The organism is Paenibacillus lacisediminis (assembly GCF_046567315.2).
Window position 1 is genome coordinate 1 of the sequence record NZ_JBKIAX020000019.1, and the last position, 57,036, is coordinate 57,036.

Annotated in this window: 53 protein-coding genes, 2 tRNA genes and 2 pseudogenes (1 of these 57 only partly in view); 25 read left to right on the top strand and 32 right to left on the bottom strand. The window is 53.6% G+C overall.

All coding sequences use genetic code 11. From position 1 onward, the window contains the following. Positions 1–509 precede the first annotated feature (509 nt). Positions 510–1,283, bottom strand: a complete 774-nt coding sequence (locus ACLD72_RS26635) for a class I SAM-dependent methyltransferase (RefSeq protein WP_411003187.1) — start codon at positions 1,281–1,283, stop codon at positions 510–512. Between the two features lie 142 nt (positions 1,284–1,425). On the opposite strand from ACLD72_RS26635, the gene ACLD72_RS26640 reads away from it, so the two are divergent. Then, the gene (locus ACLD72_RS26640) at positions 1,426–2,340 is read left to right on the top strand and encodes a LysR substrate-binding domain-containing protein (RefSeq protein ID WP_411003188.1); all 915 of its coding nucleotides are present in this window, start codon (positions 1,426–1,428) and stop codon (positions 2,338–2,340) included. Here the strand turns inward: ACLD72_RS26640 and ACLD72_RS26645 are convergent. Then, entirely contained in the window at positions 2,329–3,510 is a 1,182-nt protein-coding gene (locus ACLD72_RS26645; RefSeq protein ID WP_411003189.1) for an alanyl-tRNA editing protein, read from the bottom strand. The two genes, ACLD72_RS26640 and ACLD72_RS26645, sit on opposite strands and share 12 nt — an antisense overlap. Before the next feature lie 431 nt (positions 3,511–3,941). Between ACLD72_RS26645 and ACLD72_RS26650 the strand changes: the two genes are divergently transcribed. Then, positions 3,942–5,843, top strand: coding sequence for a prenyltransferase/squalene oxidase repeat-containing protein (locus ACLD72_RS26650; protein ID WP_411003190.1), 1,902 nt, complete (start codon positions 3,942–3,944; stop codon positions 5,841–5,843). A gap of 429 nt (positions 5,844–6,272) precedes the next feature. Here ACLD72_RS26650 and ACLD72_RS26655 read toward each other — a convergent pair whose 3' ends face one another. The 4 genes from ACLD72_RS26655 to ACLD72_RS26670 form a co-directional block, all read right to left on the bottom strand. After that, positions 6,273–6,707 carry an FMN-binding protein gene (locus tag ACLD72_RS26655; protein WP_411003191.1) on the bottom strand — a complete coding sequence of 145 codons (435 nt, stop codon included), beginning with the start codon at positions 6,705–6,707 and terminating at the stop codon, positions 6,273–6,275. 23 nt (positions 6,708–6,730) lie between these two features. Then, positions 6,731–7,693: an FAD:protein FMN transferase gene (locus ACLD72_RS26660; protein WP_411003192.1), complete on the bottom strand. Its 963-nt coding sequence runs from the start codon at positions 7,691–7,693 to the stop codon at positions 6,731–6,733. 127 nt (positions 7,694–7,820) lie between these two features. Continuing rightward, positions 7,821–8,399: a TetR/AcrR family transcriptional regulator gene (locus tag ACLD72_RS26665; protein ID WP_411003193.1), complete on the bottom strand. Its 579-nt coding sequence runs from the start codon at positions 8,397–8,399 to the stop codon at positions 7,821–7,823. A 136-nt stretch (positions 8,400–8,535) separates the two neighbouring features. After that, a complete protein-coding gene (locus ACLD72_RS26670; RefSeq protein WP_411003194.1) occupies positions 8,536–8,757 on the bottom strand; it encodes a DUF2905 domain-containing protein in 222 nt (73 codons plus the stop codon). 157 nt (positions 8,758–8,914) lie between these two features. On the opposite strand from ACLD72_RS26670, the gene ACLD72_RS26675 reads away from it, so the two are divergent. Beyond that, a complete protein-coding gene (locus tag ACLD72_RS26675) occupies positions 8,915–9,631 on the top strand; it encodes a cupin domain-containing protein (RefSeq protein WP_411003195.1) in 717 nt (238 codons plus the stop codon). Positions 9,632–10,446: 815 nt separating this feature from the next. Here the strand turns inward: ACLD72_RS26675 and ACLD72_RS26680 are convergent. Beyond that, positions 10,447–11,628: an MFS transporter gene (locus ACLD72_RS26680; RefSeq protein WP_411003196.1), complete on the bottom strand. Its 1,182-nt coding sequence runs from the start codon at positions 11,626–11,628 to the stop codon at positions 10,447–10,449. 135 nt (positions 11,629–11,763) lie between these two features. Here ACLD72_RS26680 and ACLD72_RS26685 point away from each other — a divergent pair, with 135 nt between their 5' ends. Further along, positions 11,764–12,087 (top strand): winged helix-turn-helix transcriptional regulator, encoded by a 324-nt coding sequence (locus ACLD72_RS26685; protein ID WP_411003197.1) that lies wholly within the window; start codon positions 11,764–11,766, stop codon positions 12,085–12,087. 7 nt (positions 12,088–12,094) lie between these two features. On the opposite strand, the gene ACLD72_RS26690 is transcribed toward ACLD72_RS26685, so the two are convergent. Next, complete coding sequence (locus ACLD72_RS26690; protein ID WP_411003240.1) at positions 12,095–12,724, bottom strand: O-methyltransferase; 630 nt, start codon at positions 12,722–12,724, stop codon at positions 12,095–12,097. Positions 12,725–12,907: 183 nt separating this feature from the next. On the opposite strand from ACLD72_RS26690, the gene ACLD72_RS26695 reads away from it, so the two are divergent. Then, complete coding sequence (locus ACLD72_RS26695; RefSeq protein WP_411003198.1) at positions 12,908–14,053, top strand: class I SAM-dependent RNA methyltransferase; 1,146 nt, start codon at positions 12,908–12,910, stop codon at positions 14,051–14,053. Between the two features lie 92 nt (positions 14,054–14,145). Beyond that, a complete protein-coding gene (locus tag ACLD72_RS26700) occupies positions 14,146–16,185 on the top strand; it encodes an LTA synthase family protein (protein ID WP_458476239.1) in 2,040 nt (679 codons plus the stop codon). Here the strand turns inward: ACLD72_RS26700 and ACLD72_RS26705 are convergent. The 3 genes and pseudogenes from ACLD72_RS26705 to ACLD72_RS26715 form a co-directional block, all read right to left on the bottom strand. Next, entirely contained in the window at positions 16,182–17,006 is an 825-nt protein-coding gene (locus ACLD72_RS26705; protein WP_411003199.1) for an EFR1 family ferrodoxin, read from the bottom strand. The genes ACLD72_RS26700 and ACLD72_RS26705 overlap by 4 nt on opposite strands. Then, positions 17,006–17,143, bottom strand: a pseudogene (locus tag ACLD72_RS26710) (SDR family oxidoreductase); the annotation flags it as partial. The pseudogene ACLD72_RS26710 and the gene ACLD72_RS26705, both read right to left, overlap by 1 nt. A 75-nt stretch (positions 17,144–17,218) precedes the next feature. Then, on the bottom strand, positions 17,219–17,884 hold the full coding sequence (locus ACLD72_RS26715; RefSeq protein ID WP_411003200.1) for a TetR/AcrR family transcriptional regulator: 666 nt from the start codon (positions 17,882–17,884) through the stop codon (positions 17,219–17,221). A gap of 164 nt (positions 17,885–18,048) precedes the next feature. Between ACLD72_RS26715 and ACLD72_RS26720 the strand changes: the two genes are divergently transcribed. After that, positions 18,049–18,435, top strand: a complete 387-nt coding sequence (locus ACLD72_RS26720; RefSeq protein WP_411003242.1) for an MmcQ/YjbR family DNA-binding protein — start codon at positions 18,049–18,051, stop codon at positions 18,433–18,435. A 38-nt stretch (positions 18,436–18,473) separates the two neighbouring features. Here the strand turns inward: ACLD72_RS26720 and ACLD72_RS26725 are convergent, their stop codons facing one another. Further along, on the bottom strand, positions 18,474–19,457 hold the full coding sequence (locus ACLD72_RS26725) for an acetylxylan esterase (RefSeq protein ID WP_458476240.1): 984 nt from the start codon (positions 19,455–19,457) through the stop codon (positions 18,474–18,476). Positions 19,458–19,871: 414 nt separating this feature from the next. Between ACLD72_RS26725 and ACLD72_RS26730 the strand changes: the two genes are divergently transcribed. Both ACLD72_RS26730 and ACLD72_RS26735 read left to right on the top strand, forming a co-directional pair. After that, the gene (locus tag ACLD72_RS26730; RefSeq protein ID WP_251596988.1) at positions 19,872–20,204 is read left to right on the top strand and encodes a PadR family transcriptional regulator; all 333 of its coding nucleotides are present in this window, start codon (positions 19,872–19,874) and stop codon (positions 20,202–20,204) included. Next, a complete protein-coding gene (locus ACLD72_RS26735; RefSeq protein ID WP_411003202.1) occupies positions 20,201–21,508 on the top strand; it encodes an FtsW/RodA/SpoVE family cell cycle protein in 1,308 nt (435 codons plus the stop codon). The genes ACLD72_RS26730 and ACLD72_RS26735 overlap by 4 nt, the downstream gene beginning before the upstream one ends. Positions 21,509–22,156: 648 nt before the next feature. Here the strand turns inward: ACLD72_RS26735 and ACLD72_RS26740 are convergent. The 9 genes from ACLD72_RS26740 to ACLD72_RS26780 form a co-directional block, all read right to left on the bottom strand. Continuing rightward, positions 22,157–22,390 (bottom strand): YuzB family protein, encoded by a 234-nt coding sequence (locus tag ACLD72_RS26740; RefSeq protein ID WP_155621056.1) that lies wholly within the window; start codon positions 22,388–22,390, stop codon positions 22,157–22,159. 30 nt (positions 22,391–22,420) lie between these two features. Continuing rightward, on the bottom strand, positions 22,421–22,723 hold the full coding sequence (locus tag ACLD72_RS26745) for an iron-sulfur cluster assembly accessory protein (protein WP_411003204.1): 303 nt from the start codon (positions 22,721–22,723) through the stop codon (positions 22,421–22,423). Positions 22,724–23,153: 430 nt separating this feature from the next. Then, the gene (locus ACLD72_RS26750; RefSeq protein WP_411003205.1) at positions 23,154–23,393 is read right to left on the bottom strand and encodes a hypothetical protein; all 240 of its coding nucleotides are present in this window, start codon (positions 23,391–23,393) and stop codon (positions 23,154–23,156) included. 95 nt (positions 23,394–23,488) lie between these two features. Then, positions 23,489–23,875, bottom strand: coding sequence for an OsmC family protein (locus tag ACLD72_RS26755; RefSeq protein ID WP_411003206.1), 387 nt, complete (start codon positions 23,873–23,875; stop codon positions 23,489–23,491). A 23-nt stretch (positions 23,876–23,898) separates the two neighbouring features. After that, positions 23,899–24,903, bottom strand: a complete 1,005-nt coding sequence (locus ACLD72_RS26760) for an ABC transporter ATP-binding protein (protein ID WP_411003207.1) — start codon at positions 24,901–24,903, stop codon at positions 23,899–23,901. Continuing rightward, positions 24,900–25,907 carry an ABC transporter ATP-binding protein gene (locus ACLD72_RS26765; protein ID WP_411003208.1) on the bottom strand — a complete coding sequence of 336 codons (1,008 nt, stop codon included), beginning with the start codon at positions 25,905–25,907 and terminating at the stop codon, positions 24,900–24,902. The genes ACLD72_RS26760 and ACLD72_RS26765 overlap by 4 nt, the downstream gene beginning before the upstream one ends. 40 nt (positions 25,908–25,947) lie before the next feature. Beyond that, complete coding sequence (locus tag ACLD72_RS26770) at positions 25,948–26,877, bottom strand: ABC transporter permease (protein WP_411003209.1); 930 nt, start codon at positions 26,875–26,877, stop codon at positions 25,948–25,950. 188 nt (positions 26,878–27,065) lie between these two features. After that, positions 27,066–28,016 carry an ABC transporter permease gene (locus ACLD72_RS26775; RefSeq protein WP_411003210.1) on the bottom strand — a complete coding sequence of 317 codons (951 nt, stop codon included), beginning with the start codon at positions 28,014–28,016 and terminating at the stop codon, positions 27,066–27,068. Positions 28,017–28,103: 87 nt separating this feature from the next. Next, positions 28,104–29,699: an ABC transporter substrate-binding protein gene (locus tag ACLD72_RS26780; protein ID WP_411003212.1), complete on the bottom strand. Its 1,596-nt coding sequence runs from the start codon at positions 29,697–29,699 to the stop codon at positions 28,104–28,106. 289 nt (positions 29,700–29,988) lie between these two features. Here ACLD72_RS26780 and ACLD72_RS26785 point away from each other — a divergent pair, with 289 nt between their 5' ends. The 6 genes from ACLD72_RS26785 (at position 29,989) to ACLD72_RS26810 (ending at position 37,047) form a co-directional block, all read left to right on the top strand. Beyond that, a complete protein-coding gene (locus tag ACLD72_RS26785) occupies positions 29,989–31,182 on the top strand; it encodes a M20 family metallopeptidase (RefSeq protein ID WP_411003214.1) in 1,194 nt (397 codons plus the stop codon). A 115-nt stretch (positions 31,183–31,297) separates the two neighbouring features. Beyond that, positions 31,298–32,983, top strand: a complete 1,686-nt coding sequence (locus tag ACLD72_RS26790; protein ID WP_411003216.1) for a peptide ABC transporter substrate-binding protein — start codon at positions 31,298–31,300, stop codon at positions 32,981–32,983. Between the two features lie 22 nt (positions 32,984–33,005). Continuing rightward, positions 33,006–33,947: an oligopeptide ABC transporter permease gene (gene opp3b, locus ACLD72_RS26795; RefSeq protein ID WP_411003217.1), complete on the top strand. Its 942-nt coding sequence runs from the start codon at positions 33,006–33,008 to the stop codon at positions 33,945–33,947. Further along, complete coding sequence (locus ACLD72_RS26800; protein WP_411003219.1) at positions 33,944–34,987, top strand: ABC transporter permease; 1,044 nt, start codon at positions 33,944–33,946, stop codon at positions 34,985–34,987. Before opp3b ends, ACLD72_RS26800 begins: the two co-directional genes overlap by 4 nt. Before the next feature lie 14 nt (positions 34,988–35,001). After that, positions 35,002–36,060, top strand: a complete 1,059-nt coding sequence (locus ACLD72_RS26805; protein WP_411003221.1) for an ABC transporter ATP-binding protein — start codon at positions 35,002–35,004, stop codon at positions 36,058–36,060. 12 nt (positions 36,061–36,072) lie between these two features. Continuing rightward, positions 36,073–37,047 (top strand): ABC transporter ATP-binding protein, encoded by a 975-nt coding sequence (locus tag ACLD72_RS26810; RefSeq protein WP_411003222.1) that lies wholly within the window; start codon positions 36,073–36,075, stop codon positions 37,045–37,047. A gap of 47 nt (positions 37,048–37,094) precedes the next feature. Here ACLD72_RS26810 and ACLD72_RS26815 read toward each other — a convergent pair whose 3' ends face one another. From ACLD72_RS26815 to ACLD72_RS26835, 5 genes are all read right to left on the bottom strand, one after another. Further along, positions 37,095–37,724 carry a TraX family protein gene (locus ACLD72_RS26815; RefSeq protein ID WP_411003223.1) on the bottom strand — a complete coding sequence of 210 codons (630 nt, stop codon included), beginning with the start codon at positions 37,722–37,724 and terminating at the stop codon, positions 37,095–37,097. 80 nt (positions 37,725–37,804) lie between these two features. Then, positions 37,805–38,620 (bottom strand): glutamate racemase, encoded by an 816-nt coding sequence (racE, locus tag ACLD72_RS26820; protein WP_411003225.1) that lies wholly within the window; start codon positions 38,618–38,620, stop codon positions 37,805–37,807. Between the two features lie 160 nt (positions 38,621–38,780). Beyond that, positions 38,781–39,152, bottom strand: coding sequence for a YtxH domain-containing protein (locus ACLD72_RS26825; RefSeq protein ID WP_411003226.1), 372 nt, complete (start codon positions 39,150–39,152; stop codon positions 38,781–38,783). 208 nt (positions 39,153–39,360) lie between these two features. Continuing rightward, on the bottom strand, positions 39,361–39,789 hold the full coding sequence (locus ACLD72_RS26830; protein ID WP_411003227.1) for a DUF86 domain-containing protein: 429 nt from the start codon (positions 39,787–39,789) through the stop codon (positions 39,361–39,363). Between the two features lie 11 nt (positions 39,790–39,800). Further along, positions 39,801–40,088: a Dabb family protein gene (locus tag ACLD72_RS26835; RefSeq protein WP_411003228.1), complete on the bottom strand. Its 288-nt coding sequence runs from the start codon at positions 40,086–40,088 to the stop codon at positions 39,801–39,803. 160 nt (positions 40,089–40,248) lie between these two features. Here ACLD72_RS26835 and ACLD72_RS26840 point away from each other — a divergent pair, with 160 nt between their 5' ends. Continuing rightward, positions 40,249–40,566 (top strand): DUF2642 domain-containing protein, encoded by a 318-nt coding sequence (locus ACLD72_RS26840; RefSeq protein WP_411003229.1) that lies wholly within the window; start codon positions 40,249–40,251, stop codon positions 40,564–40,566. A 178-nt stretch (positions 40,567–40,744) separates the two neighbouring features. Here the strand turns inward: ACLD72_RS26840 and ACLD72_RS26845 are convergent, their stop codons facing one another. Further along, the gene (locus ACLD72_RS26845; protein WP_411003230.1) at positions 40,745–40,945 is read right to left on the bottom strand and encodes an NADPH-dependent FMN reductase; all 201 of its coding nucleotides are present in this window, start codon (positions 40,943–40,945) and stop codon (positions 40,745–40,747) included. Between the two features lie 199 nt (positions 40,946–41,144). Between ACLD72_RS26845 and ACLD72_RS26850 the strand changes: the two genes are divergently transcribed. From ACLD72_RS26850 to ACLD72_RS26860, 3 genes are all read left to right on the top strand, one after another. Further along, positions 41,145–41,909, top strand: coding sequence for an ArsR/SmtB family transcription factor (locus tag ACLD72_RS26850; protein ID WP_411003231.1), 765 nt, complete (start codon positions 41,145–41,147; stop codon positions 41,907–41,909). A gap of 125 nt (positions 41,910–42,034) precedes the next feature. Then, a tRNA-Ala gene (locus ACLD72_RS26855) sits at positions 42,035–42,110 on the top strand. Positions 42,111–42,124: 14 nt separating this feature from the next. Further along, positions 42,125–42,197, top strand: a tRNA-Lys gene (locus tag ACLD72_RS26860). Positions 42,198–42,568: 371 nt separating this feature from the next. Here the strand turns inward: ACLD72_RS26860 and ACLD72_RS26865 are convergent. After that, entirely contained in the window at positions 42,569–46,000 is a 3,432-nt protein-coding gene (locus tag ACLD72_RS26865) for an S-layer homology domain-containing protein (protein WP_458476241.1), read from the bottom strand. A gap of 622 nt (positions 46,001–46,622) precedes the next feature. Here ACLD72_RS26865 and ACLD72_RS26870 point away from each other — a divergent pair. From ACLD72_RS26870 to ACLD72_RS26885, 4 genes are all read left to right on the top strand, one after another. Beyond that, positions 46,623–48,716: a bacterio-opsin activator gene (locus ACLD72_RS26870; protein ID WP_458476242.1), complete on the top strand. Its 2,094-nt coding sequence runs from the start codon at positions 46,623–46,625 to the stop codon at positions 48,714–48,716. A gap of 271 nt (positions 48,717–48,987) precedes the next feature. Then, positions 48,988–50,361, top strand: a complete 1,374-nt coding sequence (locus ACLD72_RS26875) for an ABC transporter substrate-binding protein (protein ID WP_411003243.1) — start codon at positions 48,988–48,990, stop codon at positions 50,359–50,361. Positions 50,362–50,394: 33 nt separating this feature from the next. Further along, positions 50,395–51,282, top strand: coding sequence for a carbohydrate ABC transporter permease (locus tag ACLD72_RS26880; protein ID WP_411003234.1), 888 nt, complete (start codon positions 50,395–50,397; stop codon positions 51,280–51,282). Between the two features lie 22 nt (positions 51,283–51,304). Continuing rightward, on the top strand, positions 51,305–52,138 hold the full coding sequence (locus tag ACLD72_RS26885; RefSeq protein WP_411003235.1) for a carbohydrate ABC transporter permease: 834 nt from the start codon (positions 51,305–51,307) through the stop codon (positions 52,136–52,138). 151 nt (positions 52,139–52,289) lie between these two features. On the opposite strand, the gene ACLD72_RS26890 is transcribed toward ACLD72_RS26885, so the two are convergent. Then, positions 52,290–53,300 carry a helix-turn-helix transcriptional regulator gene (locus ACLD72_RS26890; RefSeq protein ID WP_411003236.1) on the bottom strand — a complete coding sequence of 337 codons (1,011 nt, stop codon included), beginning with the start codon at positions 53,298–53,300 and terminating at the stop codon, positions 52,290–52,292. Positions 53,301–53,456: 156 nt separating this feature from the next. Between ACLD72_RS26890 and ACLD72_RS26895 the strand changes: the two genes are divergently transcribed. Beyond that, complete coding sequence (locus ACLD72_RS26895; RefSeq protein WP_411003237.1) at positions 53,457–53,639, top strand: hypothetical protein; 183 nt, start codon at positions 53,457–53,459, stop codon at positions 53,637–53,639. A gap of 97 nt (positions 53,640–53,736) precedes the next feature. On the opposite strand, the gene ACLD72_RS26900 is transcribed toward ACLD72_RS26895, so the two are convergent. After that, positions 53,737–54,366, bottom strand: a complete 630-nt coding sequence (locus tag ACLD72_RS26900) for a DedA family protein (protein WP_411003238.1) — start codon at positions 54,364–54,366, stop codon at positions 53,737–53,739. 1,014 nt (positions 54,367–55,380) lie between these two features. Beyond that, on the bottom strand, positions 55,381–56,199 hold the full coding sequence (locus ACLD72_RS26905; RefSeq protein WP_458476243.1) for a transposase: 819 nt from the start codon (positions 56,197–56,199) through the stop codon (positions 55,381–55,383). A 376-nt stretch (positions 56,200–56,575) separates the two neighbouring features. Here ACLD72_RS26905 and ACLD72_RS26910 point away from each other — a divergent pair. Further along, positions 56,576–56,761, top strand: a pseudogene (locus ACLD72_RS26910) (IS4 family transposase); the annotation flags it as partial. Positions 56,762–56,862: 101 nt separating this feature from the next. Here the strand turns inward: ACLD72_RS26910 and pstB are convergent. Further along, positions 56,863–57,036: the end of a phosphate ABC transporter ATP-binding protein PstB gene (gene pstB, locus ACLD72_RS26915; protein ID WP_411003663.1), read on the bottom strand. It continues 585 nt past the right edge of the window; only the last 174 of its 759 coding nucleotides appear in the window; its start codon lies off the right edge, out of view — the gene reads right to left on this strand; its stop codon occupies positions 56,863–56,865.

The window sequence follows — 57,036 nt, forward strand, 5'->3', positions numbered from 1 at the left end:
GACATTCTCCTTTTTGAATCTAAGACCGAAACAAACCTGTAAATATATTTCATTAATTACCAAAATAGTAATTGGACCATAATTTCAACTTTTCATGTCAGGTTGTTTGCATGGCTAGTGCTCTCCGGTCCGTTAGAAAATAAAACCCCAGCTTTTACGCCAAATAAGGTCATTTGAGTCCGTTAGCCACACGTCGGCAGTTTTGCAGGTGCTGGGTTCGCGTTACATTCGCATTGGAAGATCCGGCTCGAACGATTAATTGCAAAATGTACAACTAGATTTCAACGATGAAGCAGGTTAACACGTTTTAATTGCATTTCCTGCAACAACATCCATACATTTCTGCCTGTCATGCGAATAGCACGGGTTTAATTGCATGATTTGCAATTAAACAAGCGCCTTGCTCCACTTTCCGATAAATAACTGGTAATTCCTTTGCCAGTGTAAGGCTTGGGTGTCAACAGAGCGTGATCGGAACATCAAGCTAAAGTCAAATATGTTAAATATCGTTAAAAACCACGCACGTCCGCCACAACCAATCTTAACGCGCAGGTATGGAAAGGTTTATTCCGGTATGCCGCGAAGCGCCGGTCCCATTCGCCGGTTTTAAGCTCTTCGGCCAGCCGTTGAACCAGCTTTTCCTCCGCCCCGGCCGGCAGGAATCCCCAGGACGACTGCGCCGCCCTTACCTCTTTCACCAAAAACGCTTCCGGCCGCCCGTAAAAAGCTTCCTGAAATCCGTCGATGCAGTCAAACGGGACCGGGACCGGCACGATTTCGCAGTCTCCTCCCAAGGCTTCGACAATGACGTCCTGCGCAGGCATCCGGCTTCGCTCGATTTCGATCAACTCCGGAAAATAATGCGCCAGCCAAATCCCGTCCATCGCGGCAGGGTCAAAAGTCATCACGACCGCCGTGTCCCGGGTCACCCGCCGCAGCTCCGCGAGTCCCCGGCGGACATCGGGCCAATGGTGGATGGTGACCATCGCCATGGAGGCATCGAAGGAGCGATCGTCAAACGGCAGGTTGTCCGCCCAGCCGATCACCGCCGGAGCTTTCCCCCGGGCCAGCCGCTGCTCGCGCATGACGCGGGAAGGCTCCACGGCAACGACATGCCGGTCCGCCGGCTCGTAAGAGCCCGCCCCGGCTCCTACGTTCAGGACGGTTTTGGCGTCGCCCAAAGCCCGGAGCACGTACTCCGCAATCCGCGGGTCCGTCCGCCGGTACCCGGAATAATCCCGACCATACTTGTCATAATCAAACGCCGGATTCAAAATTTCCATTGCTGTTCAGCTCCTTTGTCCGGAAAGGGTGTGTTCTTCCTTTTGAAGCCATTGTAGTTGAAAACGAATGATAAATATAATATATATTTATTAATTATCTATAGATTTGGTATATGAGTTGATAACGAAAGGGAGTGTCTCTATGAACCTGCACGCCCTGCGGCTATTTCACGTGATCGCATCCACGGGCAGCGTGACGCGCGCATCGGAGCTGTTAAACATCAGCCAGCCGGCGATCTCCGCACAGATCAAAAAGTTCGAAAAAGAGTTGTCCCTCCCCCTGCTGAAAGCGCAAGGAAGAGGGATCGCCCTGACGGACGGCGGCGCCAAACTGTACGCGTTAAGCGCGCGGCTGTTTGCCGTTGAGCAGCAAATTGAACGGTTTTTGCAGGATTATCAGGAGGGCGCAATCGGCCATCTTCGTATGGCGGCCACGTATTTGCCCGCCCATTTTCTCATCCCGACCTGGATCGCCAAGTTCAAGCAGCGGTTTGACCAGGTGGAGATGACGATCAACACGACGAATTCCAGCGATGCGCTGAAGCAGTTGCTGGGGGTGGAGGTGGATCTGGCGTTTTACGGCGGATTGGCGGAGGAATATCCGGAGACGATCCATTCAGAGGAGCTGTTCCGGGACGAGCTGTGGTTCGTTGTCGCTTCGGATCACCGTTACGCGGGCCGGCAGGTCAGCTTGGCGGAAATGGTCAAGGAGCCGTTCGTCATGCGGGAGACGGGCAGTTCCACACGGGAGCGTTTTTTGGCCTTATGCCGGACGTTTAACGCCCCTGCGCCGCGCATCGCCCTGCAGTTCAACGGGCTGAACGAAACCGTGCAAGCCGTGATCGCCGGGTACGGAGCCAGCTTTGTGTCGTCGCTGGTCGTCAGGGAGCAGGTGGAACGCGGCCGATTGTCCCGCGTGTTCGTGGAGGGACCTGAGCCGCAAAATATTTTTTCCGTCTGCACGCGCAAAAACGAGCCGTTGTCTCCTGCTGCGGAGGCATTTATCCGGCTCGTTCGGGAAAACCCGTATGGACAAAGATTGGATTTAGGAACCTAAGGTCCGTTTAGCGAATTCGACAAAAGCTTGCGCATCTTCCCAGGTATCGAACCCGGCCTGCGCCTGCTTGTCGCTGCCGCCGCCCTTGCCGTTAAAAGCCGGAAGATGCTCTTTAAAAAATACGCCGCAGGAAACCGCAGCTCCTCCGTTATGAGCCATCACCGCCTTGTTGTCCGCCGCGGTCGCAAGCAGCACGAGCGTGCCTGAATCTGCGGCTGCGGCGGTCAGCTTCGCCGCCAGGTTTTGCAGATCTTTTAAAGACTTGTCCGCAAAAACAAAAGCGATGATGCCGCCCTCCCGCCGCGATAACAGCTCCCGCGCCAAGTATTCGTCATTGAGGGCCTTCGCGTTGGCCAACTCCTGCTGCAGCTGCTTTTGCTCCTGCTCCCACTTTTCGATCCGCTCGGCAAGCCCTTCCCGGCCCGTTTTGAGTTTGCCGGTCAGCAGCCCCAAAATCCGCTGGTTTTCGTTGAATTCCGCCAGGGCGCGCAGACCACATTTGAAGTAGACCCGGATGTTGCCCTTCTGCTTCTCCGCCTTTAACAGCTTAATCATCCCGATTTCGCCTGTGGACGAGACATGCGTCCCCCCGCAGCCGTTATATTCCACGTCCTTCATCTCGACGATGCGGATGTTCTCCGTCACCTTCGGCCGTTTCACCAGGGGCAGCTTAGCGGCTTCCTCCCCGGTTACGAAATAGCTGATGATCTCGTGGTTCCGGTAAATATGCCGGTTTGCGGCCAGTTCGATGGCGGCTAGTTGTTCCGGTGTGAGCTCCGGACGCTCCACGTCGATCGTGCAGTAGTCGGCCCCCAGATGGAAGCTGACCGTCATCGCCCCGTAAAGCTCGCGGCAGACGGCGGACAGCAGATGCTGGCCGCTATGCTGCTGCATATGGTCAAACCTGCGCTCCCAGTTCACGGCGCAGCTCACGACCGTATCGTCAGGCAAGCGCTCCACTTTGTGCAGCACCTCGTCATTTTCGCTGATCACGTCAAGCACCGGAATACCCTGGATCGTTCCTTCGTCGTTCGGCTGCCCGCCCCCATGGGGATAAAAGGCGCTTTCCTCCAGGACGACATAATCCCCGTCCTCGCGCTTCAGTGTTCGGCTGACGCGCGTTTGCCACTCGATAAGATACGCAGATTCGAAATAAAGTCTTTTTGTCATATTTCATGTTCCTTCCCGTTCCAAGTACCATTACCATACAATTTTTCCCGCCTGCGGTAAAGGACAGGTCAGACCAGGAGAACAATCCGGCGTAAACCAATCCTAACGGACCCCAGCGCCGTTATTTCGGAGAAATCAACCATTTTAAAACGAGTAACGGACACCACAGACCTTATTCAGCGCTAATATGCAGGAATCCGACCATTTTCGGGCAAATAGCGGCTCTCCAGTCCGTTAAAAATGAAAACGCCGTCTTTTCAGACAAATAAGGTCGCCCTAGTCCGTTAGCCCCCGTGTGATCAACTGTCGCGCTTCAGGCTTACTCCGGTGTTCGGACCAACATCGGCAAATTAAACCGGGCCGTCCCTCATTACCCTTTTTAACCCCTCATATACTGTTACGGATGAAAACGGCTTAAGGAGGACCAAGGAATGGGTCATGTTATCGGCGATGTAGACCGGGAAATCGGCCGGTTGGCAGGCGAACTGGTCCGGCGGCAGGAGCCGGACGGGACCTGGCGGTTTTGCTTCGAGAATGGGACGGCTCTGGATGTGAGCGTGATCGTGCTCTTTCGCTCACTGAACGCGGGCAGCGAAGAACTGATCCGTTCACTGCACGACCGCATCCTCGCCGCGCAGCAGCCCGAAGGCTGCTGGCGATGGTATGAAGACGAGCGGGAAGGGAACCTGTCGGCGACGGTAGAGGCCTACTATGCGCTGCTGTGTTCCGGGTACAGCCGGCCGGAGGACGAACCGATCCGCCGGGCCAGACGGTACATTCAAGCCGCCGGCGGGACCGGGAGGGCGACCGGCCTGCTCACGAAAGCACTGCTCGCCGCCACGGGGCAGCGCAAATGGCCCCTTTCGCTCTCCTCCATTCCGATTGAAATTCTGCTCCTGCCGCCCTCTTTTCCGGTCAGTTTTTTTGATTTTTCCGGGTATTCGCGGGTTCATCTGGTGCCGCTGCTGATCATGGCCGGCCGGAACTTCTCCCTGAAAACGCCACTCACTCCGGATTTAAGCGATTTGTATGCCGGCCGCACCTGGGACGAGGAGGTCATTTCCCGGGAAAACCGGGATCTGCTCACCCAGATCCAAGCCGGGATCAACCGGCTGATCGGCCCCCCGCAGCACATCCGCCATGCCGCCGTGAAGAGGGCCGAACAGTATATGCTGGAGCGGATCGAGGCCGACGGCACCCTGTACACGTATGCCAGCAGCACGGTGTTGATGGTGTTCGCCCTGCTTGCCCTCGGATATGACCGGCGGCACCCGGTCATCACACATGCCGTTGACGGCTTGTCGGCGATGCGCTGCAGCGCGGGCGGTACAGGCGGCAGAACCACGATCCAGAACTCCCCTTCCACCGTCTGGGATACCGCACTGATCGCTTACGCCCTGCAGGAATCCGGGCTTAGCGGCGATCACGCCGCAATCCGGAAGGCCGCCGCCTATCTTCGTTCCCGGCAGCACCGCAAAGCCGGAGACTGGCAAATTCACAATCCCGGTGTCGCGCCTGGGGGCTGGGGGTTCTCGGACACCAACACGATCATTCCCGACGTCGACGATTCAACGGCCGCGCTGCGGGCGATCCACAGCCTGACCGAACGGGAACCGGCCTACCTCGAACCGTGGAATCGCGGGCTCAACTGGGTTCTCTCCATGCAAAACGACGACGGCGGCTGGCCGGCTTTCGAAAAAAACACGAACAAAGAAATACTCACCTGGCTCGCGATCGACGGAGCCAAAGCGGCGGCCATCGATCCTTCGGAAGCGGATCTTACCGGAAGGGCGCTGGAGTTTTTGGGGAATTTCGCGCGGTTGGACACCCGCCATGAGTTCATCCGGCGCGGAGCCGATTGGCTGATCCGCCATCAGGAAGCGGACGGATCATGGTACGGCCACTGGGGAGTTTGCTATATCTACGGGACCTGGGCCGCGCTTACAGGTTTAAAAGCAGCCAAACTGGCTTCGGATCACGAAGCCGTTGCCCAAGGCGCCCGCTGGCTGTTAAGCATCCGCAATCCGGACGGCGGTTGGGGCGAATCCTGCCGCAGCGACCAGGAGGAGCGGTATGTGCCGCTTCGCGCAAGCACGCCTTCGCAAACGGCTTGGGCGCTGGATGCACTGATCGCTGTGCACGACCGGCCCACGGCCGAGATCGACCAGGGAATCGCCAGGCTGATCGCGATGCTGCATGAAGACGGCTGGACCGCCTCTTATCCGACCGGCGCCGGGCTGCCCGGGCATTTTTACGTGCATTACCATAGCTACCGCTACATTTGGCCGCTGCTGGCGCTCGGGCATTACCGGAATAAGTATGGAGGCGAGTAACGCGAAGCAACGTCCCGCCGCTCCAGATGAAAATGGAGCCGGGACGTTGTTTGCCTACCGGATTGCTTTGCCTTTGCTGATTTCGGCGATGCTGATATGAGGGTTCGCGTATCTGCCTTTCTTTTCGGTGCTTTTTCCATATTGAACGGCTTGGGCGGGACAATAATGGATACACGCCAAACATTGCGTGCAGTTCTGTCCCCACTCCGGCCTTTCACCTACTTGAATGTTGCCGCTCCTACGGCCTCGTTTTTCCGCAGATCGTATTCATAACTTGCCGCTGCCGACCGCTGCAGCGATGGAAATCAGTTCTTCCCCCTGATGGCTCGCGATCGCTTTTGCCGCGTACAGGGAGTTGCCCGTTCCGGTAAAATAAAATATCATCGGATCACCCTCTTTTCGTTCCGTCGCAGGAACTTGTGTCGTTAGTTATTTCTGCGCCCAGTAAAGCGCGTCTTCCACCGATTTAAGATACGCTTTGGAGGTGATCGTCGCTCCGCTGACCGTGTCCACTTGCAATGACTGCGAGGCGATCACCTTGCCGTACAAGTCGCCGGTAAAATCCGGCGGGCGGTTTTCTTTGTGCATCAGTAGCTTGATATCCGTCACCTTGCCCGAGGACACCGTAACCTGAACCCGGTTGGCTCTCCATTTGTACTTGCCGCCCTCGTATGTCCCCACATACGTGCCGTCTTTCAGATTTTTAAAATCCACGGCATGGATGGGGAGGTTTTTTCCTTCGCGCCGTTCCCCCTCCGTAAAGAGCAGCGCTCCGCCGGCACTTGCCCCAAGCAGCAGCACCACTGCGATGATCCACATTTTCATCTTCCCTTTCCTTTTCGTTTTGGCCGCTTTCCGGTTCATGCAAATTTCCCCCTCCCTTGGATTTAAACGATGATCATTGCCTTCGTCCCCTCTTCGGTCCGGAAGCGGTCCCTTAGACCCGGCGTCACGTAAACCTGCAGATTGCCGTCGACTAAAATGGCTTCGGCTCCGGGGAAACTTTCCAAAATCCCCAGTCCTTTTTCCAAGCCGGCCACAAACAATGCCGTCGACAAAGCATCGGCCGCCGCGGCGCTGTCCGCCACGATCGTGGTGCTGAGCAGGCCTGATTCCGAGGGATATCCGATGGTAGGATCCAGGATATGGTGACGCCGTTTTCCCGAGCCATCAACAAAATACCTCTGATCGTCGCCCGATGTAACCACCGCCTTGTCTACGACAGAAACTGCGCCGATTAAGCGATTTTCCCACCGCGGATGCCGGATGCCCACGCGCCATGGGGAACCGTCCGGTTTGCCGCCCAATACGGCCACATTCCCGCCGAGATTAGTAAACGCCGATGAGACACCGAAGCTCCTGAACAGATAGGTAAACTTGTCGCTGGCATACCCTTTGCCGATCGCTCCCAGATCGATAGACTGGCCAGGTTGCCTAAGACCGGCCGTTTTGGCGGCGGGATCCAGGAGTACATCGGCATAATTTACCAAGGGAAGCACCTGCCTGATCCTATCCTCATCCGGAACCGCGGCAGTATGTTGAACATTCCACAGCTTAACCAACGGGCCGATCGTCACATCGAAAGTTCCATGACAGCAGGCGGAAAAATGGGCGGCCAGCGCCAGCACTTCAAAAGCATCCGGGCCAAGCGTTACCTCCTTCCTGCCCGCGAACCTGTTGATTCCGCAGATCTCGCTCTCGGGCACGAAGCGGCTTAACAGCCGCTCCAAGCGTTTGGCCTCGGCTTCGACCGCCCTGAGCGCTTTTTCCGCATGTTTGCCAAAGGCCCTGTGGCATATCTCCGTTCCCATCCCTAAGCTTATGGACTCCGCCGCCGCTGATTTGCCCATTGCGATCTCCTCCTATTTTCGCTAAGCAAATATATTCGGCATTTTCGAAAGTTATGAATGAACATTTTTGAATTCATTCATTTGAAGACAAGAGCCGCTTATGCAGCTCCCCGCTTCTTCCTGCTGCTTAAGGACGAGGGGTTAGGCCCTTCATGATAAACTCCGTCATGTAGTCCAGCAACTGCGGGAAATAGGCCAGCCCGATTTCCTCCTTATGCGTCTCGATGTTGATCAATGCCGCAAACATGGCCATAATCATTTCACTATCGATATCATCGCGCATTTTCCCTTCCGCTTGCCACCGCTTCACCAGCTCGGCCGAGCTGCCGTAGACGAAATCGACGGCATCGATGCCGTTTTCTTCGCGGAACAGTTTCTCGATTTTGCCGAACACCTCGCGGTTGTACCATTCCTTCAAAATCGGATTGGACTTCATACCGCTAAGATTCATCGCCAGAAATCCTTGAATTATCTTCAAAGGCTCCTCATTCGGCTCAACGGACGCCATGATGCTTGTTTTGAGCTTCACGTTTTCCGCCAAAAATATTTCCATAAACAGCTTTTCTTTCGAGGGGTAATAGTTGTAAAACGTGCCTACGCTAACCCCGGCCTTCTTGGTAATGTCTGCTACATTGGTGTCTTTGAATCCTTTGGCGCTAAACAACTCTTTCCCACATTGATATATCTGGGTTTTCTTGTCTTCCACTTGGCTACCTCCGGTAATCGCTATAATGAATGAATATTTTTTTGTTCATTCATATTGTAGTTTAGCTTCCGTTTTCTGTCAATACGGATCCTAATCCATCAGTGATTCTGTCGTTGGCAGCCTGGCCCAGGCGGTTTTATTTCATAAACCAGCGGATCACGTACATGATCAAAGAGAACACAACGCTGATCAAAATGCAGGTGACGATCGGAAAATAAAACTTGAAGTTGCCCCGATCGATCACGATATCGCCGGGAAGCCGGCCCAATTGGATAAACCGGCCGAGGAACAGCCAGACAAGCCCAATGACAATCAGGACAACGCCGGAAACGATGAGGATTTTCGGAAAGTTGCTCATGACGCAAATCACCCTCCCATTCGCTAAAATCCTATTTTCCCCTTATGATACAAACCGCAGAGGGCAAACGCAAATGAATCATAGTCCACTTGCCATAAGCATAGATATCGAATAGCAGTGCAACGCCTAAGCAAAATTAGAAAGGCAGGGAACAGCCATGGCGGTCTCCAATATGGATTTCACTTCGCCAACCGCGCAATTTACGTATGACGTCAACCATAACACCTCTTTCAAAAAGGACGAACGTAATTACATTAACGAACTATCCATCAGAAATTTAAATACGCTCGGCAATATGTCGATGCTGGACACCTATTTGGACAAAGGCAACGCCATCGAACCCCACCACCATCCAAACGCCTCGGAGCTTGTATATTGCATTGCCGGCGAGGTCGTCGTCTCGATCATCAATCCGTTTACGAAAGAGCTTCGGCATTATCCGAACCGGCCCGGCCAGGTGACCAGCATCCCCCGGGGGTGGTGGCATTATGACACCGCTACCGTGGACGGGACGCATTTTTTGGCCATTTTCGACGCGCCAGTCCCGGAAATCATTCCCGTCTCCGATATGCTCCGGCTCACGCCACCCGAGGCTCTCGCCCACATGTACTGCCTCGATCCTGCTAAAGTCAAAGAGGCGTTTGCGCCGCTGAACCAAACCGTGATCATCGGGCCGCCAACTGGCTCCCCGAGAGAAAATCAGGACGCCTGTTACCAAACGCAAAATCCGCAGCCCAATACCACAGCCCATGCCAGCCACCCGCCCTACAACCAAGGCTACGGTCTTCGCCCGTACCAGCAAAGCGACGGCAATCCCCGGCGGCCGCAGGTCATCGGAAACGGCTGGGCTCATCTGTACCACGACGGGCCTTAAAGAATCGGCCAGGAGGACTCCACTATTAACAGCAAGGGACGTCCCGTAAGTCGTCTAATGGCTTGGGGGCGCCCCTTATTCGTCAAATTTAAAGAGTTACCGATACTTTCCGTTGGCTGCGAGTGCGAGATTTCCCCCCAAATGCAAAAGTGCATGCGATTCTCGTCGAATTTACTCGAAACAGTTGGCTCAACTGCAAATGTGCAGTTCATTATCCGGCCAAAAGACTCTTTTTTATCGAACAGTCTCTAATGAGATGTACTTTTTCACTTGATCAGCCGTTTTGGGGCGTTTTGGTGAAATTCAACTGCACTTTTGCAGTTCGTCCTTCCGGAGTTGGCCCTGCTCCAACAATAAACGGGGCACGAAGCTCACGGCGAGCGCTCGCGAGGGCTCATTTTGCACAGTACTTAGTAGAATGATCCGGAAATAAATGGCTTATCTGGGACAGGGGCCATGGATCGCTTTGTTCTATATTAGTCTTGTCCTCAATATCGTCCCCATAAAATAGAGGAACTTTATGGTCTTATTTTTCGAATTTGAGCCTATTCCTCACCATAGAGGAACTTTATGGTCTTATTTTTCGATGAACAGGTCGAAGGCGGCCTCTCGCTACTAAATCGTGAAAATAGCGCCATAAAATTCCTCTATTTCACGCAACATGGGGGATATCGCTGAAATAGCACCCTTTTTTCCCCTTATGTTGTCACCCGAGATTTTCAATAGGCTAATTTTGCCGTTTTCTCAAGTCTTCACTTGCCATCATGTTAACGTTTTTTCCAGAATCGTCTACTAAAACCGCATGACCGGCAAAGTTAACTTAGCGATAATCCGATCCGGCTTTTCTTTCTCCCCCAAGCGATGCTTACAGAGGCAGCCACAAGGCCTAACCCGATCAAAAGCCCTCCCAGCCAGGGATGGTAGTATAGCGTTCCCGCCGATTCGAGCACGAGGCCTCCCCCACCTGCGCCAAGCGCCAGCCCCAAGTGGGTGATGGAGGTGTTGATGCTTAACACCAGATTGGAGGACTGCGGTGCCCGCGCGATAAAATAGCTTTGAATCGCCGTTCCTGTGGCAAACATGGCCAACACCATCAAGGAAAGGAACACAATCCCCGGGATCGTCCGGCCCGTCCACAAAGGCAACATCGAAATGGTCACCGCATGGATCGCCAGACCGGCGAGGAGCACGCGGGAGGCTCCCCAGCGGTCGATGCAGTAACCGCCCAGACGCGATCCGATAGCCCCGACAATACCTAGTAAGAGCATGATGAAACTGCTGTAAGAAGCAGGTAAGGCAAAGATATTTTGCATAAAAGGAATGACGTACGTAAACAGCAGATTATTGCCCGACTCTCTGAACAACGTAATCAGCAGTCCGCTGAAGATGACCGCGCTGCCGAGAACTTTAAACTGCCGGAAAAAAGGAACCGCCGCATCCCCTTCCATCGGTGGAACCAACTTGTTAATCAAGTACGCCACCCCTATGCTAAGCAAGGCCAGGATCAGGAAAATCGCCCGCCAGTTCAGCCATTCGGCAATGGCCATGCCAATTGGAATTCCCAAAATCATCGCACTGCTGAAGCCGAGGACGACAGTGCCGATCGCGCTGCCGATTTTGTCCGGGGGGACGATTTTAGCGGCTGCACCAAACACGACGACAAGAAAGACACCTGAACTCATGCCCAAAATAACTCGGGAAATCATCAAAACGGTCATATTTGGGCTCATCCATGCCGCCAGGCAGCCGGCGATAAATACCGCCAGCGAGGCCAGCAGCATGTGTTTACGGCTGAGCCGCGAGGTTAGCGATATGATCATCGGGGTACCGATGGCGAAAGACAGTGAGTAAACCGTAACCAATTGTCCGGCTAACGCCAGCGAAACGCCCAAATCTTCGGATATCGTACCGATGATCCCCGAAACGATCAGCTCCGAGGTCGCCGTAAGAAATACGCCGATGGTCAACACGTAAACCGCAAGCTTTAGTTTATTCATGTTAAATTTCCCTCCTCACATCTTCTTGATTGCATTATAATGAGGTTACATACGATATGTAAGAAGGCAAAGCTTTTGGATATTATCCAATTATTTTGACTAACTATATTTAAGTAAGTTCGAGGAGGAAGAAAAATGGAACAGCAACAAAAAGGAACCGAGGACCTTTCCGACATCTGCTCCGTACTGCAAATCCTCGGAGCCAAGTGGTCTTTTCTGATCATCGCCGAGCTGTCCAAAGGCCCGCGGCGCTTTCAGCAGCTCCACCGCGATTTGAAGATCGTCCGTACGCAATCGTTAACCGATGCGCTGCGGCATTTGGAGAAAAGCGGCATCGTCCGCCGTGAGGTTTTTCCCACCGTCCCGGTTACGGTCGAATATTCGCTGACGCCAAAAGGCCTGGACTTTCAAAGCTCGCTTAAGGAAATGGAAAAATGGGCGGCCAGGTGGAAAAATTGACCTCTTTTTATTTCACCATCGCCAACGCAAGGCCGTCATAAGCCGGCAGCAGCGTGCTGATCAACCGCTCGTCCCGGGCGATCATCTCGTTGAATCTGCGCATCGCCTGTACCGAAGGCCCGTTTTTCTCCTCATTGAGGGTACGCCCCCGCAGCAAAATGTTGTCCCCGGCAATGAGCGCGCCCGGCTTGGCCAGTTTTATCGCATATTCGAGGTACGCCGGGTAGTTTTCTTTGTCCGCATCGATGAAAAAGAAATCGAACCGCTCCCCCCGGGTTTCCAGCGTCGCCAGGCTGTCCAGCGCGGGGCCGATCATGTACTCGGCCAGGCTGCCGAATCCGGCGGTTTCCAAATTCCGCCGCGCCAATCCGGCGTTCTCCTCTTTCAGCTCCAGCGACACGAGCCGCCCGTCCGCCGGCAGTCCCCGGGCCAGACAGATCCCGCTGTAGCCGCCAAGGGCGCCGATCTCCAGCACCGCTTCGGCTCCCGCCAGCTTGACGAGCAAAGTCAAAAGCCGGCCATACCCCGGCGCGATCGACACATCCCTCAACCCGCTATCCAAAATAGACCGCGTCACCCGCTCCAGCACCTCATCCTTGGCATATAGTTCGTCCCCGTATTGTTCCGGCGTCAACATCGCAATCATCTACATCCTTTCGTTCGCTTCCATATGTATATGGCTTAGATCGCTTCGGTACGTTTTTTCGCATCGCGATCCAAAGAACCGTTTGTAACTTGACAAGCATTGGCCTATACTGAATTGTATGGTTTTTACGCAGTTCTCACAAGTATAATGCCGAAGCTGGAGTGATCTACAGGAATGTCTGGACCTTTGCAACTGATCGCGACCGCCCCGATGGGGCTGGAAGCCGTGGTGGCGCGCGAATTGAAAGAATTGGGATACGAAGATACGGCGGTCGAAAACGGCCGCGTCCATTTTACCGGCGAGCTGATCGATATTTGCCGCTGTAATTTGTGGCTGCGGACGTCCGACCGGATTTTGATCAAGATGGGCGAATTTACCGCCATGACTTTCGACGAGCTGTTTGAAGGCACCAAAGCGCTGCCTTGGCAGGAGTGGATTCCCGCGAACGGGGAATTCCCGGTGGAAGGCCGGTCGCACAAGTCGCAGCTCAGCAGCGTCCCTGCCTGCCAGGGAATCGTCAAAAAAGCGGTCGTCGAAAAGCTTAAGCTGTCGCACTCTACCGAATGGTTTCAGGAGACAGGCCCGCGTTATGTCATCGAAGTCAATCTATTGAACGACAAGGCGCTGCTCACGCTCGATACGACCGGGCCGGCGCTGCACAAGCGGGGCTACCGCAAGCATGCTACGGAGGCGCCGCTAAAGGAAACGATGGCCGCCGCCCTGATTTTGCTCAGCCGCTGGAACCAAAATCCGGCGCGGCCGTTCTACGATCCTTGCTGCGGCTCGGGCACGCTGCCGATCGAAGCGGCGATGATCGGCTGGAACCTGGCGCCTGGACTGCGCCGGACGTTTAATGCCGAAAGCTGGCCGGCCGTGCCGGAACGTTTATGGCAAGAGGCCCGGGAAGAGGCCTTTGACGCAGTGCGGGACGACATCCCGCTGAACATCGCCGGCAGTGACATCGACCCGGCGGCGATCGAAATCGCCAAAGCCGCCGCCAAAAGCGCCGGATTGGCAAAGGAGATCAGGTTCGAATGCCTTCCCGCCGTCAAAATCCAACCGCAGGGCGAGTACGGCTGCATGATTACGAATCCGCCTTACGGCGAACGGATCGGAGAGGAAAAAGAAGTGCGGAAGCTGACCGCCCAGCTCGGCCGAATCATGGCCGGACTGCCTACCTGGTCCTTTTTCGCGCTGACGCCAACCATGCAATTCGAGCATGATTTTCAGCGCAAAGCGGACAAACGCCGCAAGCTGTACAACGGCCGCATCGAATGCCAATATTTGCAGTTCCTCGGGCCCCTTCCTCCACGCCACTAAACGTGGAAGAAGGGCTTTCCCTTTTCAAAGGTAGTGGTGCTGAAAAGCTGACTTTTTGAACGAGTAAGTTAAGGAAAGGAGTTTTTTTGAACATGCTGCGTTTTGCCGGGGATCGCGGGTTTGCCAAACGGATAAATTGGCTGCTGCGGTACCGTCCGTTTGGATATATTTTGTTTGTGTTTGCGATCTTCATGAAGCTTAAGATGCTGCACAGCCAACTGCACGCCCTCTATATCGACATGAACCTGCTCGACGACCTGATTGCCATCGGTTCGGTGATGCTTGTCTCGTTCTGGACGCTGTGGCTGCCACCGCGCGGCAAGTCAATCGCTCTTGCCGTGCTGAACGTACTGCTCACCGCGCTGATTTTTTCCGATCTCGTATATTACCGCTATTTCAGGGATTTCATTACGGTGCCGGTCTTGCTGCAGGCCGGGCAGGTCGGGGAGCTTGGCGGCAGCATCCGGTCGCTGATTTATCCGCACGACCTGTGGCTGATCGCGGATTGGGGAGCGTGGCTGGCACTTAAGCTGGGGATGATGGCGCTGAAGAAAGGATTCGGACGCAGGGGACAAGGACAAGACGAACCGGTGGTCCAACAGGCAGACCGGCTGGCGGATGGCGGTGCAGGCTTCTTGTCGGGGGCCGCCCGGCGCCAAGAAGGACGGCGCCGCCTGCTGGGGCGTTTCTCCGCCGGCGTCATCGTCTTTGCGGTCGGCTTCGTCCTCGCCGTGGCACCGATCCGCCATTACGCCAAAACATGGGCGGGCGGCCTGTTTGAAAACAACTGGTGGAACGTATCGCTTTACAATGTGACCGGCCTGTTGGGATTTCATTTTTACGACGCATCGCAATACGTTAAGGAGCGGCTGGGCGGAACGGACACCGTGTCCGCGCAGGAACAGACGGAGATTAAGCGTTGGTTTGATGAAGCCCAAAGCCGCCGTGCAGTGCAAAACGAAACGTTCGGCGCTTATGCGGGCAGTAACGTCATCGTGATTCAAGCCGAAGCGTTCATGAATTTCATGATCGGCAAACAAATTGGCGGACAAGAGATTACGCCCCATTTCAACCGGTTGCTGGAGGACAGCCTTTATTATCCGAAATATTATCACCAGACCGGGCAGGGGCGTACCTCCGATGCGGACTTTTCTTCACACAGCTCGCTGCATCCGCTGCCGGTCGGCTCGGTGGCCATGCGTTATCCGAACCATACGTATGATGTCCTGCCGCAGATATTGAAGGAACAAGGAGGATACACGGCGGAGGCTTTTCACGCTTACGAAGGCAGCTTTTGGAACCGCAACAATATGTACCAGGCGATGGGCTACGACCGTTTTTTCAGCAAAAAAGACTTTACGATGAACGAACCGCTCGGTTGGTCCTTGGGCGACAAATCGTTTTTCCGCCAGTCGCTGGCCCGGATGGCGCAGGAGAAGCAGCCCTTTTATAACTTTCTCATCACCTTGTCCAGCCATCATCCGTATACGCTGCCGGCCGACAAGAAAGAACTGGACACCGGGGAGTTCGAGGGCACGATGTTCGGCGATTATCTGCAGTCCGTCCACTACGTGGACGCCGCCCTGGGCGAACTGGTTGAGGGACTTAAACAAGCGGGGTTATGGGACAATACGATCCTGTATTTCTACGGAGATCATGACAATTCGCTTACGGACAAAGCGGATTACGAGCGGTTTCTCGGCAGGTCTCTGTCCGAACTGGACATGCATCAAATGATGAATCAGGTGCCGCTGCTGATCCATCTGCCGGACGGCAAATTAAGCGGCACCGATAAGCGGCCTGCCGGACAACTGGATATGGCCCCGTCGCTGCTTCATCTGTTGGGCATTTCTTCGGCGCCATATTACATGATGGGCAACAATTTGTTCGCCGGCGCCGAAACGGAACGACTGGTCGTGCTGCGTTCGGGAGCTTTCACCGATGACGAGCTGTATTACATCCCGTCGGCCGACAACCGCTTTGAAAACGGGCAATGCTACGATTTGGAGACCCGGTCGCCCACCGATATCGAGCGCTGCCGCGCTCCTTACGAAGAAGCGCAGACAAGGCTGCGCATCTCCGACACGATCATCACCGGCAACCTGATCGCTGAATTTAGAAAGGAAAATTAGGATGACGACGGTTTGTTAAACCTGCTTTTCTGCTGGGCAATATCGTGTGTTGTGTATAGCGGATGACGGTACCTGCCTTTGGTCATAGACCTGGTTTTGCGGATTTGGATGGCTTGGCGCGGACAGTAATTGATGCAGGCGAAGCAAAAATAACATTCCGTCTCTTCTTTCCAAACCGGCCTGCCGTCCTGCTGCTCAATTTTCCCGGACAAGCATACTTTCGAACACAGGCCGCATCCGCTACAACGGTCGTCGGCATAAAAATTTTTGTCCGTGTGCAAATAGTTCGTTTTGCGCAAGACGACCGACAAAGCCGGAAAAATCAGCCTTTTTCTCCAAAACGACTTTTCCGAGTCCGGCGCGTGCACTTCTTCCCTGTTCTTGATGGCTGTTTTTATCGGTTCCAGCTTGACCAGCGCTTCCGCGCACAACCTCTCTATGAGCGCCTGATCAGGCGTATCCGCGATATGGCAAAAATTGTTGGGCATATCGATAAACCAGCGCGCGTTCAGAACCTTTCCTTTTTTCCGAAGCTGACGGTTCATATCAAGAAATACATTGCAGGGAGAGCCTCCCCGCGTGGCTATGGCAAAAAGATAGGAGGCCTCCTCCAGGTTTATTTTCTCCAAAAAATGCTTAACCGGTGCTGGCATCGTAAACGCGTGAACCGGAAAAACGAAACCTACGGCATCAGCCTTAATATGAAAGTCCGACCATTGGATTACCGGTACAACGGTTGCTTCGGGAAACGATTTGTGCAGCTCCTGAGCGATATAAAGGGAGTTGCCTGTTCCCGAAAAATAAAAAATCTGCATGCTCATCAGACCGCCGTATACCCCCCATCCACCATCAGGCTGGTTCCTGTAATGAATGAGGCGTCGTCACTGGCCAGAAACAGAACCGCTTTGGCGATCTCCTCAGCCGTGCCCAATCGGCCTGCAGGGTGCAAACCTGAAATCTCATAAAATCATTCCTCCATTTAATCTAACTAGTTATTTATATTTAAGACGAAAAGAACGCCAAGCTCCCTGAACTACAGGACACTTGGCTCCATTACGCCGTAAATAACGAATTTTGCAATCTGTTCTCTAAACTGTTCCTGCGTCATCGGCGGCATACGGTCATCCGGAAAAATCTCGCTAACTCTGCGGTACGATTGAAGAAATGGGATTACCGTATTCATCAGAATCATTGGCACCATCACCGGTTCCATATCCCGCCTGATAATTCCATTCTTCTTCGCCGCCAAAGTCAACTTATACAATCGGGGAAAATCATCATCCGGATTGTAGGCGATTTTCTTCCATGTCTTCCAGTTCTCAGCAGCTTCCCAGGCGAATATTTTTAAATAACGGGGATTGTCCGTCAATAGCTGATAGGAAAAGTCGATCACCTGTTCAAGCAGCCGCCGGAACTTGTCCGGGTCCGAAGCGGTTGTCTCATCCTTAAGCAAGTCCCCAACCTGCTCTTCCGACATTTTGTTTCCGAACAGATCGGCCCGCTTGACCACCTCAGTATAAAGTCCCAGCTTATCTTTAAAATACTGATAAATAAGACTCTTATTATAACCTGAAGCATCGGCGATCGCATCGATTCGCGTAGCGGAATAGCCATGTTCCGCAAACAGTCCTTCCGCCGCGTCAAGAATGATCGCTTTAGTGCGGGCGGCATCGTAAGTCCTCTTCTTTCTGTCGGTCATGATCATCTTCTCCACAAAAAATAACTAACTGTTTAGATTTTAATGTGAAATCAAAAACGTGTCAAGCAATAACCTTTGTGGCTCTTCGCACGTTGCCGGCGGGCATGGTATAGTTATTTACACCGGAATTATATAGCCGATAGTTGAGGGAGATGCCAGTGACTATGTACAACAAGCTAACAGCCTATTGCTTATCGAAAAAAGGAGCCGTCCAGGAATATCCCTTTGGTCCGGACCCGTTGGTCATGAAGGTGGGAGGGAAAATATTCGCCCTGATCTCCGTCCCGGGAAACGAATCCGCAGTACAGATTTCCTTAAAATGCGATCCGGTGATCGCCGCCAATCTAAGGGAGCAGCATAAGTGCGTTCAGCCCGGCTACCATTTGAACAAGCAGCACTGGAACACGGTGACCGCTGATGGCAGCCTGCCGATCGACGATCTGCAAGCGATGATCGATCATTCCTATGATCTGGTGCTCAAGGGGCTGACGAAGGCGGCTCGCGAGGCGGTCCTAATGAGAATTGAGGGGGACCGCGCCGGCGAATCTTGAACCTGTGAAAAAATGAAACGGCCGGGCAACTGCCCGGCTTAGCGCTGTAACTGTTCCCGCAAAAAAGCGTAAACCTTCAAGCGGTGCTCGTCAGGCCCTTCCTCATGGCCCATAAATGGATAGAGGAGGAGTTCCTTGCCCGGCGCGGGATTGCGGTTGTATGCCGCGGCGATCGTCTCCGGCCAGCAGATCATGTCTTTGAAGCCCGCCGAATACAGCACGGGGACATTGATTTTTTCGGCCAGGTTCAGATTATCGAAATAGCTTAGCGTTGTCAGCACCCGCTCCAGATCACCCGGGTTTCTGGCCAGAAACTCGGCGATTTCCGCTACCGAACCGGTCGAATTCATCAAGGCGAACTCCAGATGGCACAGATTGGGGACATTGGCCACAGCCACGCGCGGGACGTCGCTCAAAGCCGCCATCTGCAGGGCCAGGCCGCCCCCTTGACTCGTTCCGTACACCCCGATCCGCTGCGGATCGATCTCCGGCTGCGCCTTGACCCATTCTAGCGCCTTCCAGGCGTCGATCGTCATCGCTTTGGCGTAAAATTGCTCCGGCTCCAGGATGCCCTGGGTCATCCACCCTTTCACGATGCCTTGGCCGGAGGTCAGCCGGTTCCCCGTCTCCCCGGTCTGCCCCCGCGTATCGACGGCAAAAACGGCGTATCCCATCAGCAGCCAAGCGGCGTAATTTTCCGGAAGCCCCCGATGGCACTGGTAGCCTTGATAGATCACGAGGCAGGGATGCTTTTTCCCATCCCCGTCCCCGTTCGGCATCAAAAACCAGCCGTGCAGCGGGGTATCGTCGAATCCTTCAAACGTCACATGATCGGCCGTTATCCCCTGCATCATCGTTTCCGTGCGCTCCCGGCGCCCGTTCAAAGGTTTGGACGCAAACCGTTCCAGCGTCCGGCTCCAGAACCCGTCAAAATCCTCTCCCGCCGTACGTTCGGCCCGGTACCTCGCCACTTCCGCAATGCGCTCCTGAATCGCTCCCATGTCATTCTCCTTATTTTTCATATATTACTGAAAACACGCTTGAGTCCATTCTATCCTTCCGTCCGGAATACATCAAACCGCTTATTCTAGGATAAGTTGCCGGATCACCCAGCAACAAGTCGGGAGCTAGGAGAAATAGCGGTAATTTGGGGCGTTATTTCGGTGATGGGACTACTCTATTATAATATAACGACATTTTGTGGCGTTATTTCACAGCGCAAGCGGTGTAACCACCATTGACGGCCCTTCTCAAGGAAAATAAGGACAAAAATGTCCGCTATCGAGGCAAAATTCGTTGGATCGCTTTGAGTAGCGGACTTTTTTACCGTTAAATTGGGCTCAACCTCAAAATCGGCACTTGTTAATACATAGATTTGCGATGCATATTAATTCTATGTATAATGATTGGTATGAAAATGGAAGGGGGCGCCAAAATTGAAAGTAAATAAGGAACTGCTTAAGGGAAGCACAGGCATGCTGATCCTGACGCTGCTGGACAAGCAGGACCTGTATGGTTACCAGTTGATCAAAGAGCTGGAGCGTATGTCGGAAGGCACGTTTGCCTTGAAGGAAGGCACACTTTACCCGATTCTTCACGGCATGGAGACCGAACGCTGGCTGGAAGCCTATTGGGAAGAAGCCGAGGGGCGAAAACGCAAGTATTACCGGATCACGGATAACGGCAGACGGCAGCTTCAGGAAAAGAAGCAGGAATGGCAGTTGTTCCGGGGGGCCGTCGATCGGGTGCTCGGGGAGGGACCGGCATGAGAAATTTGCATCCGCTTTTGCAGGAGTATGCTAAACAGGTGTGCAGGCAAGTAAAGGCGCGAGAGCTGCGCCAAGAAATAAGCGAGGAGATAGCCGGCCATTTGGACGAGCTTTGGGAATCCTTACGCGCCCAAGGCTTGGATGACGAAGCGGCCGCCCGGCAGGCCATCGCCCAGATGGGAGATACAGATGCGGTCGCGCAAGGGTTGAACCGTGTGCACAAGCCGCGCGTCCCATGGGCCATGCTGTCCGTCTTGACGCTGCTGCTGGGGATTGCGCTGCTATCCATGTATGCTGTGCAGCTTAGTTATGATGCCGGAAGCAGTCGTATGTCAGGTATCTCCTTATTCCCCAATCAAGCAGTCTATATGGCGGTAGGATTGGCGGTTTTGTTCACGTTAAGCCGGATTCATTATCGAGATCTCCGCAATTATTCTTGGGCGATTTACGGAACAGCGATCGTGATGTTGCTGGGGGCACATCTATTGGGCGAACAGGTTAACGGTGCAAGTTATTGGGTTATAGCGGCGCTTGGGTTTAATTTGAATTTCAACGTATTCTGCCCCTATCTCTTTACCATCGCGGCGGCAGGCGTTCTCTCCCGGGGATATGAAAACGGGCGGACCGCTTTAAGGCAGCTCGTCGTTTTCGGCATCATCCCGCTGCTTATGTTTGCGTCGATTCCATCCTTCGTTAACCTGGTACTCTACGCTGTTACCTTCGCCTTAATGTTGTGCTTTTCCGGGTATGGACGGCGCTGGGTTATGGCGTACCTTTCCCTGGTCACGGCGATTTTTCTTTTGCCGGCGCTGCTTAGCGATCGCGGCCAGGCGCGGCTAATCACCTTTTTATGGCGCTATCGGGACGCCGACGGTTCGGGATACACTTATACGAAAATTGATGAGGCTATTCGTTCAGCAGGATGGCGGGGGCATGGCTTCGGCTTGCAAATGGACTGGTTACCCTACATTCATACGGATCACATATTTACATATCTTGTTTACAGTTTAGGTTGGATGTTCGGCGCCTTCGTTTTGTTCAGCTTTCTGTTTTTCATTTTCCATTTGATGAAGGCAGGTTTGGCCATAAAAGAATCCTACGGTAAAATTCTCATCACCGGCCTCGGAGCTTTATTCGCCGTCCAATTCGTCTGGAGCATCGGCATGTCGCTGGGGGTTTTACCGATCTCCGACGTGTCGTTCCCCTTGATCAGCTACGGAGGAAGCGGAATGTTGGCGCAGCTGGCGGCCATCGGACTCATCTACAGCGTATACCGGCGGAAGGATATGATGCGTGTAAGGTGACAGGAAACGCTCGCGCTTGAGATCCGTGAGCAGTTCCCAGCGCGCGGTGTTGCGCTCGATGCTACAATTTGAGGTTGATGTAACGATATGAGGGTAATGTAACGATATGAGGACAATGCGACAATTGGGGAATGTTACGACATTTCATGAAATGCAAAAGTGCAGGCGATTAGGGGCAATCCTCCCCGATAATGACCGATCAAATGCAAAAGTGCAGCTCATTAGGGACTGTTCGATAAAAAAGAGTGCTCTGACTGAAAATGAACTGCATTTTTGCAGTTGAACCACCCGTTTCGAGGAATTTCGACGAAAACCGCATGCACTTTTGCACTTGGTGTAGTTGGTTCACTTAGCCCACTTGGCGCACTTGGCGCACTTGGCGCACTTAGCGCACTTGGCGCACTTAGCCCACTTGGCGCACTTGGCGCACTTAGCGCACTTAGCGCACTTGGCGCACTTAGCCCACTTGGCGCACTTGGCGCACTTGGCGCACTTAGCGCACTTGGCGCACTTAGCCCACTTGGCGCAGATGACCCAGCTGGCGCGGTTGAGCCAGCCCTAAAAAACCGCCGGAGCCTAATCCCCGGCGGTAATCCCTTGGCCGCGTCTCTCGGCCTGATTTCCAGGCAGCTCTTAACCGGCTGCCTGTTATAGTTTCGGTTTTTTCACGAACGGTGCGGCTTTAGCCAGCACTTCCTCTTCCGTTGGCGCGCTGATGTACCGGCCGTTGATATATACGAACGCTCTTTTGCCGCAAGGACCGCAATACGATTTGCAGCCGACCTTGATCTCAGCGTCCGGCGCGAGCTTCTGCAGTTTCGGTACAAACGTCTTCATGCGGATATGATTGCATTTATCGCAAATCCGAATATCGTTAGCCATGCTTGGTCCCTTCTTTACTGATGCTTTGCCTTAGTGATCTCCGTGGTTGCCTTTGGACGGATTGGTGATGACAAAACCTTCCTCCGGAAAATACAAGTAATCGATCTTCACGCCATCAAGCAGCGGGTCCGTACCTTCAACGAGCACGTCGATCTCTTTATCCGTCTTTACGATTTGCCCCTTCTCGTCCGGTTTCACCAGATCCAGGCCATAGTGGGCATGGTCGCCATGCGAGTGGGTGATGAACACTTTAAGCACCAGGCCTTGGTTTTCTTCCTTTTCCAATTCTGTTTTTATCACTTTCGCCGCGTTGCGGGTAATTTTCACGTTCATACGATCTCTCCTATCCTCAAATGGCTTGCCTAACATTCCTATTGTAAAGAAACCCGGCAAAACAAGCAAGGCCGTCTGCTAAAAATCCTTATTGCACCACCAATGTTCCATCAAATCAGATCTGACAAGATACATTTCTAACCACGTAACTATTTTAACGGTTGCCACAGCCGCTATTTGCTTCAAAAACGCCAATTTCAAACTCTAACGGTTGCCAACGCGCTTATTTCACTTAAAACTGGCTAATTTCACCTGGATCAAAGCAAATAACGGCGCTCACAACCGTTAAAATTTAGAAAAGGTCTTTTTTCGTAAAATAGCAGCTGTTACGACCGTTAGATTTCAAGGCGGCCAATAGATAGGATCAATTCGTAATCAATTCGAAATCAACCGAAAAAAGCCCGCCTGGCTTACACCAGGCGCGGCCAAGCTAAACTCCCGGATACTTGCGCTCGACCCGGGTGACGAACCAATTCATCAGCAGCAGCGTCACGGCCATATCATCGATCGGGATGAACGGCATCACATCCGGCAGAAACCAATACAATAGCGCCGGTGCGACCAGCAGCAGCTTGTCGGTGAACGGCACATTCCCGGAGGTCAGGAGCGGCAGAGTGCGGCGAAAAATATGGGACCAATGCCGAAGCGATAGAATTTTCGTCCATCTCATATGACTTCACCCTTCTCTTTGAATCCCTATTTCCTACTATATAGTTTATCCCAAATCGTTGATTTCAGCATCCGGAACCCAATCGACGCAAAAATTTATAACTCGATGACTTCGATGACCGGCGGATGTCTTAACGTATTGCTGATCGTGCAAACCCGTTCCACATTGGCAATCAATTTGTTCTTGTAGTCCACTTCCAAGATATATGGCAGCTTCAATTCAACGTGAAAACGAGTAAACCGGCTTTTGACGCCCGGCTCCTTCAAAGCCGAAACCTCCACCTCGATCTGGGACGGGTCTACGGTTATTTCATCACGTTCCAGCAAATTCCGCAATGTGATTGAAATGCACAGCCCCAGCGAAGCCTCAAGCAATTCCTTGGGGTTCAGGCCGGTTTGATCAGGTCCGGGCGCACCGATCAATTGAAACCCTGCCCCGTTGTAAATTTCATTTCGCTTGTTGGCGAATTTGATTGTTGTCATGGAATAAATGCTCCTTTCAAATTTCAATTGACGCCGCCTTCGGCTAAGTGGCAGGCCACCATGTGAGCGGCCCCGTTCTCCCGCAAAGCGGGGGACGCCGCGCGGCAGATTTCCGTCGCCAGCGGGCAGCGGGTGTGGAAGACGCAGCCCGCCGGCAGCGACAGCGGAGACGGAATTTCTCCCTTAAGCACGATCCGTTCCTTCATCCGGCCGCGGGCCAGATCGGGCACCGCCGAAAACAGCGCCTTCGTATAAGGATGCTGCGGATTCTCAAAAAGCTCTTCGGTCCCAGCTTCCTCCACGATCCTCCCCAAGTACATGATGCCGATCCGGTCGGAAATGTAGCGCACCACGCTGATGTCGTGCGTGATAAACAGCATGGTCAGCTTCCGCTGCCGCTGCAGTTGTTTGAGCATATTCAAGATTTGCGATTGAATGGACACGTCCAGCGCGGACACAGGCTCGTCGCAGATCAGGATTTTCGGATCGAGAATCAACGCCCGTGCGAGCCCCAGCCGCTGCCGTTGCCCGCCCGACAACTCATGCGGATAACGGAAGTAATGCTCGGGCTGCATCCCAACCGCCTGCAAAATCTCGAACGCCTGCGCCCCGCGCTCCTCCTTGCTCCCCAGCTTATGGATCAGCAGCGGCTCCTCCAAAATAGCGCCGATCCGCTTTCGCGGATTCAGCGACGAATACGGGTCCTGGAAAACAACTTGAATATCCTTCCGCAATTTGCGCAGTTCCTTTTTGGACAACTTGGTCAAATCCCGGTCTCCGTACTCCACCTGCCCTGAACTGGCTGGCGTAAGCCCCGCCAGGACTCGTCCGGTCGTGCTCTTGCCCGAACCGGATTCGCCGACAAGACCGTAAGTTTCCCCTCCGTATAAGGAGAGGGAGACCCCGTTAATCGCATGGATTTGCCGTTTACCTTTGACCCCGCCAAGAAACGCGCCCGACGCGGGAAACTTTTTTTCCAGCGAAGTTGCCTTCAGCAGCGGCTCCGCCAGAGAAGCGTGTTGAGTCATTCGGCGATCTCCTCCCCTGAACGGCTGATTTTGGCGTAATGCCAGCATTTGACGTGGTGTCTTTCGCCAGCCTGTTCCATCAACGGCTCACTCTGCCGGCACTGCTCGTCGGCAAACGGACATCTAGTGGCAAAGCGGCACCCTTGGGGAACCTGGCTTAGCGGCGGAACCGTTCCGGGAATCACATGCAGCGGCTCGTCGCGGTTCCCCGACATTTTGGGCAAGGAGCGGATCAGGCCTTGCGTGTAAGGATGAAGCGGAGCGGAAAACAGGCAGTCCGCCGGGGCCTCCTCCACGATCTGGCCCAAATACATCACCTTGACGCTGTCGCATATTTCGGAGACGACGCCCAAATCATGGGTGATGAACACCACGCCCATATCCAACCGCTTGTTCAAGTCGACGATCAGTTCAAGAATTTGGGCTTGGATCGTGACGTCCAGCGCGGTTGTTGGCTCATCGGCAATAAGGAGCCTCGGCTCGCAGGATAAGGCCATGGCGATCACCGCCCGCTGCTGCATCCCGCCGGACAGTTCATGCGGGTAGCTGCGTGCGCGCTCCTCCGGCGAAGGAATACCGGTCAGCCGCAACATCTCCACCGCCCGCTTCATCGCCGCCTTCCGCGGCAGCTTCTGATGCATGGCGATGCCTTCCGCAATCTGATCCCCGATCGTGTACAACGGATTTAAAGAAGTCAGCGGATCTTGAAAAATCATGGAGATCTCGTTTCCGCGGATCTTCCTCATTCGGGAAAGCGGAAGGTCCAGCAAATTTTGGTTCTCGAACAACACTTTTCCCTCATATTCAATTTCGTCCATGTGCTCAAGCAGCCGGAGCAGCGATTGGGACATCACGCTTTTTCCGCAGCCTGATTCTCCAACAATGCCGACGATTTCCCCGCGCTGCACGGAAAAGCTGACCCCGTCCACAGCGGTCACCCTTCCCCGTTCCGTATAAAAATGCGTCTTTAGATTTTCTACTGCCAACAAAGGCTCTTCACTCACGGTGCAACTACCTCCCTTTTAGCCAGGAAATCCTGAATATTCAGGCTCCCCGTGCAAACAGACGCCGCAATTTCCGGTGTCTCTGCTTACCGTGCGGATCAAGCAGATCGCGCAATCCGTCTCCGAGCAAATTCAAGCTCAGCACGGAGAGAATGACAGCGGCGCCCGGAAAAACGACCATCCACCAGGCCTTTCCGATCACCAGCTTGCCCGCCTGCAAAATATTGCCCCAGCTCGCCGCAGGCGCCGGTATTCCCGCCCCCAAAAAGCTCAAAGCGGCTTCGGATATAATCGCCTCGGCAAAGACGAAAGTAGCCTGGACGAGCAGCGGAGACAAGGCGTTCGGAGCGATGTGCAGCCAGATAATCCGATTCGCGCCCGCTCCTTGCGCCTCCATGGCTTCCACATAGGCCTGCTCGCGGATGACCAGAGCGGTGGAGCGGACGGTTCGGGCGATGTTTGGCGTGAACACAATCGTCAAAGCCGCGATGACGTTCAACGAGGAAGCGCCCAATGCGGCCATTAAGGCTATAGCCAGCAAAATGCCCGGGATGGCGATCAAACCGTCACAAATCCGCATTAAAACATGGTCGAGCAGCTTGTAATAACTCGCATACAGACCGATTACGAAACCAAGCGCGGACGAAATTAGCGAAACGGTCAGGCCGACGGTCATGGATACCCGGGTGCCGTAGATCATGCGCGTCAACAGATCGCGTCCGAATTCATCGGTGCCGAGCAGGTGCCCCGCGCCAGGCGTTTTGAGCCGGTTGACCACGTCCATCGAGGTCGGGTCGAACTTCACGAGCAGCGGCCCGATCGCCGCGACAACGAGCAATACAACCAGGATTACGCCGCCGGCCAGCAAGCTGTAGTTGCCCCCGATTCGCTTAAGGAGCATCCGGCGATGCTCTTTTTTCAACCGCTGGCTCAACGCCGCGATCTCTTTTTTGTCCTGTAACGTGTTCATTGCTTTTCTCCCCTATTTGTCTGTGTTCAAAAAGTCAGGTTTTCAGCACCGAGAAGGTTGGATGAGGCTAGGGACTGAGTAGCGGAGCGTAGGGGAGCCTACGTGAGCAACGGAAGGCCCGGCTGAGTTCAAGATTCGACGTCGAATCCGCTTCTGTGTATAAGCTTCGTGATCAAAAGATGACTCCCCTATTTGCGATCGAGTCGTACCCTGGGATCGACGGCGCCATACAATAAATCGATCAGCAAGTTAATGCCCACATACACGAGAGTGACGGTCAGGACAACCCCTTGGATGACCATAAAGTCCCTTCTAACGATCGAGTTCAAAATCAGCTGTCCCAGCCCGGGAATGTTAAAAATCGACTCCACCACGACCGCTCCGGTCATAAGTGATCCAAAGCTCTGCCCGATGACCGTCAAGATGGGCAAAAAAGCGTTCCGAAAAGCGTGCTTCAAAAGCACGCGGATCTCCCGCAGGCCCTTGGCCCTGGCCGTTTTGATAAAATTAAAGCTCAACGTTTCGAGCATCGACGCCCGCGTCATCCGCGTAATCAGCGCCGCCTGGATCGTTCCGAGGGAAATCGCCGGCAAAATCAAATATTTCAGGTGATTCCACAACCCGGCTTCCAGCGGTTCATAACCCGCCACCGGCAGCCACTGCAGCTTCACGCCAATAAGCAGCATCAGAAACAGCCCCAGCATAAAGCTTGGGATGGCCATGCCGAGCAGCGAAACGCTCATCAATGAAATGTCAGCCAAGGAGCCACGCTTATAGGCCGCGATAATTCCGAAAGGAATCGCCAACATCAGCGCGATCGCCTCGGCCAACACGGCCAGAGAGAGCGTTGGTGAAATATGCTCGAATATCGCCTCGGCTACCGGCTGATGCATAAAAATCGATTGGCCAAGGTCCCCTCTGGCTACGCTTACGATCCAACCGGCATATTGTTCGTATAGCGGACGATCGAACCCGAGTTGTTCATTTAAGGACGTGATATCGGCTTCCGTCGCTTCCATGCCAAGCATCGTTGCGGCGGGATCTCCGGGCATGACGTGAATGATCAGAAAAATCGCCAGCGTAACGACAAACAATACCGGAACCAGTGACGCCAGCCGTTTGATGAAATATCCGAGCACAGATCATCCCTCATTTATTGAAATCTGACGAAGAAAAGGAGGATGGTCCCATTATGCTGCCTCGCGGACCATCCTTTGGGTTTTGCTCTATTTGGAAGCTTTCGCGTTCCAGATAATGAAGCTATCCTGAACCGCAAAGCCTTCAACGCTTTTCGTCGTCGCAATAACGCTGTTGTAATGGCCGAGCACCGTAGCTGCTCCATATTCGTAAAGGAAGGTTTGGATTTTCTCCCACTCCTGCTTTGCATCCTCGGGCGTGGCTGCTCCGCGCAATGCAACGATGCCGTTTTTGACAGTCTCATGATCGAGCCCCGCCCAATCCGGCGTAACGACGAGCATTTGCGGCGGAGTCAGCTGATAGCCCGTGCTGGCCACGAACAGATCCCATTTGCTGCGGTTATTTTTTGTTTCAAGAAAAGTCGGAAAATCGTAGTTGTCCACTTTGACGTTGAATCCGGCCTTCTTAAGCTGATCCTGAATCACCAGCGTGGCCGTGTACATTTCGGCATAATCTTTGGTCGTCAGCAAGGTGATTTCTTCGCCGTTGTAGTCCGCTTCCTGCAAAAGCTGCTTGGCCTTCTCCGGATTGTTCTGATTGTAGTATTCTTTCCCCGCGTCCGTGCTCCATTGCGGCTGCTTCAGGTTCATGTACCCCGGAGACAACGTGTACAGTTCGGGTTTCGCATAGCTTGCCAACAAAATCTCTTCATCGTTCAGCGAAGCCAGGATCGCTTGGCGGAGCTTTTCATTCTTAAGCAAGCCTTCGCTGGTGTTCAGGAACGCCGTCAAGGCTCCGCCGGCGTATGTATGCAATTGAATGCCGCTATCCGCGGCAAGTTCATCGTAGTTTTCGGTCGGAATGCTTGCGGCCACGTCGTATTTCCCCGTTTGGATGCCTGCGATCCGGGTCGCCGGGTCGGAGACGAAATAGAAAAACAGGTTTTGTACAGGCGCTTCTTTTTTGCCGGAATACCCGCTGGCCTCCGTATCAAGCCCCTTATAGCCGTCATATTTCACCAGCTGAATGTATTGGTCCTGCTTCCATTCCTTGAACTGGTACGGACCGGTCCCGATATATTCCTTGAGCCCGTCCGCCGTCACCCCATCGATCACCTCTTTAGGCATAATGGCCGGGAACTGGGCATGCGACGCCAGCAAGGTCAACACATCCGAAGTCGCCTTCTCCACGGTCAATTTCACCGTATAGTCGTCGATTTTCTCAAACTTAGCCCCGGCAAGCAGCGACTTTGCGCGCGAGGACGTCTCCAGCCAGCGGTTCATCGAAGCCACAACATCATCCGCGACCATTTCTTTTCCGTTATGGAACGTGACTCCTTTTCGAAGAGGGAACGTGTACGTCAACCCGTCATCGCTTTTTTCGACGGACTCCGCCAGCTGCGGAACGGGTTCATATTGCGCATTCAAAGTAAACAGCTGTTCAAAAATGTTCCCCGCGATGTCAAATGTGACGGCGGAAACCGTGCTGGCCGAATCCAAAGTCGGCGGTTGGGCGGTTACGGCTACATTAAGCGTATCTTTGTACTCCTTCGTCTGTTCCGCCGAATTGCCTTCATTTTGCGCGGAACCTTTTTGGGCGTCGCCATCGCTCCCTTTGCCGCAGGCGGAAAGCGCCAACGACAACACCAGGATCAATGCCACCACGCTTAATTTGTTCACTCTCATCTGAATCCTCCCCCAACATTATACCAAGTTATTTTATCGGATTAATCGAGATAAGTATAGGTTAGGATCGTGAGGCTGTCAATTCATTTTGCTAAAAAATGTCGAAAAAGCTCGGCGGAAGCGATACTCAACCCATCCGATTTCTCATTGACAATTTTTCATACGTGTACTAGAGTATTTAGCAAATCTGCCCCAATAATTTCCTGAGCTTCAAGATTATTTTTTGATCTTAATTCCGATTAAGAAGACAGGAATTATAAGTATTAATTAAACAGGAGGGAGAAATATCATGAGCACTGTTTTGACGAATCGGCGGGAGCGGATTAAGCTGCATATCGAGGCCGCAAAAAAGCGGTATATCGAAACCAGCCAGGCGATTCATGCACGGCCGGAGATCGGCAATGAGGAGTTTTTCGCTTCGCAAACGCTGAGCAAGATTTTAGAGGACGCCGGGTTTGAGGTAAGCTGGAACATCGCGGGTCACGAAACCGGCTTTGTTGCCCGCAAGGATTCGTCCAAACCCGGGCCCAAAATCGGGTATCTTGCCGAATACGATGCCCTCCCCGGGCTCGGCCACGCCTGCGGCCATAATTTGATCGGGACGATCAGCACCGCGGCGGCGATCGCGCTGGCCGGAGTTGCGGAGGAAACCGGAGGGGAAGTGTATGTGTTCGGCACGCCGGCCGAAGAAGGAGGCACCAACGGCAGCGCCAAAGGCAGCTTTGCCAAGCACGGGTTGTTTGATGGCATCGATGCGGCACTGATGATCCATCCGTCCGGAGAGACGCGGCTGACCGGATCAAGTCTGGCTGTCGATCCGCTTGATTTTCATTTTTACGGCAAACCCGCCCACGCCGCCGGCTCGCCGGAGCAAGGAATCAATGCGCTGGACGCGGTCCTCCTGTTGTTCAACGGAATCAACGCCCTAAGGCAGCAGCTTCCGGACCATGTGCGCATTCACGGCATTATTACACACGGCGGCGATGCCCCGAATATTATTCCGGAATACGCTGCGGCGCGTTTTTACATCCGTTCGACGACCTGGGCGGAAACGGAGGAAATCTCGGCCAAAGTCCGCTACATCGCCGAGGGAGCGGCGCTTGCGACCGGCAGCACCGTCAGAATCGAACGGTTTCAGAACGAAGTGAAGGACATTATCATCAATCGGACGCTTGACGAAATCGTTGGTAAAGAACTCGAGCAGTTAGGCGAGGTGTTGATTCACGAAGAGCGGAAAGGACTGGGATCTACCGATGCCGGCAACGTCAGCCACGTCGTTCCGACCTCTCATGCCTATATTAAAATCGGTCCGGCCGACCTCGTTGCCCATACTCCCGCTTTTCGCGAAGCGGCGGCATCCGCCAAAGCGGACGAGGCGCTGATCACCGCCGCCAAGGCGCTTGCTTTGGCCGGTCTGCAACTGCTGGAAAACCCGGAGCTGCTGGTCAAAGTGAAGGAAGACTTTGCGCGCACGCACGGGTAATTACGACCACGACGGGTAGTCCTTGGCACAACCCCGGAATTGAGGGTTCAACACTGTCTTTAAACCGATTATTTCAATGCAAATAATAAGATTAACTTGTTAGGAGGTATGTAAAATGAAAACAAAATGGAAGCAAAGCTTGTTGTTGAGCGCGGCCGTGGCCCTGGTGCTGGCCGGCTGCGCCGCAAGCCAAGCGGGCGAGGCGAACAGGGCGAATTCAGCGGCCGCAAACCAGGAAGCGGAGAAGACGGCGGCGCAGCAAGTTTTAAACTGGATCATCGCCAGCGAGCTGCCGACCTCCGACTCGGTGAAATCCTATGATACATTAAGCTCTTCGCAAATCGAGATTTTTGCCGAAGGGCTCTATAAAATTGACGGAAACAACCAAACGGTGCCCGTTCTCGCCACCGGCGATCCGGTGATCAGCGAGGACGGCCTGACCTATACGATCAAGCTGCGGGACGGCTTGAAATGGTCCAACGGCGACCCGCTGACGGCGAAAGACTTCGTGTATGCCTGGAGACGGCTGTTTGATCCGGCCACTGCGGCGCAAAACGCAAGTACATATTTCAACATCAAAAACGCCCAGGCGATCAACGAAGGCAAGAAACCGAAGGAGGAACTGGGCATAGAGGCCGTCAGCGACACCGAGCTGAAGATCACCTTGGAATACCCGGACACCTATTTTACCGCCTCCCTGTCCTCGGTGAATCTGTTTCCGCAGAATGAAGCGTTTGTCGCCGCCAAAAGCGAAGCCTATGGAACCAACAGCGACAACACGCTGGGCAACGGCCCGTTTGTGCTGACGAATTGGGACGGAACCGGCCTCACCTGGAGTTATACGAAAAACGAAAACTACTGGGATAAAGAAAACATCAAGCTGGATCAAATCAACATTCAGGTCGTGAAGGAGATCGGGACTGGCATCAATTTGTACGAGTCCGGAGCCGTCGACGTGGCCTCCTTGTCCGGCGAGTATATCGCCCAATATATTAACGATCCCGAGTATTTGTCCGTGTTGACCTTGACGGATTCCAACCTCGAGCTTGGCATCAGCTCCAATAAGGCGCTGCAAAACGAAAACTTCCGCAAAGCGATCTCGCTGGTGATCAACCGGGAGGAATTGGTCAACAACGTACTGATCGACGGTTCCAGACCGCTGACCGGCATCGTTCCTAAAGGCATTGCCGTCAACCCGGAGACGGGCGCCGACTTTTCCGATGAAGCGGGAACGCTCGTCACTACCGATGTGGAGGAAGGCAAGAAGCTGTGGGAACAAGCCAAAAAAGAACTGGGAACAGACAAGATCACGCTTGAACTGATTACCAGCGACACGGACGCGGCCAAGAAAACAAGCCAGTATTTGCAAAGCCAGCTGGAAACGAACCTCCCCGGTGTTACGATTGAGCTCAGCAACGTGCCGACCAAGGTCCGGTTCGATAAGATGATGTCCTACAAATTTGATCTGGCGCTCGGCGGCTGGACCGGAGACTTCGACCCGGTCAGCTACTTGAACCTGCTGTATTCGACCTACGAACATAACCATGCCAAATACAGCGATGAAGCCTATGATGCTCTAATCACGAAAATTAAAACCGTGGACTCGACCGATCCCGCAGCCCGCTGGCAAGACATGCAAGAGGCGCAAAAGTACATCCTGGGCAAAGCCCCCATCGTTCCGTTGTACCAGGGAGCTTCCAATTACTTGGTCAAGTCCAAGGTCAAAGGCATCGTAACCCACAACCTCGGCACTCCGCTGGAAATTACGCGGGCTTATATCGAAGAGGGCTCCGCCAAGTAAATAAGTTGGAGATGATTTCGCCTTGAGGACTTATTGCAAATTTATTGCCAAACGGCTGATTTACATGGCGGTTACTCTGCTGTTTATCAGCTTCATCACCTTCCTGCTGATGAATTTTCTGCCGGGGAGCCCCTACAGCAATGAAGAAAAGCTGACGGTGCAGCAGCGGGAAATTATGAACGAAAAATACGGGCTGAACAAACCGCTTGGTGAGCGCTATCTGATCTATATGTCCGGCATCGTTCGCGGCGACTTCGGCATATCGCTGCAGTTCAGCAATCAGCCCGTCAGCAAATTGTTGGCTGAGCGGATCGGGCCGTCCGTTCAGCTCGGCCTGCAAGCGATGATACTCGGTACAATTCTGGGAATTGTGCTGGGAACCGTCTCCGCCATGTACCAGAACAGCTTTCTTGACACCCTTGCTTCCCTGTCCGCGATTATCGGCCGCTCCATCCCAAACTTTATATTCGCGGTTCTGCTGCAGCTTATTTTCGCCGTAAGCTTGAAGTGGCTGCCGATTGCACTATGGAACGACGGGTTCCGTTCCACCATCCTGCCGACGCTGGCTTTAGCCATGTCGCCGATGGCCGACGCGGCCCGCTTTATCCGCACTGAGATGATTGAGGTGCTGAACAGCGATTATGTGGAATTGGCCAGAGCCAAAGGGCAAAGCGAGCGGCGCATCGCTGTGGTGCACGGGCTGAAGAACGCGCTCATCCCGCTGCTAACGATTATGGGACCGATGACCGTTGGCCTCATGACAGGCTCGCTGGTGGTGGAGAACATTTTTGCGATTCCCGGTATCGGAGAGCAGTTCGTCAAATCGATCCTAACCAATGATTATGCGACGATTATGAGCGTCACCCTGTTATATTCGACGCTGCTGGTTGCCGTCATTTTAATCGTGGACATTTTATACGGGATCATCGATCCGCGGATCAGGGTTGCGGGAGGCAAATCATGAGTATGATCGGCAGAAATATAAACGAAGTTCCGGTAATTCCGGATTCCTATTTTGAACCATTAGACAGAGATTTTTTTAGAGAGATGGAAAAGGCGCCGCCGCCTGCGCTCTCCATTTATGGGGACGCCTGGCGACGGCTTAAGAAAAATAAGGCCGCTCTTGTATCGCTTTATATTTTGCTGGCGATCCTCCTAATCGCATTTGCTTCGATTTGGTATACGCCGCAGGATCCGAATCTGCAAAATTTGCCGCACGCCAATTTGCCGCCGCGTATTCCCGGCGTCCAGATTAACGGGTTTAACGGTCTGGCCAAAGTTTCCGGTGGGTGGGTCGACAAATACGCGCTGGCGAAAGTGCCTGCGGGCGTGAATTACTACTTCGGTACGGATGCCTTCGGCCGCGATTTACTGTCGCGAGTGCTGGCGGGAACGCGCATCTCGCTGCTGATCGCTGGCGCGGCCGCCCTTTTCGACGTGTTTATCGGCATTACCTACGGATTGATTTCCGGCTGGAGAGGCGGATTTACGGACAATATCATGCAGCGCGCGCTGGAGATCGTCTCAGGGGTGCCGACACTGGTGATCGTCATTTTGATGCTGCTCGTGTTTAAACCGGGAATTCCTTCGATCATCATCGCATTGGCCCTCACCGGCTGGATCACGATGGCCCGCGTCGTGCGCGCGCAAACGCTGAAGCTTAAGGAGCAGGAATATGTCCTCGCCTCGCGAACGCTTGGCGTGCCTTTTTACCGCATCGCGCTCAAGCATATCATTCCGAACCTGAGCGGCATCATCATCATTCAAACGATGTTTACGATTCCGAGCGCGATATTTTTCGAGGCCTTCCTCAGCTTTATCGGCATCGGGGTGCGCGCTCCCGATGCGTCGCTGGGCACGCTGCTGAACGAAGGGTACAAAACGTTTCGCTTTCTGCCGCATCTGATGTGGATTCCCGCCGCCGTGCTGTGCCTGATTATGATTTCTTTCAACCTGCTGGCGGACGGGCTGCGCGACGCTTTTGACCCGAAAATGAAAGATTAGGAGATAGAACCAAAATGACCGACCATCTTTTGGAGATCGACGATTTAAATGTCTCGTTTCGGACATTCGCCGGAACGGTGAGAGCTGTCCGCGGCGTGTCGCTGCATCTGAAAAAACGGGAAACGCTGGCGCTGGTGGGCGAGTCGGGGTCCGGCAAATCCGTGATTTGCCGGAGCATCATGGGGCTGCTCGCCAAAAACGCCGTCATCGAAGGCGGCGAAATACGGTTTCAAGGAGAAGACTTGCTGGCCAAAAGCAGCCGGGAGCTGCAAAGGATTCGCGGCAAAAAAATCTCCATGATTTTTCAGAATCCGATGACATCGCTAAATCCGACGCTGACGATCGGCTATCAACTGGCCGAGCCGCTGCTTCTCCACGAGAAGCTGGGCAAAACCGCCGCCAGACAAAAAGCAGCCGAATTGCTTGAGCTCGTCGGCATTCCCGATGGCCGAAACCGTCTGAACGATTACCCCCACCAGTTTTCGGGAGGACAGCGGCAGCGCATCGTCACCGCCATCGCGCTGGCCTGCAATCCGGAGATCCTGATTGCCGACGAGCCGACAACGGCGCTGGATGTGACGATCCAGGCGCAAATCCTTGCGCTATTCAAGGATATCCAAAAAAAGGCGGACACTTCGATTATTTTCATTACGCACGATCTCGGGGTCGTCGCCAACGTCGCGGACAGAGTCGCCGTCGTTTATGGGGGAAAAATCGTTGAAATCGGCCTGGTGGAGGAAATTTTCTATCATCCCCAGCACCCCTACACCTGGGGTCTCCTTCGTTCCATGCCGACGCTGGACACCGAAGACGAGGAGCTGTACGCCATCCCGGGAAGTCCGCCGAATCTGCTGGACCCGCCTCCGGGAGACGCGTTTGCCGCGCGGAATCCCTATGCGTTGACGGCAGACGTACATGCGGAGCCGCCGATGTTCCAAATTTCACCGACCCATTTCGCGGCAACCTGGCTGCTGGACCCGCGCGCTCCTCGTGTCGCGGTGCCCGATGCGATCGCGGGCCGTCACCGTTATTACCGTAACCGAAAGCAAGGCAGCGCGCAAAATGCCGAATAGAGAGGGATGCGTATGACAGGAAACAAAGCAGAACTGCTCAGAGTCGAAGGGCTGAAGCAGCACTTCCGCTCGGGTTCCGGGACGATCCGGGCCGTGGACGGCATCAGCTTCTCCATCTTCGAAGGCGAAACGTTTGGGCTCGTCGGCGAGTCCGGCTGCGGAAAGTCCACCACAGGAAGAACGATTATCCGCTTATATCAACCGACGGACGGACGCATTTATTTTAACGGGGTGGAGTTGTCCGCTCTCCGGGGAAAAAAACACTGGCAGCAATTCCGCCGCGACGTGCAGATGATCTATCAGGACCCCTACGGCTCACTGAATCCCCGCATGAAAATCAGGGAGATACTCGCCGAAGGTATCGACGCGCACGGTCTGGCTAGCAACGCCAAGGATCGCGAGCTGCAGGTTGCCGGGCTGCTGGAAACGGTCGGGCTCACACCCGAACATGCAGGCCGTTATCCCCATGAATTGTCCGGAGGGCAGCGGCAGCGGATCGGCATTGCCCGCGCACTTTCCGTCCAGCCGAAATTCATCATTTGCGACGAACCGATCTCCGCACTAGACGTGTCGATTCAAGCCCAAATCGTCAACCTGCTGAAAAAATTGCAGCGGGAAAAACGGCTGACGTATCTGTTTATCGCCCATGATTTATCGATGGTTAAATATATCAGCCAGCGGATCGCGGTCATGTATCGCGGAAAAATCGTGGAGCTCGGGCCGGCCAAGGAGCTGTACCGCTTCCCGCTGCATCCTTACACGGAAAGCCTGCTCTCCGCCATTCCCTATCCCGACCCCGATCTTGAACAAACGCGGCAGCGGCTTGTCTACGAACCGCGGGCGGACAATGAAACAAGCGGACTGCACGAGGTGGTCCCAGGCCGCTACGTTTACTGCGATCCGGCCGAAATCCCCGCATTTCAAGCCAAATACGAAAGACTGAACACGACTGCCGCTTCCCCGCCCGAACCGGTCATCATTTATTAACGCGGGCACAGGGGAACCTCCTCCCTTGCTGCTCGCGCTTTTTTTCGTTACCTCCCCAAAATATAAACCACCACCGCCAAAACGGCCAGATGCGCCGGATAAAAAGCCCGCCACACCCAGCGCGGCAGCGTCCAGGACTCCAATCTTCTCCACATCCCAGGACCGTACGCAATCACCAGGGTCGGAACGATGCTGGCCAGTTGAATCACCCAGCCGTAGGCCAGGAGATAGGCCAGGTTCAGGAGCAAATGCATCACAACCCTTCCGCTCTTGTCCGCATATTTGAAAATCAATACGAGAAGCAGGCCGTAGGCGCCGTAGTCGAACGGCAAGACCTCCATGATGACGCAGGCGGCCGCGATCGTGAGAGCGGATACAATGCCCGGTTTGACCGAATCCAGCAGCCTCAGAACCAGGGAAGAGGCGAAAAGCGTGGCGACGACGTTCAGGCCGTTGGTGTTGAAAGCGAGCTGATAGGGGATTTGCGACAATACGGCAATGATAAACAAGCGGGAAATATATCTCCGGTAATTGGAAGTGTAGACATGCCCCTGTACTAAGGCGTAGGCATAAAGGGGAAACGCGATTCTTCCGATGATCCGCCACAGCATTTCTCCTGGAAAAAACAGCAGCCCGATATGGTCGATCAACATCGTGATCATCGCTATGAATTGCATGGCCTGCCCCCCCTTTTCATGACAATTTTGAAAAAAACCTTCGGCCGGGAGAACGTCCCGCCAAAGGTTTCAAGGCGCGCTCAGATGGTGCTGAACACCTGCCACACGATAGGCGTCAGCTCGATCTGCTCGCCCAGCCATTGCCGGGCGATTTTGCGAAAAATCCCTGGATCGCCGCTGCAGAAAAACTGATGCACCGGAATTCCGTCCCCGTGCGCCAAGCAGCCTTTTTGATGCAAAACCGTGCTGATCTCCCTGGCCGTTTCATCCGCCGAACTGATCAGTTTGACTTTGGGACCCATGACTTGCTGAATCGGCTGTTTTAAAAAAGGATAATGAGTGCAGCCCAGAATCAGGCAATCGATCGGATGTTCCTTCATATCCCGCAGCGAGTCCTGGACGACGTACAACGCCTCAGGATTTTCATAAAGCCCTCGCTCGACCAGGGGGACAAAGTCGGGGCAAGCTTCGCTGACGATCTCGATTTGCGGGTTGAGTTCGCGGAGGGCCTTGTCGTAAGCGCCGCTGCAAATGGTGCCGATCGTGCCGATCACCCCGACTTTCCCCGTTTTGGTGGCGCTGATGGCTGCCCTGGAACCGGGATGAATCACACCGATGACAGGAATTTTGACCTTCGCCTTAATATAATCCAGCGCAGCCGCCGTTGCCGTATTACAGGCGATGACGATCATTTTCGGATCGAACTGAATGAGATAATCGACGATTTGCTCGGTAAACAAGCGGACTTCTTCGGGAGAACGGGGACCGTAGGGAGCTCTGGCCGTATCTCCGAAGTAAATAATTTTCTCTCTGGGAAGCTGCCGCATGACTTCCTTGCAGACGGTGAGGCCTCCCACTCCCGAGTCTAGTATAGCGATGGCTTGCTGCACGAACATACCGCATCCTTCGTTTGTAGTTTACTTCTCTCCCGTTACTTTATGAAATTGGTGCGCAAAGCGTACCTAAATATTAACTCAATTTAGAGGGCGGAACAAGGATTCAGCCATTTCCCTAAACATAGAAAAAGACCCTTTAAACGGGGTCCTCTTCACCTGATTAGGATTCTTCTTTGGACGCGGCGCCGGCCAATGACGCGCCCTTTTCCGCTTCGTCTGCGATATCGTCCGCAAATCCTGACGCTTGTGCCGTCTGTGCTTCTTCCTCTTCCGGAACATGGCCGGCACGACGCGCTTGGATATCGCTGATGATTCCTTCGGCCTTATCTTTCATTTTGCCGACCAGGACAGCGCCTTGCTCCGTCACCTTGCCGGCGATCTCCTGCGTTTTCTCGCCGACCTGCCGCGCTCCATCCGCGATATCCTTACGCAGCTCGCGTCCGGGTTTCGGAGCAAACAACAGTGCAGCCACCGAACCGACGATCGTGCCGACAGCGGCACCCCACAACCAACCTTTGTTTCCTTTGCTCACGGCTCATCTCTCCTTGCCGGCATTTCCCTGCCCATACGAAAGCGGTGCGGGAGTCGCTTGCAGACTTCCGTCGCTTGCGGACTGCCGGTTAACCAGGGATCAGGGCGAATGCCTATATAGTTAATTTATATATAAGCAGCGGCGCCCAAATTGGTCACACCGGACGAGTCCGAATTTTTACCGGCTTGTCATGATTAGCCCGTTTGCTTCAGGAAGTAATGCCCTCACGGGTCAAATAGTCCCGTACGCTATCCGCAAAAGCGGCGAGAATGCCGGGAAGCCGCTCCGTCAGCCCGCGAACCTGCGCGCGGTCCCAGGCATAATAGTCCTGCACCAGCGGTTTTCTGAGTCGTACCAATTCCGTTAACACCGCATGCTGCCCGGAATCGATCACCTTCTCGTCAAAAATGATGTCCACGATGTCCTCATAGCTGCTGGCGTCGCGCATAATAAAGCCGTCGATCAAGTAGCTGCCGACGTCGGTGACGATTTCCACCGCCAAATGCAGGGCGCGTTCCTCCGCATAACGCTCCGTCAAAGACGGCTGCTGCGCCTTGGCCGCTCCCCGCAAAACCTGATCCAGCTCGGGCAAAAGCTCCAGCCTGCGTTCGATTTGTTCCCGGTTTACGTAATACACGGCGATTCCTCCTAAAATTCAAAATCGACGGCCACCTGGCTTTCCCGGACCTGGTTCATATGTTCGATCACTTTTTTATGCTCCGGATGAACCTGATATCCTTCCAGATCCTCCAGTGAATCAAAGGTGGCGATCAGCGCGATGTCATAGGAACGCTGGGAGCGGACCACGTCGATGCCGATCTCCAGCCCGCGCAGTTGCTCTACCTTGCCTTCCAAACCGCGCAGCACCGCGGCCGTACGCTCCACGCTTTCCGGCGATGCGTCTTTTAATTTAAACAAAACGATATGCTTAATCATCTTTAAAGTCTCCCCCTGTGCTCAATTTCGGTATCTGTAAAAAATATAACATAACCGATATCCGCAGGAAAGACGAGCACCCGCACGCTATGAATCTATCAACATACTATATAGTGTCTCTTTCGATAGAGACCATTTTTGATAGAGGGGGTGACACCTAATGAGCATCCTTCGCTTCCTTCTTAACGGCCCGCTGCGCAGACGGATTCGCAGGCTTCAAGCGCAGCTGGAACTGCTGACCGGCCGTGTCGAGCGGCTGGAGGAAAGCATCGCCGCAGCCTCTTTTCCGGATCCGTACACGCAGCAAAAACTGTCGCAATCGGTAGGCCAGAACATTTCGATCGAAACGTCAAACTCGGCCCTGCGCGGAATTTTGATCTCCGTGCAAAGCGATTCCCTGGACCTGAGCGACGAGCTTGGGCAGCGCGTAATCGTGCCCTCCGCCAGAATTACGGCGATTCGCTTGAGAAAGAACTGATTTTTCCATCTTTTGCTTCCGGCTAATCATTGGCCGGATTTTTTTTGCGAGACTACAAGGCCATTTAGATCATACCCCTTCGCCTCGAATTTGGTGCCACATCGTTATCATATCGATCCAGCCGCGGTGTTCGGCGATTTTCCCGTCAGCGACGAGGAATTCACGGAATTGGGTTATCCTAACCAATCGCATCAAGCATATGCTGGACGTTAGGGTGAAAATCCCAATTATCCGCCGAAAATAGCGGTAACGGCAGCTTTGATAAATCCACAAATTGGACCGAAATGCGCTCTGCTTTGAACAGACCTTCGATGTACTTGAGCAGGGTTGTGCTCGTCGCGTTCGTTCGGTTGCTTCCTGCGATCATGATTACTTTCATCTTTAATCTCACCTTTCTTTTCATCAGATTGATTGGGAATACAGGGAAAGGTATGCCGCCGGCTGACAAACAAATCCGATCATGCTAATATGTGACTATAAAGTAACCTCTCATGAATCAATAATACGTTACCAAATGGTAACATGTAAAGCGATTCAAAATTTGTATTTTTAAATTTTTTAGAAAGGAGTTGTTCCGATTGGAAAATGACATTTTTAAGGCCCTGGCCGATCCCAGCCGCCGCAAGCTTTTGGATCTGCTTCACGCCTCGGACGGGCGAACGCTGAACGATCTTTGCGCACCGCTTGACATGTCCCGGTTCGGCGTCATGAAGCATCTTAATGTTCTGGAAGCAGCGGGACTCATTACAACGCGGAAAGTTGGCCGTGAAAAGCTGCATTATTTAAACGCGGTACCGATCCGGCAAATTTATGAACGATGGGTGAGTAAGTACGCCGAACCATGGACGATTGGCTTAACCTCACTTCAATATGAATTGAAGAGTGAAATGAACATGGCAAACAAACCCCGGAATATACACCGGATAGCAATTAAAGCAAAGCCGGAACAAATATGGCAGGCCATTACGGATCCGGCCAAAACCTCAAAGTTTTGGTTCAATTGCGCCATTTGCTCCTCCTGGGAGGACGGATCGCCATTCGAACTATGGGATGGAGAAGAGAAAAAAGTCGAGGGCACCATTCTTGAGATTAACCCTCCGCGAAAACTCGTAGTGAACTGGCGCTTTATTTCACTCCCAGGCACGGAAAACGACACGGCGTCCCGCATCACATGGGAAATCGATCCGCACGGCGAGTTTCAAGGCGTGTCGCTCGTAACGGTTATACATGATGAATTCGAACAAGCCGCCGGCACCGCAAAGATTCTTGAAAACGGGTTGCCGATCGTCATTTCGGGATTAAAAACTTTGCTGGAAACCGGTGAAATGCTGGCAAGCGAATAATCAAATCATGTTGAAATACACTGAAAAAGAGCCGTGTGATCAACATGGTTCTTTTTCATAGAACATTTTATTAAAAATAGCTTGACACCTGGCTATCATTTTTATATACTAAAATAGTCGCTCACGGGGCCATAGCTCAGCTGGGAGAGCGCATCGCTGGCAGCGATGAGGTCAGGGGTTCGATCCCCCTTGGCTCCACCATAATTACATCTTGAGGATCGTTAGCTCAGTTGGTAGAGCAGTTGACTCTTAATCATCTGGTCCAGGGTTCGAGTCCCTGACGATCCATAGAAGAAAACGGCAGATATGCCGTTTTTTTGTTTATGTTGGCGATAGTCACGGTTTGACCGCGGAAATAGCGGTAAAAAAGGTCTCTATTTTAGCAATGAATGGAGTTTTGCCAAAATAAAGGAATTTTTTACCGCTATAGTCATCAGATGAGGTGGATTAGAGCTTTTTCCAAGGGTTATCGGTAAGATAAGAACAAAAAATTCCGCTATTACAACGACAAGGGCCGGAATATCAAAAATAACGCCTAAAATTACCGTTATCTTCGGCGGGGGGCGGCCGAAAATTCTCGACTAGTCATTATAAAGAAGCCCCCTTACAACGGTTGCTTGCCGCTTCCGCCGTCTAAGGGCGCTTCTTTTTTTCGTGTATTAATTGATAAACTCAAGGTATTCCAGCGTGCGCTTCAGCAAAACGGCGCTTTGGGCGCGGGTGGCCAGCTCGTCCGGAGCAAACGCATTGTTGTGCGTCCCTTCGATCATCCCTGCCGCAAGCAATTGCTTGACGGGTTCCTGAGCCCACCCCGCAATACCGGAATGGTCGGAAAAGCGCTCAAGCGAAAGGGCATCCGTCCCCGGCAATTCCCCGGCGAAGCTTACGGCGCGGGCGATCATCGCCGCCATTTGCTCGCGGGTGATCGGCGCGTTTGGCTTAAACGAACCGTCCGGATACCCGTTAATGAGCCCGGCAGCAAAGGCAGCTTCCGCCGCCCCTGCGTACCAGGCGCCCGCCGGAACGTCGTTAAAAGCGGATTGGCCTGTTTTTTCGCGAAGCCCCAGGGACCGTACGAGCATCGCTGAAAATTCGGCGCGGGTGACTTGACCGTCGGGCGTAAAACGCCCTTCAAAGCCGCCGGTCAGGACAAGCTTGTTCGCGAGCATTTCAACATCGGTTTGCGCCCAATGTCCCTGGACATCCGAAAAAGTGCGTTCCGCTTGAACCACGGTATACATGCTGTTATGCGGCGCATAGATGAAAGCTTCGGTTCCGTCCCCTTCCACTTTAAATACCGAAGGCACAAAATGCGCCCGCCCGTTTGCATCCACCCACACTGCGGTGGACTTGGCGGGATTAACCCCGCTATTTAGCTTGATCGAGCGTTCCGTGTAAACCGCTCCCGTATCCGCCAACTCCTTGCCGTCTAAGGTAAGCGAAAATTCAACCGGTGCCGCAAGCATTTGGTAACCTTGTTCGCCCAGCGCTACTTGCAGTTCCCCCGCAGCGGCGTCCGTCTGTTTGGCGATGGTGACGCTTAGGACCGATCCGCCGGATATGGTGCCCATGACGTGCAGCGGAAGGCCATAACTCGCGCCGCTGACGTGTATCTGCAGAATCCCCTCCGGCTGCGTTAAGAGCGATTCCCGTAAAGCTTCTACCGGAATGTCGGCTATGGTGATCGGATCCGGGCCGTTAACGGCAATAATGACTTCGCGTTGTGATGCAAATGCGGCGCTTAGGAGCGCTCCGTCCAGGATGAGCCGCGTTATAGTTCTCCCGTCGTTTGCCGTTTCTTTTACGACGTTAACCTTGGCTTCCTTCCCGTTGATTTCAATCGTCATGGTTGAAACTGGCGCCGGAACATCTTGCGGCTTGTCCATAACGGCTGAGGAACGGGAGCGGTGCGATCCCGAGGAACCGGAACCCCCCGGTGTGCCCGGATCAGTCGGATTGGTTGGATCCGTTGGATCAACCGGATCGGTCGGATCAGTTGGGTCAACAGGATCACCCGGATTTTCCGGCGTATCTTCGCTCGTCATCGCGATGCGGCCCACATCCGTGATCTCGCCCGCAGTGACGTTTACGATCAGGAAATAGGTTTTATATCCTGAAGCCGTAAACGTAACGGTTTGCTTTCCTTCCGGAATGTTGAGCAAAGTAAAGTTCCCTTGGCTGTCGGTCGTGGCGCTGTTGCCGTACACGGCGGCCGTAACCCCGGAAAGCGGGGTTTCCCCCGTTCCGTAAACGGCTCCCGTCACCGTTCCGGCGGTTGTCGGAGGCGGCATCACGGTCACCTTGGCGGTTGCCGTGAAGGAGCCGTCCACGGTCGTGACCGTGATGTCAGCTTCGCCCGCCGCCACCGGAGTGACTTCGCCGTTTTCATTGACCTCGGCCACCTCCGGTGCGTTGGAGCTCCAAATCAGCGCAGGCTCGGCCGCCCCTTCGGGCAGGACGACGGCGGCAAGCTTTTGCGGCGCCTGGCCCAAGACAAGTGTCAGCCGATCCGGATCCAGCCTAACGCTGGTGACGCGAACCCGCGCCTGAATATCGGCAGCCGTAAGCCGGACGCTGGTCCAAGCCTGGATCAAGCCATTCGAATCCGCCTCATATACGTTTAAATACTGCCCCGGAGTGACGTCCGGAATGTCCTCTCCTAATCGGTACGCCACAGCGTCAGCAGGTAGATCGGTGCCAAGCAGCGGCCGAACATCCGCCGACTCGCTAAGTGTATAGGCAAACGAATGATCCGCGCCTTGAGGCTCAGCCGTCACTTTGGCGGATTGGTACGCGTCGCCGGGGTTAACATTGAAGGCGGCTATCTCAGGCGCTTGCGCTTTAACCGTCAACTGGAGCGTCGCACGATCGGTGGCGCCTCCGGCATCCGTTACCGTGATATTGATGCTGTACGTGCCGGACTGCTCGGCCGTACCCTGAAGCACCGCCGTATGCATCCCCGTACCGATTAGGCTCAGACCGTCGGGAAGGCCGGCCGCGCTCCAGGCGATTCCGCCTCTTGCACCGTCAAATCCCGCAAGCGAAACCGAATAAGGTACATCTTTGACCGCATTCGGTAAATCTTCAGTTAGAATCGCCGGTCTTAGGTAAGGATACCCGTTATTCACCGCGGGATTGATCGCCCACGTCTTCGTGAAATCCCAGCCGGCATCCGCATATGTGGATTGTTGCCGCATCTCGCTCGTCTCCCGGGCGTTCGCTCCGCTCGGATCGCTGCCTGCCGTTACCCCGGTAGTAACAATGTCGAAAAAGGAGTCCGCAACGAAAGAACCTGCGAAATCGGCTAGGCTCACCAATCCGGCGATCAACGAGTTGAACGCCCCCGCTAAATTGGACTTGTCGACATACCCGGTCGCATAAGTACGCTGAACGCTGCCGTAAACGATATGAGGCACAAGACCGCTAGAGAAGAGATAATAATTATCGCCGGTCTGGTTCGATACATTTCCTGACGCATACGAATCACTGATCCCGCCCCTGCCTTGAGCGCCGACCAACCCGCCGGCATAGATGTTGGGGGCCGTACCGCTAACGACGGATGCCAAAGAAAAGGAGCGAGTGATTTCGCCTATGGCCCCTCCTGCCAATCCGCCAGTAACCGCAGCCGGATCGGCGTTCGTCCCTCCCTTAACGCTACCCGTTACATAAGCACGGTCGATGCTGCCATCGCTCATCAGACCGACCAGTCCGCCGGTATAGGCGCCTCCCTCGATATGAACATCTACCCCCAGGTTCTTGATCACACCGGTTGTGCTGCCGAAAAATCCGACATTTTCCCGCTCATCGTCGATGACGTTAATACCGGAGATCAAATGGCCCCTTCCGTCAAAAACACCGCTAAATACGGCATGTTCGTTGCCGCCGAAAGGAATCCAGTCATGACCGGCTAAATCAATATCGTTCTCAAGGCGAATCTTCCGGTTTAGATATTCCTCCTGGTTTTGATCGATATAAACGAGTTGCTCCGCCGTGAATATTTGAACCCAGCCATCCGCTTCGGACGGCGCTGAGACAGCAGCTTCGGCTTGGACGGCACGGATTCCCCATGGTTCAAATATCGTAAATATCATTAGTAAAGCTAATAAAGCAGATAAGCGTTTTGTCATATTGAATCCCCTTTACAAGTAATAGATACGTGAGAAAAACGCCTGACGGCGCCCTTTAGCGGCTCTGACTTCTACTTTGGAGCGATTGGAGGCTCTTACATAACTATGGACGCTGCTCTAACGGACACCAGCGACCTTATCCGCCCATTTCCCGGGTATTTCCCAGCCTAACGGACACAGGCGGCCCTATTTCGCTCTAAACCCGTTCATCCAGTCCGATTTGAGGTAAATAAGGTCTTCTGTGTCCGTTTACATCTTGCAAACCTCCGTTTTTCCAAAAATAACGGCTCTGGTGTCCCTTAGCCCCCTCCAGTTCCCTCTTCTCCTCCCCTCTCTACCTGAGCATCGCCCTCAACCTTGACCGAAATTTTATAAATTCTATAGGGTTAAGAAAAACGTCTATCGACGTACTCTCTGAGCTGCCACACCGCGTTTTGCGGTAGTTTTCCCCCACGATTATAGATTCTATAATCTTAAAAAATACGAATTTTTATTTTTAATAGTCGTATCTCATAGTGTAATATAATGGCATGATCATGATGTTTCATTTTTGTTTCAGATTTTAAATATAGAAGGAAGATGGGGAATGGAATCGTTATCGACCGAAAAAAATGAAATTGCCCGCCGTCCAGTGATCGGCTTTTCCCGGGAAATGAACATTCTGGAGCAGTGGGTGGCGGACCCCAGTGGGGATTTGCGGCTATTTGCGGTTTCCGGCATCGGCGGCATCGGCAAAACAACGCTGCTGACGGAAATGTTCCGTAAGGCCAAACAAGCTTCGCTGCTTGCGTTGTGGCTGGATGGTCAATCCGAGCTTGCGACTTCCGGAGCTTTTTTATCCAGTCTGGAAATGAGCCTGCAAAACGAATACGGCAGATTCAGGGACCCGGATGTTCCCCTCCTGCCTTACCTGGTAGCGGAGTTGTCCAAGCAGCGGTCCGTTTTGGTGATGGATAACTGCGAACGTTTGGACCTGATTGAAGGCTGGTTGCTCTCCAACTTTTTGCCGAGACTGAAAGATGCGGGGGTGCTGCTTGTCTTCGCCTCGCGAAACGGCCTTCCCGTCAAATGGCGCACGAACCCTCTTCTGGACGGGCGCATGCATATTTTTCCCCTGAAGCTTTTTTCGCGAGAAGAAATACACGAGTATTTGCGTGATAGCGGTTTGGAAGAAGCCGTGCAAAAGGAAATCGCGCAAAAAACGGAGGGCCTTCCCCTGCTGCTGGCGATGATCGTGGACTTGCAGCGTTCCCGGGAAGGGGATATCCGGGAAATCCCCAGCATACTTAGCGCGGAATTTTTAAAAGAAGTCGCTTCCCCTTCTCTGTTCCAAGCGTTAACCGTCCTGTCGCTGCTGCCGGCAGCCGACCAGCCTGCCATCAACAATTTGCTGGACGATCCGCTAACCGCTTCCGGCTATTTTGAGCTCAGGAAGCTGTCCTTTATCCGCAGCACTCCATATGGCCTGTCCCTGCACCATGTCGTTGCCCGCCTTTTGCGGGAAGAGCACGCCCGGCGAAACCCAAGTCAGTTTCAGCAGCAGCAACTTCATGTGATCAAGCTGCTCGCCGAACAATTCCGGCTGGCGGATAAACGCCGGCAAATGCAGATTGCCGCCCATGTGCTGGAGCTTTACCGCGAGTTTCTGCCGGCAGCCCATGCCTACGCCGATTTTTCGTCCACCCTGAAGCCGCAGGAACACAGCCCTTATCGTGCGGAGGATTTGCCCGACCTGCAGCGGTTTCTGGCCTGGTCGATTTCCAACTCCGATTGGCAATCCGAACTGGTCGATCCGCGAGAATATCACGAGCTGCTGGAAACTATCGCCACCGAACATCCCGAGGGGATTTTTGTCGTGCGCGATTCCGAAGGAACCCCGCTGGCGTTTTGTGCCGGCTTCTGGCTGCATGCCGGGACGACGCCGCTATTGGAACGTTACGCTCCCCGGCTTAGCTCCATACTTGGTGAGGAGGCTCCCGAGCTGCTAAGTCTCCCCGCGGAAGCTTCCGACACGATCTGCGTGCTGCTCGCCGCAGTGAATATCCGGCATCCCCTTTACCGTCCCGAGGAATTGGGCGCTTTGCTGATGCGGCAATGGCTGATTTTTATGACCCGCGGATTTAAGGGCATCAATATCACCGCAGATCCGAATTTAAACAGCTTATTTTCTCTGCTGGGCTTCAAGGAAACCGGCCGGATCAAGCTCGAAGGCCCCGCAGAATCGGGAGGACTGACGCGATGGGAGCTCGATTTTCGGCAAGCTGCGTTTGAGGAATGGGTGCAAAAGGTAATCCGGCAGACCGGCCCGGCAGACCATGCGCCAAACGGACCAATGCCCGGAGCGGGCCAAGACCTGTCCGTAATGATCGACGGCAAGGCCGTAAAACAAATCCTGGAGCGGCTGTACGATACCGAACAGCTGGAACGGATCCCGGCCGTTCATGCCCTGCATCTGCCCGCTGCCGTCTTGCAAAAAAACGTGCTGGATCTATTGACGGCCGCGTCCCCCGCCTATCCTCTAACGAAGCTGGAACAGCAAATCCTCAGGGAAAGTTTTTTGCGGAAAGAGTGGAACAAAAACGAGCTCGCCGCCCGGTTCCATATGAGCCGGACGACATTTTACCGCCATTCCCGGACCGCTTTGGAGCATTTTGCCCATGTGCTGTCACATCTGGTCTGATGTTGCATGCGAATTCACTCCTGTTCACAGCCGATCCGCCCGGGTCGGCTGCCTGTTTTTCCGCGCGGCGCCTGCACCTTCTGCCCTTTTCTCCGCCAATCACCCCTATGCCTAACCCTGCATACCTATAAAGAACCATTCAAATTTAGAATAATTCGCTCGGCAGGAAAGTATGTTTTTATCAAAAGGGCTTGTAAGCGGATACAATCCAGCAAGCTTTTTTCGCTGCTCTAGCCGCATACTTACTTAGGGAGGGAAAAACATGGCCTTCATGAAACAAAAGGGTTGGCAGATTACGTCCGTCGTGTTGTGCATCGCATTGTGCGGAGCTTTGCTGCTTGGCTGTTCGGGCAAAAGCGACGAAGGGGCTGGCGGGTCCGGAAAAACTACGATTACGATCACGTACCGGGACGACGGTGCCGGGGAAAAAGGCTCGTTTTACAAATGGATCATGGAAGTTGCCGCCGGCTATCCGAATAAAAATGTAGAGATCAAGCCAACGCCGATTCAGGCGTCCGAAGGGGACTATTTTGCCAAAGTCGCCTTGGCTTTGAAATCGAAAGATACGGCGCCGGACATTGTCACGGAGGATACGTTTATCCTTAACTCTGACGCCAGCGCGGGTTACCTTGAACCGCTCGATGAACGGCTGAAGGCATGGGAGGATTGGACCAACGGCTCGTTTATCGAAGCGATGAAAAAAGGCGTGACCGCCAGCGACGGCAAAGTGTACGGGGTGCCCTACAATACCGATTCGCGCGGGCTCTGGTATAACAAGGAAATTTTCAAGCGGGCCGGACTTCCGGAGGAATGGCAGCCCAATAACTGGGACGAGGTGCTGGACGCAGCCCGGACGATCAAAGAAAAGGAACCGGACGTCGTGCCGATCTGGATGAACATGGGCAAGGCGACGGGCGAAGCCACCTCGATGCAAACTTATGAAATGCTGCTGTACGGCACGGGCGAACGGCTTTACGATGACGCCGGCGGGAAATGGATCATACAAAGCCAAGGCATTCTCGATGCGCTCGGGTTTATAGAAACCGTGAACAAAGAGCAGCTTGGACCACCGCTCTCCAAAGTGCTGAACGGCCAGGCGGGCAATACCGCTTCGCGCGAATACTTGCCGCAGGGCAAGCTGGCCATTTCGCTCGACGGCTCCTGGATTACCGGCAACTACCTGGACACTGGAGCCGCCCCTTGGCCGGAATACAAAGACGTGCTCGGCTTTGCCCCGATGCCGACGAGTCAAGGCCAGGATCCCGGTGCGATCACGCTGGCCGGCGGCTGGGCGTTGTCCATCCCGAGCAATGCCAAACATAAAGATGAAGCTTGGGAGTTCATCAAATACGCGCTGAACAAAGAAAACAGCCAAAAGCTCGTCATGTCCTCCGGCAACATTACGGTCCGGGCCGACGTGGCCAAAGATCCGGAATATACGAAAATGCCGTTTAACGAAATCGCCACGGCATATTTGCAAAACGCCGAGTTCAGGCCGGCCCAGGAAAAATACCCCGAGGTATCCACGCAAATCCAAACGATGGTCGAATCCGTGGCTACGGGAACCTCTCCGGCCGACGCCGCCAAAAAATACGCTCAGGATGTCACCCGTATCGTCGGCGAGGATCATGTGATGCAAAAATAGCGATGAACGACTCGCTTTCGGGAGGTGAACGACATGAGCAGCATAACGGCCGAACCGTATCGGCAGAAAAGAAATTCATTAACGTGGCTCTACTTCTTGCTTCCGTCCATCCTCATCATGCTGATTTTCTTCATTTATCCGGTATTCCTGACCTTTTTCTATTCGTTCACGAATCTGGCCTTAACCGGAGAATCCGCGAAGGAACTGAAGTTTGTGGGGATCGATAACTACATCCATATGTTCAAGGACCCGACGGTTCGCATCAGCATCTGGAATACGCTGATTTTCCTGTTTGGCTCGGCGGTGATCGGCCAGCAGGTGCTCGGTTTTGTCATCGCCTTATTGATGAAGCATAAAAACAAGCTGTTCCGCCGCGTCATCGGCACGATCGTGCTGGCCGGCTGGGTAACTCCGGAAATCGTCTGCGCTTTGTGCTTGTACAGTTTTTTCGGGGACGAAGGCACGTTAAACTCGATCCTCGCCTTTGTCGGCATCCCGGCGGTCACCTGGCTGTTCACCGTGCCGATGCTGACGATTATTCTGGCCAATATCTGGCACGGGACCGCCTTCTCCATGCTCGTGTTTCAAGCGGCGCTGGACGATGTGCCAAGCGAGGTCGAAGAGGCGGCCGTCGTCGACGGGGCGTCGAGATGGCAGGTGCTCACCCGGATCATCTTGCCCTATATTAAGGAAAGTTTTGTCACCAATATGATGCTCGTCACCTTGCAGACGCTTGGGGTATTCGGGCTGATCTACGCCATGACTGGCGGAGGACCGGGCACTTCGACGACGACGCTGCCGATCTTTATGTACAATCAGGCCTTTGTCAATTATCAGCTAGGATACGGAACGGCGATCTCCCTGCTGCTCCTGCTGATCGGAGTGGTGTTCAGCCTGTTCTATATCCGTTCGTTGAAATAAGCTTTTGACAAGGAGGCTTCGTATGAACGCCAAACAACGTAAAATCGTCTACAGGGTGTTGCCGTACGCCATTCTTACCTTTATCGGCATCTGCTTCGTACTGCCGCTGCTTTGGGTCATCGTCGCCTCAATCGACTCAAACGCGATGCAGACGCTTAAGCTTCCGCACCGGGTGACGGCGGATAACTATATCGAAGTGATCACCAGCCGGGAAAATCAGCGCGCCTTCTTGATCGGACTCATCATGTCGCTCGGCCAGGCGGTGCTCGTCGTCATCCTGGCCCTGCTTGCGGCCTATCCCTTATCGCGGTACCAAATGAAATACAAAAAGCCGTTCATGCTGACCGTTTTATTTATGACCTCGCTGCCGATTACGGCCGTGATGGTCCCGGTGTACCAATTGTTCCTCACCTTGAATTTGTATGACCAGATTTACGGGGTGATCCTGTTTTACGTCGCTTCCTCGATGCCTTATGGAATTTGGATGCTAAAAAATTTTATGGACTCTGTGCCGCAGGACCTGGAGGAAGCGGCATGGGTCGACGGAGCGTCGGTGTTTACGGGCATCCGCAAAGTGGTTGCTCCCCTGATGATCCCCGGCATCTGTACGGTGGCCATCTTCACGTTTTCGGGAAGCTGGGGCAATTTCTTCGTTCCGTATATTTTGCTGCAAACCCCCGAAAACTTCCCGGCTTCCTTAAAGCTGTACCAGTTTTTCGGACAATACGGGATGGTGGAGTACGGGAACCTGGCCGCTTTCTCCATCCTGTATGCGATCCCTTCCGTCGCATTGTATATCCTTTCGCAGCGTTTTATGTCCAAAGGGTTTGGCCTTCAAGGCGGCACGAAAGGATAGGACGCTAGCGAGGCCCTTTGACGTGCAATGGGTATGGAGTTCCCCCCATACCCATTCCCTTCTTTCATTAAGCCGAAGAACCGAGTTCTTCATCTCTTTCTAAGTATGGACGCTGCTCTTACGGACTCCAACGACCTTATCCGCCCTTTTCTCACTCCCTCTCTACCTGTGTCTTCAGCCTCCATCCGGCCTCTTTGTTCATCCCCTCATAATGGGCGGCCATGTCCGCGCAAATCTCCGCCATCCGCCGCACGAGCCGGTCAGGCTCGCGTATCGTCAGCGCTTTGCCGTAAGGCAGCAAATAGTATGGCACATAAGTATACAATGCGGATGAATCCATTTTGAATTCCGCTTCCCCTTCACTCCGCCGAACCAGCGTGTGGCCGAACATCCAATGGTTTTGCAGTTCATTTAAAACCCGGTCATGACCGGCAAGGCGAACGGTGACCAGGGACTCCTCCCGCAGCGAAGACGGCAGCAATCCGCCCAGCAAAAAATCTTTCGCGGAAAAATCCGCCGGCCGCTCGAACCGGTGATCCGAAGGCTCCAAGCGGACGATGCGGTCTACCCGGAAGCTGCGCAGACCCTGCCGCAGGCGGCAAAATCCGGCCGTATACCAGCTTCCCTTCCAGTGAATAATGCCGTAACAATCAAACACGCGGCTCTCCACAGCCGAATCCTTGCCCCTTGCATACTCCATAACAAGCGACCGTCCTTCCGCCGCCGCTTCCTCCAGCTGCTGCAGATAGGCCGACTGTTTCTCGCCCACGGGCGGATAAATCACGGACACGCCGCGGCCGTGGCGTTCCATTTGATCCAGCTGCTTTTCGTTTGTATAACGCTTCAGCTTCTCAACCGCCCGCTCCAACTCGGCGGAAAACGGATACCCCGCCTCTCTGGCGAATATCGAAGCATGCACCAGCGCTTTTTGCTCGTCCGCATCAAACAGCAGCGGCGATTCCGCAAAGTCGCCGAGAATCCGATATCCCCCGTTAGGTCCGGAATCGGCGATGATCGGCACGCCGCTGGCACACAAAGAATCGATGCAGCGGTATACGGTTCGGATATGGATTTCCAGCTCGTCCGCCAGCTGCTGGGCCGTCATCTTTTTTCCCGACCGCAGCAGCCAAAGCATGGATAGCATGTTATCGGCTTTGGACATGACAATTTACCTTTCTCATGGGAGAATTGAAGTGTACTTCGTACTTCGAATGGGTCAAGCGCCGTTTTCAGTTCCGCCCAGTTTCGTTCAAACATGACCATCCCTTTCATTTACAGCATATGATAAAGCAAGTTGACTTCAAAGCAGGTGGTGTGCTTGGCAAAAAGAAGACGAAAGACGAAAAAAACGGACGATGCGATAGTTACCGCCAGTGACCTGGCCATTATCGGGGCCGGATTCGCTGCCTTAGGGAACTTTTTCGAACTGCTGTCCCTGCTGAAGCTTCGGGAGGAAGAGTCAGCCGATGGAGAAGCGGCGAAAAAACCCAAGCCAAAATGATCATAAGGGGTTCAGAATAGTCATAAATAGGATTAAGCAAGAAAAAAGGCGCGGGATCATCGACCAGAGCGCCTTTAAGTGCGTGTGAACTACCTCATCAAGAGTTTCGCGATAGCTTGGCTACTTTTAGCCGCCACTTTCTCCACTTCATATATACAATTACCAGCAGCAGAGCCCCAAGGCCCATAAAGAAATACTTCAGATATTTCTCCACCAGCCCGAACGCGTATTGCCATTGCTCGCCGAACACGAATCCGATGCCTACAAAAGCGGTAACCCATATGGCCGCCCCGGCATAGGCATAGAGGGCAAACGTACGAAAAGGGACACAGATGATGCCTACAAAATATCCGAAAAACTGTCTGACCCCAGGTACGAAAAAGTTGATCAACAGCATCTTATTTCCATATTTTCCATAAATGCGCCTTGTTTTCTCTAAGTGGGAAGGTTTTAAAAAAATCCATTTGCCGTAGCGCTCAACGAGCGGCGCTCCAATCCAACGGCCAAGCCAATACGTAATCGTTACGCCGATCACCGATCCGGCGTAGCCGGCCAGTAAAGCCGGAACGAACTGGAGTACCCCTTTATAGGCCAAATAACCGGTATATGTTAGCGTCGTTTGTCCCGGCGGCAACGGCAGCGCGATAAAATCCACCGGCAGTCCGAGCAACAATACGAAATAACCATAATGCTCGAACATCCGCTCAATCCAAGCCAGCACGTTCATGATCGTTCTCCTTTTACGAGTTCAAGGCGCCGCCATCAATTCGCCTTATTCTTTTTTATGTTAACAGTATACGCGGAGAATTTCCAATCCAAAATGGCCCCAAGGCGGGTTCCATCCTGGACTGCGGGCCGGGGCGGCCTTTCAGTGAGGACGCTGCTCTAACGGACTCCAGCGACCTTATCCGCCCATTTCCCGAATATTTCCCAGCCTAACGGACCCACATGACCCTATTTCACTCGAAACGAGTTCATCCGGACCGATTCAAGCGAAATAGCGGCATCTCAGTCCGTTAAAATTTTCGCGCCACTGTTTTTCCGCAGATAAGGTCTCTGAGGTCCTTTAGGCTCCAAATACCTCGTCCTCTACCATGCCGGAATTTTATAACTCAACTTTCGCAGAGCAAAAATCAGCTTGAGTCCTTGAGCTGAAAGTTTTCAAAGAATTAAGATAGGCGGCTGGCAAAATAGAAAAACACCGCTTCGTTTGGTAAAGCGAGAGTGACGAGCTTCTACGATAGACAAAATAGGTGTCTTTCATTGTTATAAGACCATCAGCCCGACCTAAATCAGTTGCCAAACGATTTAAAGTATTCTTTTCTTGGGGTGGGCGGCAGATCAACACTCACTGTCCGGGCGCTTTGCACGATTATCCCGTTTGATCAGGTTAGCAGAGAAACAGACAAGCTCGGGAGAAGAAAATATTTGGTGGAGAAGCGGACAGGCTCGAGATCATTTAGACAGGCTTAGGAGAAGGAATCAGGTTTAAGGGAGGTGAAACAGACCGGACAAGAGATCAAGACAAGAAATCAAGACAAGAGATCAGGACAGGAGATCAAGGACAAGACGCGAGGGAAACGAAAAGACCGTGATTTTGCTGTAGCCTGAACCTTTCCGTCTGCAGCAATGCCCGCACTGTTCATGCTAACTCACACCAATCAAGTTGATCCGCATTAAGCTAACCCCTACCCATTAAGTTGATCTGCGTCAAACTCCCCCCACCGTTCCAGCGTGTCGATCAGGCCGCAGCTGCAAGAGGCTGATTCGGTTGGCGCGCGATCAGCCGGCGGTAAGGGATCGCCGGAATCGCCACACACATGCGCAGCAACTTCTGCCGCATCGTTTCTTTCGCTCCAGGCAGGTGCAGCTGGCGGCGTCCGGTGTACTCGTTGAGGTACGCCTGCAGATGCTTCAGTCCCAAGGCTATATATGTACTCTTCAGCGATTCCCACGCCTCTCTCACCACTTTCCGCAAGGGCGTATACAGACAAAAGGCTAGAGGGAACGACTGTACTACCGATGTACGGGGATCCACATGCCCGTTGATGAACGCAGCGAGTTCGTGACGGTTTGCTCTTTGTCCGTCTCCTCGCTTATGCGGCACCAGGCGGATTTTGACCTGCTCCGGCTCGCCCGACTCCGTCACCGTGCATCCCGCTATAACCGCCGTGGCATACGGATGCGTAAACTGACACCGGGACGGGTTACGCCCATACTGATCGCTGTTCACCTTCACGTCTCCGTAGAGTAGTTCCCGGGCATCGAACTCTCCGACGGCATGGCGTATTTTGTGTAGCATCAACCAAGCGGTTTTGTAGGTGACCTCGATCACCTGGCTCAGCCGCATCGCCGAGATGCCGCCCTCAAGCAGGAATAAATCCAGAGCCTCGAACCACTTGAGCAGGGGCAAATGCGTTCCTTCAAAAATTGTGCCAACCAAAGCCGACGTTTGATGCTTGCACTTTCCGCACTCGAACAAGGGGATATGCCGGGAGGTCAAACGACTGCACCGGGTGTGAGCGCAGCGCGGGCAGACAAAGCCGTTCGGCCACTTCATCGCGATCAGCGCCCCATGCAGGACTGCTCGCTGTTATAACGGCTGGTGAATGGTTGAAGTTCCGTTCCCGCATTGACTTCCATGTTCGCTCGCCCCCGAATCAAGAATTTACGTACATATGTTCGATTTATTTTATTATACCAAACGTACGTTCCCTAATCAAGCCGAAAATCTCACCTGAACCGCCTCATTTTTTTCCTCATCTTTATTGTTTTTTTCTTCTCTCTTTTTTTGAAACCCTTGTTCTAGCCCCCACCTCCTGCTCACTGAACGAAAGGGATAATCGTGCAAAGGCTGCAGGCAGGGACACCGAGACACCGAGACACCGAGGCACCGAGACGCCAAGACGCCAAGACACGAACCCTTTGGACAGCCCTTCACCTGGCGTCGATTTGTGACACTGCTCGAGGGCGGCTACGGTGCAAAAGGTAAATGCGCTGACCTCAGCGGATCGTGACGCCCTCTTCATCGTTGACGCTTCCATGCTTCCATGTTTGAACGGTATCGCAGCAAAGCGGCCGAGCTGCTTGCCCGATTTAGTAATCATGCCACCGGCACGTTCGGCGCACTCCCTAAGAAGCCAGACCGCCTTTAGTAATCTTAAGGCAAAGACCGAGCCCAAGGAGGCAGTCTCCCTTGGCTCGGTCCTTTAAAGCAACCGGTTCATCCAAACCGGCCGGAAATGTAATCGTCCGTTCGTTTTTCCGAAGGATTCGTAAAGATTTTGCTGGTGTCGTCATACTCGACCAGTTCACCCATAAGGAAAAACGCGGTTTTCTCCGATACCCGCGCAGCCTGATGCATGTTGTGGGTAACGATAATAATGCAGTATTCGCG

Excerpts from the sequence above, each read along its gene's own strand:
- ACLD72_RS26760 (WP_411003207.1), bottom strand. The coding sequence starts at position 24,903 with ATGACTCAACACGCTTCTCTGGCGGAGCCGCTGCTGAAGGCAACTTCG.
- ACLD72_RS26845 (WP_411003230.1), bottom strand. The coding sequence starts at position 40,945 with ATGAAAGTAATCATGATCGCAGGAAGCAACCGAACGAACGCGACGAGC.
- ACLD72_RS26840 (WP_411003229.1), top strand. The coding sequence starts at position 40,249 with ATGAGCATCCTTCGCTTCCTTCTTAACGGCCCGCTGCGCAGACGGATT.
- ACLD72_RS26675 (WP_411003195.1), top strand. The coding sequence starts at position 8,915 with ATGGCGGTCTCCAATATGGATTTCACTTCGCCAACCGCGCAATTTACG.
- ACLD72_RS26875 (WP_411003243.1), top strand. The coding sequence starts at position 48,988 with ATGAAACAAAAGGGTTGGCAGATTACGTCCGTCGTGTTGTGCATCGCA.
- ACLD72_RS26690 (WP_411003240.1), bottom strand. The coding sequence starts at position 12,724 with ATGTTGACGCCGGAACAATACGGGGACGAACTATATGCCAAGGATGAG.
- ACLD72_RS26880 (WP_411003234.1), top strand. The coding sequence starts at position 50,395 with ATGAGCAGCATAACGGCCGAACCGTATCGGCAGAAAAGAAATTCATTA.
- ACLD72_RS26645 (WP_411003189.1), bottom strand. The coding sequence starts at position 3,510 with ATGACAAAAAGACTTTATTTCGAATCTGCGTATCTTATCGAGTGGCAA.
- ACLD72_RS26870 (WP_458476242.1), top strand. The coding sequence starts at position 46,623 with ATGGAATCGTTATCGACCGAAAAAAATGAAATTGCCCGCCGTCCAGTG.
- ACLD72_RS26750 (WP_411003205.1), bottom strand. The coding sequence starts at position 23,393 with ATGAGATGGACGAAAATTCTATCGCTTCGGCATTGGTCCCATATTTTT.
- ACLD72_RS26680 (WP_411003196.1), bottom strand. The coding sequence starts at position 11,628 with ATGAATAAACTAAAGCTTGCGGTTTACGTGTTGACCATCGGCGTATTT.
- ACLD72_RS26905 (WP_458476243.1), bottom strand. The coding sequence starts at position 56,199 with ATGAAGTGGCCGAACGGCTTTGTCTGCCCGCGCTGCGCTCACACCCGG.
- ACLD72_RS26695 (WP_411003198.1), top strand. The coding sequence starts at position 12,908 with ATGTCTGGACCTTTGCAACTGATCGCGACCGCCCCGATGGGGCTGGAA.
- ACLD72_RS26815 (WP_411003223.1), bottom strand. The coding sequence starts at position 37,724 with ATGCAATTCATAGCGATGATCACGATGTTGATCGACCATATCGGGCTG.
- ACLD72_RS26835 (WP_411003228.1), bottom strand. The coding sequence starts at position 40,088 with ATGATTAAGCATATCGTTTTGTTTAAATTAAAAGACGCATCGCCGGAA.
- ACLD72_RS26705 (WP_411003199.1), bottom strand. The coding sequence starts at position 17,006 with ATGAGCATGCAGATTTTTTATTTTTCGGGAACAGGCAACTCCCTTTAT.
- ACLD72_RS26780 (WP_411003212.1), bottom strand. The coding sequence starts at position 29,699 with ATGAGAGTGAACAAATTAAGCGTGGTGGCATTGATCCTGGTGTTGTCG.
- ACLD72_RS26725 (WP_458476240.1), bottom strand. The coding sequence starts at position 19,457 with ATGAAAAATAAGGAGAATGACATGGGAGCGATTCAGGAGCGCATTGCG.
- ACLD72_RS26740 (WP_155621056.1), bottom strand. The coding sequence starts at position 22,390 with ATGGCTAACGATATTCGGATTTGCGATAAATGCAATCATATCCGCATG.
- racE (WP_411003225.1), bottom strand. The coding sequence starts at position 38,620 with ATGTTCGTGCAGCAAGCCATCGCTATACTAGACTCGGGAGTGGGAGGC.
- ACLD72_RS26810 (WP_411003222.1), top strand. The coding sequence starts at position 36,073 with ATGACAGGAAACAAAGCAGAACTGCTCAGAGTCGAAGGGCTGAAGCAG.
- ACLD72_RS26805 (WP_411003221.1), top strand. The coding sequence starts at position 35,002 with ATGACCGACCATCTTTTGGAGATCGACGATTTAAATGTCTCGTTTCGG.
- ACLD72_RS26715 (WP_411003200.1), bottom strand. The coding sequence starts at position 17,884 with ATGACCGACAGAAAGAAGAGGACTTACGATGCCGCCCGCACTAAAGCG.
- ACLD72_RS26720 (WP_411003242.1), top strand. The coding sequence starts at position 18,049 with ATGTACAACAAGCTAACAGCCTATTGCTTATCGAAAAAAGGAGCCGTC.
- ACLD72_RS26700 (WP_458476239.1), top strand. The coding sequence starts at position 14,146 with ATGCTGCGTTTTGCCGGGGATCGCGGGTTTGCCAAACGGATAAATTGG.
- ACLD72_RS26900 (WP_411003238.1), bottom strand. The coding sequence starts at position 54,366 with ATGAACGTGCTGGCTTGGATTGAGCGGATGTTCGAGCATTATGGTTAT.
- ACLD72_RS26655 (WP_411003191.1), bottom strand. The coding sequence starts at position 6,707 with ATGAACCGGAAAGCGGCCAAAACGAAAAGGAAAGGGAAGATGAAAATG.
- ACLD72_RS26685 (WP_411003197.1), top strand. The coding sequence starts at position 11,764 with ATGGAACAGCAACAAAAAGGAACCGAGGACCTTTCCGACATCTGCTCC.
- ACLD72_RS26745 (WP_411003204.1), bottom strand. The coding sequence starts at position 22,723 with ATGAACGTGAAAATTACCCGCAACGCGGCGAAAGTGATAAAAACAGAA.
- ACLD72_RS26635 (WP_411003187.1), bottom strand. The coding sequence starts at position 1,283 with ATGGAAATTTTGAATCCGGCGTTTGATTATGACAAGTATGGTCGGGAT.
- ACLD72_RS26785 (WP_411003214.1), top strand. The coding sequence starts at position 29,989 with ATGAGCACTGTTTTGACGAATCGGCGGGAGCGGATTAAGCTGCATATC.
- ACLD72_RS26735 (WP_411003202.1), top strand. The coding sequence starts at position 20,201 with ATGAGAAATTTGCATCCGCTTTTGCAGGAGTATGCTAAACAGGTGTGC.
- ACLD72_RS26640 (WP_411003188.1), top strand. The coding sequence starts at position 1,426 with ATGAACCTGCACGCCCTGCGGCTATTTCACGTGATCGCATCCACGGGC.
- ACLD72_RS26890 (WP_411003236.1), bottom strand. The coding sequence starts at position 53,300 with ATGTCCAAAGCCGATAACATGCTATCCATGCTTTGGCTGCTGCGGTCG.
- ACLD72_RS26650 (WP_411003190.1), top strand. The coding sequence starts at position 3,942 with ATGGGTCATGTTATCGGCGATGTAGACCGGGAAATCGGCCGGTTGGCA.
- ACLD72_RS26885 (WP_411003235.1), top strand. The coding sequence starts at position 51,305 with ATGAACGCCAAACAACGTAAAATCGTCTACAGGGTGTTGCCGTACGCC.
- ACLD72_RS26770 (WP_411003209.1), bottom strand. The coding sequence starts at position 26,877 with ATGAACACGTTACAGGACAAAAAAGAGATCGCGGCGTTGAGCCAGCGG.
- ACLD72_RS26790 (WP_411003216.1), top strand. The coding sequence starts at position 31,298 with ATGAAAACAAAATGGAAGCAAAGCTTGTTGTTGAGCGCGGCCGTGGCC.
- ACLD72_RS26670 (WP_411003194.1), bottom strand. The coding sequence starts at position 8,757 with ATGAGCAACTTTCCGAAAATCCTCATCGTTTCCGGCGTTGTCCTGATT.
- ACLD72_RS26865 (WP_458476241.1), bottom strand. The coding sequence starts at position 46,000 with ATGATATTTACGATATTTGAACCATGGGGAATCCGTGCCGTCCAAGCC.
- ACLD72_RS26755 (WP_411003206.1), bottom strand. The coding sequence starts at position 23,875 with ATGACAACAATCAAATTCGCCAACAAGCGAAATGAAATTTACAACGGG.
- ACLD72_RS26660 (WP_411003192.1), bottom strand. The coding sequence starts at position 7,693 with ATGGGCAAATCAGCGGCGGCGGAGTCCATAAGCTTAGGGATGGGAACG.
- ACLD72_RS26800 (WP_411003219.1), top strand. The coding sequence starts at position 33,944 with ATGAGTATGATCGGCAGAAATATAAACGAAGTTCCGGTAATTCCGGAT.